We start from the raw sequence: 56416 nt of genomic DNA, 5'->3' as shown, positions 1-56416 counted from the left end.
GCACGCCGTCCTTGAGGTCGAGCACGCAGGCTTTGGCGCATTCGTTCCAGAGATCGAAGGCTTCCTCGGCGGCGGACGCGGACGAGCCGCCGGCGAGCAGGCCGAGGCTGGCGACCAGGGGGATCCAATGGGGTATCAGGTGCATCGCGATGGCTCCTGTGATGGGTGAAGGATGAGGCTGATCGAGCGGTTGGTTTTTCTTGTCGGGCGAGCCGGCGGAGAGCGGCGGGGCGTCTAGGGTGCGGGTTGCGGGGAGGCTGGCGGGGAGCGGAAGAGGGCTTTTATGGGATTTATGAACTGGATTGCAGAGTGGTGAATGTGCGAACGGGAGGCTTGCCGATCGGCGTGTGCATGCAGGGCGTCCATCTCGGCCTGGTGGTGACAGCCCGGCCTGTCAGTCAGGCGCCTGACAACCCAGGGTGACGACCAGTTCGCGGCCGCTCGCCAAGCCGGCGTCCGCCGCCAGGGTCAGCGTGCGCGGCGTGTCCTGGCGACTATCGAGCAGCCCCTCTTGAAGCACGAAGCTGTCGGCGCTGGCGCCCCTGGCCAGCAGCCGATATCGCACCAGCGCCGAGGTACAGCCGCATTCGCCTGTGGAGCGCCGGGCCTCAAGGGTGAATGGCAGGTGCAACTGGCCCTCCGCCGTGTGCGGTGCACCGAGCCGGGCGGCAAGGCAGGCGGAGAGGGCATTGTCGAGCGTCGCCGCGTCGGCGAATGGGGCGGCCAGGCAGAGGCTGCCGAGGAGCAGAGCTTTGGCGTCCATGTCGGGGTTCCGCTGAGGATGGAAAGGGCATCATGGCTGAGGCGGCTTTATTCGTCGAACGATGGCTGGCCCTGCCGGTATATCGGCCAGGACTTCATGCGCTGCGGAAACGGCCTGACCAGGTACAGCGGCTTGCAATCAAAAACGCTGGGCTCGCAATCAGGGTGGTTTTGTCCGGAAGCTCGCGAAGGGGCGGCATGGATGAATTTTGAAAGTGGGACTTCGTTAATGAACTGAAGGTATGCGGCTTCCGTGACTGGCAGGGGTAGATGAGGTTTGCGTGCAGAAAATGACCGCTGGATGGGCGCATGCGCAAACGAGGTCGTTTCGTAGAAGGGAATGGCCAAGGATGGGCCTTCTGGGTCATTGGATACGGGATATTGCAGTTTGATTGAAGTGTATTTCCAGTGTATTGGCGCTCATCTGGCAAGGGGTGTTTAAAAAGGCTAATTCGACGTAAATAATCAGCCATGCACTCATGGAAGTAGGAAATACATATGGCACGACCCATTGCTGACCTTATCCACTTCAACTCTACAACTGTTACGGCAAGCGGAGACGTTTATTACGGCCCTGGGGGAGGTACCGGCATTGGCCCCATTGCCAGACCTATAGAGCACGGCTTGGATTCGTCCACTGAAAATGGCTGGCAAGAGTTTGAAAGTTATGCTGATCTGGGCGTTGACCCCAGACGCTATGTTCCTCTTCAGGTTAAAGAAAAACGCAGGGAGATCGAGCTTCAGTTCCGAGATGCCGAGAAAAAACTTGAGGCGTCGGTACAAGCCGAGCTGGATAAGGCTGATGCCGCTCTTGGTCCGGCAAAGAATCTTGCACCATTGGACGTCATCAACCGCAGTCTGACCATCGTTGGAAACGCCCTCCAGCAAAAGAATCAAAAACTACTGCTGAATCAGAAGAAGATTACCAGCCTGGGTGCAAAGAATTTCCTTACCCGTACGGCGGAAGAGATCGGTGAACAAGCGGTGCGAGAAGGCAATATTAACGGACCTGAAGCCTATATGCGCTTCCTCGACAGGGAAATGGAAGGTCTCACGGCAGCGTATAACGTAAAACTCTTCACCGAAGCGATCAGTAGTCTCCAGATCCGCATGAATACGTTGACCGCCGCCAAAGCAAGTATTGAGGCGGCCGCAGCAAACAAGGCGCGTGAACAAGCAGCGGCTGAGGCCAAACGCAAAGCCGAAGAGCAGGCCCGCCAGCAAGCGGCTATAAGAGCTGCCAATACCTATGCCATGCCGGCCAATGGCAGCGTTGTCGCCACCGCCGCAGGCCGGGGTCTGATCCAGGTCGCACAAGGCGCCGCATCCCTTGCTCAAGCGATCTCCGATGCGATTGCCGTCCTGGGCCGGGTCCTGGTTTCAGCACCCTCGGTGATGGCCGTGGGCTTTGCCAGTCTGACCTACTCCTCCCGGACTGCCGAGCAATGGCAGGACCAAACGCCCGATAGCGTTCGTTACGCCCTGGGCATGGATGCCAACAAGCTGGGGCTTCCCTCAAGCGTAAATCTGAACGCGGTTGCAAAAGCAGGTGGTACCGTCGATCTGCCGATGCGACTGACCAACGAGGCACGGGGCAGCACGACGACCCTTTCGGTGGTCAGCACCGATGGTGTGAGCGTTCCGAAAGCCGTTCCAGTCCGGATGGCGGCCTATAACACCGCAACAGGACTGTACGAGGTTACGGTTCCCTCTACGGTCGCAGAAGCACCGCCGCTTATCCTGACCTGGACGCCGGCGAGTCCTCCCGGAAACCAGAACCCTTCGAGTACCACTCCGGTCGTATCGAAGCCGGTGCCGGTATATGAGGGAGCGGCCCTCACACCGTTGAAGACCGACCCGGAGTCCTATCCGGGAATGCTACTGGACCTAAACGATCTGATCGTGATTTTCCCGGCGGATTCTGGAGTCAAACCTGTTTATGTAATGCTCAGTAGTCCTCTTGATAGTGGTATATTCACGAGAAAGCAGCTGCTTAAGAAATATCAAAGTCATGCCGATGACTTTGGCTTCGCCGGCAGAAATGCAAATAACACCACCTTGGCGGAGTTCAGAGATAAAATTCTGGAACACCTTGGCTCACCTTCAACTATTGAAAAAGGTGTTTATCATAGATATCAAGGATCCAAGGTGTTTTACAATCCTGACACTAATATTGTGGTTGTTCTCAAAGAGGATGGAATGTTTTTGTCAGGGTGGTATCTTGAACCAGGAAGCAAGCAGGAAAAAACTATTTTGAGAATGAGGTGCTTTAAATGAGCATGGCACTTATTGATCTTGCAAGAAATTTTTTGGATGGATCGTTAAGCGGAAAGAGTTTCACAAAAAAATTCTTTGAAATGTGGCGTAGCGAAGGTGCGTCAGGATTGCTAAAAAAGGATGATGATAATCTTGGCGCTTGCCTCAGACTTATGTTTGGAATGGCAGATTGCTTCACGGATGGCCCGAAGGATGATGATGGTGAGATAAATGAAGAGGAGCTAAAACAGGAAGTTAGAGAGCTTCTGAAGAAATATGGCTATATATAGCTGATAGTCTTTTATATCCAAAAATATAGATCAGGCGAAGTCAGTTTATGGGCTTCGTCTGCTTCTTAGGGAAACTTCCGAATAAGCCATCAGATTCGGTCCCGGTCGCGTAAAAACGGGTAAACGCCCCGTTTTTGATACGAGTAGTGGCATTTTCAGCGTTTCGACCGGGCCTCCCGTGTGCCCCGCCCATTTCATTCGCAGATAATCCTGATTGGCCGCGATGGATTACAGGCCGGTGCTGATTGCAGGCCACTACAAGTAGTCATGTAAAAGCAGGTCACTCCGCTGTTTCAAGCCCTGACTCCTTTCAGGGCATGTGGCGGGGTCAGGCCCGGATCAGCGGGCGTGGGCTGTCGAGGAGTTGGGGGCAGTCGCAGAGGGGGATCCAGGTCTTGCCTTGCCAGTGCAGGGTGTCGATCTCGGCGGTTTTCCAGTGCAGCACGGCGCGCTGGGGCGTGGTTTTGGGGTGGGACTGGCTGCGCAGGCGTGGCAGCACCGAGCCGCTGACCCAACGGCGCAAGCCTCGCGCCGCGCCAGGCACTGCGAGCCAGAGCAGAGCGTAGAGCCCGGACTCGCTGACCAGGCAGTCTTGGCGTGGCCCGTGGCGTTCGTCATGGAGCCAGGCGAGCCGCCACTGATCGGTGTCCAGATGCCGCTCCAGCGCATGACAGAGGGCGAACAAGCGCTCGCGCTGTTCCGCCGTCGCCAGCGGCCACGGCGCCTCGTCACACAACGCCGCCGGCGCCCGACCGCCCAGGTAACGGCCCAGCAGCCGTACCAGGTCGGAGAGCACGAACCAGCCTTCCTCATCCAGCAGCACGGCGCGCAGGACCCGATGGTGGTGGGTGAAACGGCTGGGGTGGAGGAGGGCGTCAGACATGACGCACCTCCGGGGAGGTGGTGTTGGTGTCGGGCCGCGAGGGGATGAATAGGGTGGGTTGAAAAACGAATGGCATACGCATTTCCTCAATGGAATACACCGCTACTTTCGGGAGCGGTTTGCCGCTGGGTGGTATGCGTTCTTAGCGCCGAAGAATGATTATGGAGCGCACCGATAGCGGTCAACGGTAGGGCGAATAACTGCAAAGCAGTTATCCGCCGATTCTCTGAAGCCATTGCTTGTACATCGACTTGACGAAGTTCTTTCAATCCCCCGATGCTCGGGCGTTACAGGAAAATCCTGTGTAGCTGCGGATAACGCTTCGCGTTATTCGCCCTACCTCTTCCAGAGAAACATCCGATGCTCCGGTCCGCCCCATCAGGAGGCCGAGCGGAATCGTCGTGTAGGAGGCCGAATGCAGGGGCAAGCGCTTTGGTTACTTTCTCGGGGCCGGCCATCCTGCGAGGCCGAGAAAAAGACTTGGTAGCCGGGGTAGGGCGAATAACGGCACAGCCGTTATCCGCCAGCAGACTCAAACCCGCTCGGCCGCCCGGACCTCCAAGGAAGGATCACCGGCCCAATCCTCGGGATAAAGCCCATCAGCCACGGCCCGGTGGAAGGTGGAGAAGGGCCAATCCTTGACCGCCGTAACCAGCCCGTGTTTCACAGGGTTGAGATGGATGTAGTCGAAATGGCGCCGGTAGTCCGTGTCATTGCGAATCAGGTGTTCCCAGTAGCGCTGCTGCCAGATGGCGCGTTGTCCTCGCCGCCGTTGCGCGAAGGTACGTGATTCGTGGCAGGGGATGCGCCGTGCGAAGCCGGACTTGATGACCTTCCAGCGGGTGGCGAAATCGGCGTCGTCGGGCGGCAGGGTCCAGAGGCAATGCATGTGCTCCGGCAGCACGACCCAGGCATCGATGCGGAAGGGATGCCGGCGCCTGGTCTGGGCGACCACGCGGCGCAGCAGGTCGATTTCGCGGGTCAGCAGGTTGGAGCGGCGGTCATGCAGAGTGACGGTGAAGAAATAGGTGCCGCCGGGGACCCAGGTTCGTCGGTAGCTTGGCATTGGGGATCGTCCGTGTATCCAGAAGGATTTCGGAGCGTACCTTGGCCAGCTGGCGGATAACGCTGCGCGTTATTCGCCCTACGGAGATTTCAGATTGAGCGAATGGTTGGGCATGTTTTTATTTCTTGTTTTCTAGGGCTGTTTGACAGTCCTCAAATAGTCTGTCGATGGTGTCTTGGGGATAGTGAGCTTGGCACATATCTTCTATTTGATTTGGTGAATTAACTTGCTGAACACCTTGGGTTTTTATTTCTCTTTAATGAAGAACCCCGCACAAGGCGGGGCTCTTCATCTCTACCACTGTCCCGAAATCCCTTTCCGGCGACAGCGTCTAACGGTCTTGACCTAAATCGAGAATCTCAATCCCAGCTCAGTGCTCCGCCCGTCTGGTACTCGATAACCCGCGTCTCGAAGAAGTTCTTCTCCTTCTTCAGGTCCATGATCTCCGACATCCACGGGAACGGGTTGGTGGTCCCCGGATACTCTTCCTTCAGGCCGATCTGGGTCAGGCGCCGGTTGGCGATGAACTTCAGGTAGTCCTCCATCATCGCCGCGTTCATGCCCAGCACCCCGCGCGGCATGGTGTCGCGCGCGTATTCGATCTCCAGCTGGGTGCCCTGGAGGATCATCTGGGTCGCCTCGTCCTTCATCTGGGCGTCCCACAGGTGCGGGTTCTCGATCTTGATCTGGTTGATCACGTCGATGCCGAAGTTCAGGTGCATCGACTCGTCGCGGAGGATGTACTGGAACTGCTCGGCGGTGCCGGTCATCTTGTTGCGGCGGCCCATGGAGAGGATCTGGGTGAAGCCGCAGTAGAAGAAGATGCCTTCCAGCACGCAGTAGTAGGCGATCAGGTTGCGCAGGAACTGGCGGTCGGTTTCCGGGGTGCCGGTCTGGAACATCGGGTCGGAGATCGAGCGGGTGTACTTCAGGCCCCACGAGGCCTTCTTCGCCACGCTGGGGATCTCGTGGTACATGTTGAAGATCTCGCCCTCGTCCATGCCCAGCGACTCGATGCAGTACTGGTAGGCGTGGGTGTGGATCGCCTCTTCGAAGGCCTGGCGCAGGATGTACTGGCGGCACTCGGGGTTGGTGATCAGGCGGTACACGGCCAGCACCAGGTTGTTGGCGACCAGGGAGTCGGCGGTGGAGAAGAAGCCGAGGTTGCGCATGACGATGCGCCGCTCGTCTTCGCTGAGGCCGTCCTTGCTCTTCCACAGGGCGATGTCGGCGTTCATGTTGACTTCCTGCGGCATCCAGTGGTTGGCGCAACCATCCAGATACTTCTGCCAGGCCCAGTCGTACTTGAAGGGGACGAGCTGGTTGAGGTCGGCGCGGGCGTTGATCATCTGCTTGTCGCCGACCTGCACGCGCGCGGCGGAGCCTTCGAGGTCGTCCAGGCCTTCCTGGATGTCGAGGTCGTTCAGGGCCTTCTTGGCGCGGGCGACGGCGTCGGAGTCGTCGGCGGAAACGGCGCGCGCTTCTTCCACCGAGCCGGCGGCTTCGTCGTCCAGCTTGTCATGGCCCTGGGCAACGGCCTGGGCGGCGGCGGGCGCGGCCTTGGCTTCGGTCGGGTCTTCTTTGTCGAATTCGTCCCAGCTCAGCATCTTGCTCTCTCCTGGTCTGGCGGCCGTCTCGGCGGCCTGGATATGGGGCGTGAGGTGCACGCGAAAGCGGTGGTCCGGCACGGTCTGGCCGGGCCGTTCTTCTCCCCCGGAGGGAAGAAGGGGATTGTTCCTGGCCCTGGCGAGGGGCCTTGCGCTGCCAGCGTGGCGCTGGACGAGCGACCGTCAGGCGCCGGGCAGGCCGAACCCACGCGAGGAGTCCGGCTTGCCCGGCCGCGACACGGACGCCGTTCAGCGACGCGCGATCACTGGCAGGCTTCGCAGTCGGGGTTATCGATGCTGCACGCCTGCGGCACCGGCGCCGGCTTCGGCTCGGCGGCCGGGGCGGCTTGCAGGCCGTCGTTGCCACCGGCCGACACGGCGTTGAGCTTGCCGGTGTTGATGGTGGACTTCTCGGTGCTGGTGGCGGCCAGGGCACGGAGGTAGTAGGTGGTCTTCAGGCCGCGGAACCAGGCCATGCGGTAGGTCACGTCGAGCTTCTTGCCCGAGGCGCCGGCGATGTACAGGTTCAGCGACTGGGCCTGGTCGATCCACTTCTGGCGACGGCTGGCGGCTTCGACGATCCAGCGGGTCTCGACTTCGAACGCGGTGGCGTAGAGGTCCTTGAGGTCCTGCGGGATGCGCTCGATCTGCTGCACGGAACCGTCGTAGTACTTCAGGTCGTTGACCATGACCGGGTCCCACAGGCCGCGGGCCTTGAGGTCGCGCACCAGGTAGGGGTTGATCACGGTGAACTCGCCGGAGAGGTTCGACTTCACGTACAGGTTCTGGTAGGTCGGCTCGATCGACTGCGAGACGCCGGTGATGTTGGCGATGGTCGCGGTCGGCGCGATGGCCATGATGTTCGAGTTGCGGATGCCTTTCTGTACGCGCTCGCGCAGCGGCGCCCAGTCGAGGGTTTCCGACAGGTCGACTTCGATGTACTTGGCGCCGCGCTCTTCGATCAGCTTCTTCTCCGAGTCGATCGGCAGGATGCCTTGCGACCACAGCGAGCCCTGGAAGGTCTGGTAGGCGCCGCGCTCGTCGGCCAGGTCGCAGGAAGCCTGGATCGCGTAGTAGCTGATGGCTTCCATGGACTGGTCGGCGAAGGCGATGGCCGCGTCCGAACCGTAGGGGATGTGCTGCAGGTACAGGGCGTCCTGGAAGCCCATGATGCCCAGGCCGACCGGACGGTGCTTGAAGTTGGAGTTCTGCGCCTGCGGGACCGAGTAGTAGTTGATGTCGATGACGTTATCGAGCATGCGTACCGCGGTCTTGACGGTCTTCTCCAGCTTGGCGGTGTCCAGCTTGCCGTCGACGATGTGGTTGACCAGGTTGATCGAGCCCAGGTTGCAGACGGCGATCTCGTCCTTGTTGGTGTTCAGGGTGATCTCGGTGCAGAGGTTCGAGCTGTGCACCACGCCCACGTGCTGCTGCGGGCTGCGCAGGTTGCACGGGTCCTTGAAGGTCAGCCACGGGTGGCCGGTCTCGAACAGCATGGAGAGCATCTTGCGCCACAGGTCCTTGGCCTGGACGACCTTGTGCAGCTTCAGCTTGCCGTAGCTGGCCAGGGCCTCGTAGTACTCGTAGCGCTCCTCGAAGGCCTTGCCGTAGAGGTCGTGCAGGTCGGGGACGTCGGACGGCGAGAAGAGGGTCCAGGAGCCGTCGTCGAAGACGCGCTTCATGAACAGGTCGGGGATCCAGTTGGCGGTGTTCATGTCGTGGGTACGACGACGGTCGTCACCGGTGTTCTTGCGCAGCTCGAGGAATTCCTCGATGTCCAGGTGCCAGGTTTCCAGGTAGGCGCAGACCGCGCCCTTGCGCTTGCCGCCCTGGTTGACCGCGACCGCGGTGTCATTGACCACTTTCAGGAAGGGCACGACGCCCTGGGACTTGCCGTTGGTGCCCTTGATGTAGGAGCCCAGCGCGCGCACCGGGGTCCAGTCGTTGCCCAGGCCGCCGGCGAATTTCGACAGCATGGCGTTGTCGTGGATGGCGCCGTAGATGCCCGACAGGTCGTCCGGCACGGTGGTCAGGTAGCAGCTGGAGAGCTGCGGACGCAGGGTGCCGGCGTTGAACAGGGTGGGGGTGGAACTCATGTAGTCGAAGGACGACAGCAGGTTGTAGAACTCGATGGCGCGTGCCTCGCGGTCCTTCTCCTCGATGGCCAGGCCCATGGCCACGCGCATGAAGAAGATCTGCGGCAGTTCGAAGCGGATGCCGTCCTTGTGGATGAAGTAGCGGTCGTACAGGGTCTGCAGGCCGAGGTAGGTGAACTGCTGATCGCGCTCGTGATCGATGGCCTTGCCCAGTTTCTCCAGGTCGAATTCCTTCAGCTTGGCATCGACCAGCTCGAACTCGGCGCCTTTCTCGATGTAGGCCGGCAGGGCCTTGGCGTACAGCTCGGCCATTTCGTGATGGGTGGCGCTCTCGGCCACGCCGAGGAAGCCCAGGGCTTCGGCGCGCAGGGTGTCCATCAGCAGGCGGGCGGTGACGTAGGAGTAGTTCGGCTCGCGCTCGACCAGGGTGCGCGCGGTCATCACCAGGGCGGTGTTGACGTCCTTTTCGGCGACGCCATCGTAGAGGTTCTTCAGGGTCTCGCGCTCGATCAGCGCGCCGTCCACCTCGGCCAGGCCTTCGCAGGCTTCGCTGATGATGGTGTTCAGGCGGCCCATGTCCAGCGGCGACAGGCTGCCGTCGGCGCGGGTGATGCGGATGCTCGGGTGCGGCTGGGCGACATCGCTGGCGGCGCCGGCGTTCTTGCGCTCGGCGGCGCGGGCTTCGCGGTAGATCACGTAGTCGCGGGCGACCTTCTGCTCGCCGGCGCGCATCAGGGCCAGTTCGACCTGGTCCTGGATCTCTTCGATGTGGATGGTGCCGCCGGACGGCATGCGGCGCTTGAAGGTGGCGGTGACCTGCTCGGTCAGGCGGCGCACGGTGTCATGGATACGCGACGAGGCGGCGGCGGTGCCGCCTTCCACGGCGAGGAACGCCTTGGTGATGGCCACGGTGATCTTGTCATCGGTGTAGGGGACTACGGTGCCGTTGCGCTTGATCACGCGCAGCTGGCCCGGCGCGGTGGCGGCCAGATCCTGCGACGAATCGGCGGCCTGCGGCGCGCTGGCCTGCGGGTTCTCGCGTGTGGTGTCGGTATGCATGGGTGGGTATCTCCACGTTCTCGTAATGGTTTTGCTAGCGGGCGCCGGGGCGCCCATTCCCTTGAATCGATAAAGAGCCGGGCAGCCGGCCTCGCGGCGGCTGCTTCATTCGAATGCTGAGGGTGGGGACTGTGAGTGCCTCCCTGGCCCTGGCGGGTTCGTGGCGTTTTGCCGTCGAACACAATACCTAGTGGTGTTGACTGTCTGTTTACAGCGTCCGTTGCAACACCCGTACCGCTTTTCCAACGTCATGAAGGGCTCCTTGCGGTGAGCGCCGTCGATGCTTTCAGTACGTCTGGAAAATGCTTTTTTGCGGAGCCGCCGGAGCCATCAGAGTGGTCCGTGCGCGGTTGGTTCCGTTGTAGCCGTTCGTGCGCTCGAAACCCAAGATATAGGGGGTGGCGACGATGGGGATACAAGATAATGCGCTAATGGGGTGTTTGCAAGGTGACAGTCTGGGGGAAACCTGTGGATAAAGTGTGGGTCTTCTGTGCGTGAGTCCTAGGAAGCGTCCGTAGGCCGCGGCAGCGCTGGAGAATGCCATTCGTCGCCCTCGGAAAGCACCGGCGCAGACCTACTCCCCAACCTTTCGGGGCGCGCACCCTACCCACAATATGTAGTGTTTGCAAGATGTTCCTCGCGTGCTGCCGCGTGGCCCCCGTATTGGCTACAATGCGGGCCGCTCTGAGGGGGCCGCGCGGCGGCTCCGGGACCGCGATACGAGGAGGCTGTGTGGAGCAAGAAGCCTGGCGCATCCTGATCGTCGAGGACGATCGACGCCTGGCCGAGCTGACCCGGGAATACCTGGAAGGCAACGGCCTGAAGGTCGACATCGAAGCCAACGGCGCACTGGCGGCGGCGCGTATCCTCGCCGAACGCCCGGACCTGGTGGTGCTCGACCTGATGCTGCCGGGCGAGGACGGTCTGTCCATCTGCCGCCAGGTGCGTCCGCAGTTCGACGGTCCGATCCTGATGCTCACCGCGCGCACCGACGACATGGACGAGGTGCTCGGCCTGGAGATGGGCGCCGACGACTACGTGTGCAAGCCGGTGCGCCCGCGTGTGCTGCTGGCGCGCATCCGTGCCCTGTTGCGGCGCAGCGAGGCGCCGGAAGCGGGCGCCCAGGCGGCGGACAGCAAACGCCTGGCGTTCGGTCGCCTGGTGATCGACAACGCGATGCGCGAGGCCTGGCTGGACGGGACCACCATCGAGCTGACCAGCGCCGAGTTCGACCTGCTCTGGCTGCTGGCGGCGAACGCCGGGCGCATTCTCTCCCGCGAGGAGATCTTCAACGCCCTGCGCGGTATCGAGTACGACGGCCAGGACCGCTCCATCGACGTGCGCATCTCGCGGATTCGCCCGAAGATCGGCGACGACCCGATGCACCCGCGGCTGATCAAGACCGTGCGCAGCAAGGGCTACCTGTTCGTCGGCGAGGGCTGAGGCGCTTTTTTCCTGCGGGCCGGGGCGCGGGCGTCCCGGTCGGCCAGAATCAACAGCAGCGGACAGCGGCCGGGGGCTCGCCGATGAAATCCATCTTCCTGCGCATCTATGGCGGCATGCTCCTGGCCCTGCTGCTGGTCAGCGGCCTGGGCCTGCTCGGCCTGCACTGGATCAACGAGGTGCGCGGCGAGCACTACCGCGAGGAACTGGCGCGCGGCACCTTCCGCCTGATGGCCGACAACCTGCAACCGATGACCGCCACCGAGCGCAAGCGCGCCCTGGCGCAGTGGAGCCGCTTGCTGGGGATTCCCCTGCAACTGCACGGGCTGGATGAGCTGCGGATGGACGGACGCAGCCGCGCGCGCCTGATGAACGGCCAGGTGCTGGTGAAGCAGACCGCCGAGCACGCCGTCACCGTCTATACCCAGGCCAGCGCCGCCGAGAACCTGGTGCTCAGCGGCGAGGTGCAGCAGGTCAGCGAGCAACTGGCGCGGGCCACGGTGTACCTGCTGATGGACGAACTGGTGCGCTACCCGGCCAGCGAACAGCCTTACCACCTTGCGCGGATCGTCCGCGACAAGCGCTTCGGCTTCCCGGTGCACCTGCTCCAGGTCAAGGAGCTGGACCTCGACGACGACCAGCGCCGGCGAGTGGTGGAGGGCGACACGGTGATGGCGCTGGGCAAGGACGGCGACTCGATCCGCATCTTCGCCGGCATCCTCGACACGCCCTGGGTGCTGGAGCTGGGCCCGCTGTTCCAGATGAACCCCTATCCGCCGCAGCTGCTGTTGCTGCTCGGCGCGCTGTGCCTGAGCTTCATCGGCCTGATCACCTACCTGCTGGTGCGTCGCCTGGAGCAGCGCCTGCGCAGCCTGGAGGCGGCCGCCACGCGGATCGCCCGCGGCAGCCTGGATACTCGCGTCGAGGTGCGCGGTGGCGACTCGGTGGGACGCCTGGGCGCGGCCTTCAACCATATGGCCGAGCACATCCACCGGCTGCTGACGGTGCAGCGCGAGATGGTTCGCGCGGTGTCCCACGAGCTGCGCACGCCGGTGGCGCGGTTGCGCTTCGGCCTGGAGATGATCGAGACCGCCGAGACCGACGGCGCCCGCCTGAAGTACCTGGAGGGCATGGACAACGATATCCAGGACCTCGACAAGCTGGTCGACGAGATGCTCACCTACGCGCGCCTGGAACAGGGCTCGCCGCCGCTGACCTACCAGCGCCTGGAGCTGGGCGTGCTGGTGCGCCAGGTGGTGGAGGAGATCGCCCCGCTGCGCCGCGAGGTGCTGGTCAGTTGCGAGGAGGGCGCGCTGGTGCCTGAGGAGCTGGGCAGTTGGATCGAGGCCGAGCCGCGCTACCTGCATCGGGCCTTGCAGAACCTGCTGACCAATGCGCTGCGGCATGCCGATCGTCGGGTCAGGATCAGCTACCGGGTCAGCCTGGAGCGTTGCCGGGTGGATGTCGAGGACGACGGGCCGGGGGTGCCGGAGGCGCAATGGGAGCGGCTCTTTACGCCATTCCTACGCCTGGACGATAGCCGGACCCGTGCTTCCGGCGGGCATGGCCTGGGACTGTCCATCGTCCGGCGGATCGTCTACTGGCATGGCGGCCGGGCCTCCATCGGCCGCAGCGAGACTCTGGGCGGTGCCTGCTTCACCCTGGCCTGGCCGCGCAAGGCGGGTCTGCGCGACCGCTGAAAAGCCGACGGAAATATGGCGGCTAGCTATCTGCAAGTGCATGCGCAGACGTATTCCAGGCGTAGCGAAAACATATCGAAAGGCCAGTCCCGCCGGGCGTGGCGAGTATTCCGCCAGGGGCTAAAAAAGTCCTTTTCAGTTGGACTCGTTTGTTTATACTCCGGGACGCGGTGGCTAGTGGAACGCCATTCGAAATGCCCGCTCCAACGGCATTTTGCCGGGGTCGGATAACAAGAACAGCGTTGCGCAGCCGAACCGTCGAAGTCTTCCCGGATTGGGAAGGCCACTTATAAAAAATTGCAAGTTGGAGAGTGTGGTAATGGCTGATCGTGAGGTCGGAACCGTCAAGTGGTTCAATGACGCCAAAGGTTATGGATTCATTCAACGCGATAGCGGTCCGGACGTGTTCGTTCACTACCGCGCCATCCGCGGCGAGGGTCACCGCTCCCTGGTGGAAGGCCAGAAAGTGGAATTCTCGGTGATCCAGGGCCAGAAAGGCCTGCAAGCGGAAGACGTCTCCAAGGTCTGATTCCCGCAAGCAAAAGCCCGTCGCGAGACGGGCTTTTGTCATCCAGCGCCTCCACCCCGCCAGGCCCCCGTTGGGCGGCCCCTCGCAGCGCGGGGTTTTCGTCGTTCAGGCGGTGCGCCAGGTAATTTCCTCGACGCCCCCGGCGTCGACCCGCAGCCAGCGGTCGGCGTCCTCTTCGCCCTGGTTTTCCTCCCAGCCGCCCGGCGCGCAGCGGATCTCCACGCCGAGCGCGGCATGCGCGGCCCTGGCGCAGGCGAGGTCGTCGTCCCAGGGCGTGCTGTCGCTCTCCAAGAACAGGCTGTGCCACTTGCCCACCGCCTTCGGCAGCCAGGTGACGCGCACCGCGCCGTGCTCGCCGCGGGCGGTGCACTTGAGGGTCTGGCCGCGCTCCTGCCATGGGCCGCAGGGCCCCAGCGCCTGTTCCAGCCAGGCGGCGACGGCCGCGTGCTCGGCGTCTTTCAGGTAGATCTCGATATCCGGTTGGCGCATGGGGTCCTCGGGGACGGTCAGTCGCGTTGCAGCCAATCGTAGCGCACCGCCACGCTGACTTCGAAGGGTTCGGCCAGGATTCGCGCGCGGCGCTCGGGGTTGACCCGCCAGCCGTGCGGGGTCATGGCCAGGAGGTTTTCCCGCGCGTCGTAGCTGTCCAGCGCCAGGCGAAACTCGAGGGTCTCGGTGTGGCGCAGGCGCAGTTGCGCGGGCAGGCTGGCGAGGTGCTTGTCGTCGGCGTAGTCGCGCACGTCGTCATAGAGCCGCTGGCGCAGTTCCAGCAGGTGCGCGCTGGCCGGGCCCAGGCGCAGTACGCCGCCGCCGGGGGCGAGGACGCGCACGGCTTCGTTCCAGTCGATGGGGCTGAACACGCTGGCGATCAGCTCGCAACTGGCGTCGGCCAGCGGCAGCCGGGCCATGCTCGCCACCAGCCAGGACAACTGCGGCGCGCGGCGGCAGGCGCGTTTCACCGCCTCGCGGGAGATATCCAGGGCATAGCCTTCGGCGCCGGCCAGGGCTTCGCCGAGCCGGGCGCTGTAGTAGCCCTCGCCGCAACCGATATCCAGCCAGCGTCGCGGCGCGCGTTCGGCGGCCAGTTCGGCCAGGCGCCGGGCCAGCGGCGCGTAGTGGCCGGCGCCGAGGAACTGGCGACGGGCCTCGACCATGGCGGCGTTGTCGCCCGGATCGAGGCTTTTCTTGTGCTGCACCGGCAGCAGGTTCAGGTAACCCTGGCGGGCGCGGTCGAAGCGGTGCCCGGCGGGGCAGGCGACGCCGTTGTCGACCTCGCCCAGGGCGGCGGAGCAGAGCGGGCAGATCAGCATCAGGCGAGCAGCCTCACCAGGGTCTGGTAGTAGATTTCGGTGAGCAGTTCCAGGTCGCTGGCCAGGACCCGCTCGTTGACCTGGTGGATGGTGGCGTTGACCGGGCCGAGTTCGACCACCTGGGTGCCCATGGTGGCGATGAAGCGTCCGTCGGAGGTGCCGCCGCTGGTCGAGGGCTGGGTCTCGCGACCGGTGACCGCCCTGATGCTGGCGGCCACCGCATCGAGCAGTTCGCCCGGCTCGGTGAGGAACGGCAGGCCGGACAGCGCCCATTCGACGTGCCAGTCCAGGCCGTGCTTGTCGAGGATCGCCTCGACGCGTTTCTGCAGGCCTTCGACGGTGGATTCGGTGGAGAAGCGGAAGTTGAACAGCGCGGTCAGTTCGCCGGGGATGACGTTGGTGGCGCCGGTGCCGGAGTTCAGGTTGGAAACCTGGAAGCTGGTCGGCGGGAAGAAGGCATTGCCGTCGTCCCAGTGTTCCGCCGCCAGTTCGGCCAGCGCCGGGGCGGCCAGGTGGATCGGGTTCTTCGCCAGGTGCGGGTAGGCCACATGGCCCTGTACGCCGCGGATGGTCAGCTTGGCGCCGAGGGAGCCGCGGCGGCCGTTCTTCACCACGTCGCCGACCAGGCTGGTGCTCGACGGTTCGCCGACGATGCACCAGTCCAGGCGCTCGCCGCGTGCGGCGAGGCGTTCGACCACCGCCTTGGTGCCGTGGTGGGCCGGGCCTTCCTCGTCGCTGGTGATGAGGAAGGCGATGGCACCCTTGTGCTCCGGGTGGTCGGCGACGAAGCGCTCGACGGCGACGATCATCGACGCCAGGCTGCCTTTCATGTCCGCCGCGCCGCGCCCGCAGAGCATGCCCTGGTCGTCGATCAGGGCGTCGAAGGGTTGGTGCTGCCAGGCCTGCAGCGGGCCGGTGGGGACCACGTCGGTGTGCCCGGCGAAGCACAGCACCGGGCCGTCGCCGCCGCGCCGTGCCCAGAAGTTGTCCACCTCCTCGATGCGCATCGGCTCCAGGGCGAAGCCGGCGGCTTCCAGGCGGCGCATCATCAGGGCCTGGCAGTCGGCGTCGAGCGGCGTGACGGAGGGGCGGCGGATCAACTCGCAGGCGAGTTCGAGGGTCGGCGAGAGACTCGGCGAAGAGGCGGTCATGGGGAGGGCATCCTGAGCGGGTCGAGCGGAAAGGGGGAATCTTAAAGCATAAACGCGGGCGAAGGGACGCCGTTTAGGCGAGCGGAGCCGGCTGTCCCGACGCCTCGCTCGACCTCAACCGCCGATCCGCTCGGCGCCGCCGGCCAGTTCCTCGCGCGGTTTCGGCAGCGACGAGAGCAGGGCCATGACCAGCGCCGCCAGGTAGGGCAGCGATTGCACCAGGAGCATGGCGACCCAGATCAGCAGGTCGCGGCTCGGCACGCCCTGAACCGCCACGATGCCGGCCGCCGCGCCCCACAGCAGGAGCATCACGAAGACTTCCTCGCGGGCCTCCGCCAGGGCCACCAGCAGGCCGTGGCTGGAGCGCATCTTCGGCGTGCGGAAGAACGGGATGCCGCGGGTGACGAAGCCGTACAGCACCGCCTTGGCAATGGTGTGCGAGAGCGACAGGCCGGCGAGGGCGGCGAAGAACGAGTCGCGCAGGTCGACGCCGACGGTGCGCCGGTAGAGGAAGAGGATCTTGCCGACCTTGAAGACGAACAGGGCCAGCGGCAGGATCGCGAAGATCAGCAGCGGCGGGTCGACGCGCTTGGGCACGATGATCATCGCCGCCGACCAGAGCAGCGCGCCGAGGGTGAAGAAGATGTTCAGGCCGTCGGCGATCCACGGCAGCCAGCCGGCCACGAAGTGGTAGCGCTGGCCGCGGGTCAGGCGGCTGCCGTCGGGACCGCGGCCGCGCAGCAGGGCGTCGGTATGCCGCTTCATGATCTGGATCGCGCCGTAGGCCCAGCGGAAGCGCTGCTTCTTGAAGTCGATGAAGGTATCGGGCATCACCCCCTTGCCGTAGCTGCGCTCGAAGTAGGCGGCCGACAGGCCCTTCTCGAACACCCGCAGGCCCAGCTCGGCGTCCTCGGTGATGCACCATTCCGGCCATCTCAGCTCGTCCAGCACGCTGCGCCGGATCATGGTCATGGTGCCGTGCTCGATGATCGCGTCGCGGTCGTTGCGGGTGACCATGCCGATGTGGAAGAAGCCCTTGTACTCGGCGTAGCAGAGCCGCTTGAAGGCGCTCTCGTGCTGGTCGCGGTAGTCCTGCGGCGACTGCACCACGGCGATCCGCGGGTCGCCGAAGTGCGGCACCATGTGCCTGAGCCAGTCGGGGTCGACGCAGTAGTCGGCGTCGATCACCGCGACCACCTCGACGTCCGCCGCCACGTGGCCCAGGGCGAAGTTCAGCGCGCCGGCCTTGAAGCCTTCCAGCGGGGCGACGTGGAAGAAGCGGAAGCGCTCGCCCAGGCGCGCGCAGTGCGCCTCGACCGGCTGCCAGACGGCCGGGTCGCGGGTGTTGTTGTCGATCACCAGGACTTCGTAGTCCGGGTAGTCGAGGCGGGCAAGGGCGTCGAGGGTCTGCTTCAGCAGTTCCGGCGGCTCGTTGTAGCAGGGCACGTGGATCGACACCTTGGGCCGATAGGCCTGCGCGGCGGTGATCGGCAGGAATGGCCGGCGCCGCTTGCGCGTCCAGACCGCCTCGGCCAGCTCGTGGGCCTCGGTGAACAGCACGATGACCACCCCCAGCGCGCCGACGCCCAGCAACGCGCCGACGGTCAGGCTGAACCAGGTGCTGTACTGCTGGCTGTAGTCGTAGGCGATCCACACCAGCACCGAGGCGCAGGCGAACGAGACCACGGCGAGGAAGGTCCTCCCGCGCTGGCGCAGCGAGGAACTGTCGATCAGCAGCAGGGTGAAGGCGAGTACCGCGAGTACCGCCGAGGCGATGGCCAGGGCGCGCCACTTGGGAATCGGCACCACCGGCCCGGTGAAGTTGAACTTGGCCTTGCGGTCGGCGTTGTAGACGCCCCAGTAGGCGCCCACCGAGCCTTCGGCGCTGACCTTCCAGGGCTGGTCGAAGGCTTCGATGACGAAGTAGCTGTAGCCTTCGCCGTTGAGCGCGTTGGTCAGGCGCCGCAGGTAGATGGCCTGGTCCGCGGGTGTCGCCTCGGCGCTGCCGCGCATGCGCCCGTTGCTCGGCCAGCCGACCTCGGCGAGCAGCAGCGGCTTCCTCGGGAAGGCGGCCTTGAGTTCGCGCGCGCGTTCGAGCACGAAGTCCACCGCGTCGGCCACCGGCGTGGCCTCCCAGTAGGGCAGGACGTGGGCGGCGATCAGGTCGACGTGTTGCGCCAGTTCCGGGTGTTCGCGGTAGACGTGCCACTGTTCGGCGGTGGTCACCGGAACCTTGACCGCCGCGCGGACCCGGTCGAGGTAGGCGATCAACTGTTCCGCCGTCACCTCGCGGCGGAACAGCGCCTCGTTGCCGACTATCACTCGCACCACGCTCGGCGACTCGTTGGCGATGCGGATGGCGCGGGCGATCTCGGCCTCGTTGCTGGCCAGGTCCGGGCCGAGCCAGATGCCCAGGCTGACGCGCAGGCCGAACGCCTCGGCCAGCGCCGGGATGTCGCCGAGCGCGCCCTGGACCGAATAGGTGCGGATGCTGTGGGTGTGCCGGGCGACCAGTTCCAGGTCGGTGCGCATCTGTTCGGCGCTGGGGTAGCGGCCGCTCTGCGGGTTCTGGTTGAGGCGGAACGGCGAGAAGGAGAAGCCGGAGATGCGTTCCGGCCAGTCCGGTACGCTGACCGGACGGTTGTACAGGGCCCAGATGCCGGTGAAGAGGGCGGCCAGGGCGACGATGACCACCAGGTTGAGCCCGATCTTGCGTGAAGACATAGAGATGAAACCAGGTTCCGGATGTTTCGCTGAACACGGGGCGGCGCATGCTACCCCGCACCCCCCGGGGTGTACAGGCACCGGGCCGGCGGGTCTGTTGCAAGTCTAGTCCGGCCTGCGCGACGAGCCGTAAGAACGCAGGCGACGCGGCGGCCGCGGCTTTTTATAATGCGCGCGGCAATCCGCGATTCGGTTTCAGAGGTGGTTGGTGATGCAGGTGGATGAACAGCGCTTCGGCGGTATCGGCCGGTTGTACGGTCGCGAGGGGCTGCAACGCCTGGCCGATAGCCACGTCGCGGTGGTCGGCATCGGCGGGGTCGGTTCCTGGGCGGCGGAAGCGCTGGCCCGCAGCGGCGTCGGCGAGATTTCCCTGTTCGACCTCGACGATGTCTGCGTGACCAACACCAACCGCCAGGTGCATGCCATCGAAGGCTCGGTGGGCAAGGCCAAGGTCGAGGTGATGGCGGCGCGCATCCGGGCCATCAACCCGGCCTGCCGGGTCCACGCGGTGGCCGATTTCGTCACCCGCGAGACCATGGCCGAGTACATCGTCGACTTCGACTACCTGATCGACTGCATCGATAGCGTGGCCGCCAAGGCCGCGCTGATCGCCTGGTGCAAGCGGCGCAAGATCCCGGTGATCACCACCGGCGGCGCCGGTGGCCAGGTCGACCCGACGCAGATCCAGGTCGCCGACCTGAACAAGACCTTCAACGACCCGCTGGCGGCCAAGGTGCGTTCCACCCTGCGCCGCGACTACAACTTCTCGCGCACGCCGGGGCGCACCTACAGCGTGCCCTGCGTGTTCTCCAGCGAACAACTGCGCTACCCGAAGCCGGACGGCACGGTGTGCCAGTCGAAGAGTTTCGTCGGCGAAGGGGTGAAGCTGGACTGCGCCGGCGGCTTCGGCGCGGTGATGATGGTCACCGCCACCTTCGGCATGGTCGCCGCCGCCCGCGCCGTCGAGCGCCTGGCGGAAGGCCGCGCGCTGCGGCCGTCGCGGCGCACGCCGGGGAACGCCTGATCAGGCGCCGACCGCCACCAGGCTGAGCAGGCGTTCGTCGAGCACGGCGAACTGGGCGTCCAGCTCGCTGCCGTGGCGCCACTCCGGCGACAGGTCGGTGAGCAGGCGCAGCCGGGCCTGGCCGTCGGCGCGCCATTCCAGCAGTTCCGCATGTTCGAAATAGAAGCGCTTGCCCACCAGCGGATAGAGCGCCTTGAACAGGCTTTCCTTCAGCGAGAACGCCAGGGTCACCAGCAGGCCGGTGCGTCGCTCCAGGTCGTCGGCGAAGCGCAGGCGCTCGCCTTCGGTGAGTATCTCGCCATGCAGGTAGCGCGCCCGTTCGGCTTCGAGCAGGGTTTCCACGTCCAGGCCGAGCCCGCGCCAGTCGCCGCGCGCCGCCACCAGGGCGGCGGCCCAGCGGTCGCCATGGGTGATCGAGCCGCTGATCGCGGCCGGCCAGACCGGTGCGCGGTCCTCGCCGACGGCCGGCGTCTGGGCGCGGCCATCGAGGGCGAACAGGGCGGCGCGTGCGCAGAGGCGCCCGGCGAGAAACTCGGCCTGGCGCTTGGCCACCGCGCGGAGGATGTTCGCCGGCGGCTGGATGCCGGCCAGGGCGAAGTCGCCGGGTTGCAGCAGCGCCGGGTCGAAGCGGGTGCTGCGCAGTTGCACGCCGGGCAGCGCGACGGGCAGCGGCCAGCGGTCGTCCAGTGGGGTGCAGAAGGAGGGGAGACGGTCGTTCATGGCGCGCATTGTGCCGGTTCCCGACGTGGCCCACCAGTCACGCGGCGCTTACACAAGATTGCAAAAGCGCAACAAAGGAAAACGGACCGCGAGGCCCGGTTTTGACAGACTGCGCCGCGCATTCCTGTGGAATGCAGGTGAGGTTGTTTGTTGATGACGGGATACTGTCCTGTCTCGACCTTTCAAGACGGGAGTCCCTCCGGGGACTCCCGTTTTTTTATGCGTCGGCGCAGGGTTCAACCCTGCCCGAAGATGTCCTTGAGGAACGCCTGCAGGTCTGCCCAGGAGCGCTGGTCGGCCTGGCGGTCGTAGCCGATGTCCAGGCCGTGGCCCTTGTGCGCGTCGGCGTCGGGGTTGGTGAAGCCGTGTTTGGCGTCGTCCTGGATCACCACCCGGTAGTCGGCGCCGGCGGCGTTCAGTTCCTGTTTCAGGGCGTCGAGGTCCTTGGCCGGGACCAGGCTGTCGGCGCTGCCGTGCTCCACCAGGATCTTGGCCTTGACGCTGCCCTTGCTGGCCGGGGTGGCGGTGCCGAGGGCGCCGTGGAAGCTCGCCACGCCGGCCAGCGGCAGGCCCTGGCGGGCCATGTCGAGGACGATCTTGCCGCCGAAGCAGTAGCCGACCGCGGCGATCTGGCTGGGATCGGTCTGCGGTTGCCGCTTCAGCAGTTCCAGGCCGGCGAGGAAGCGCGCCTTGGCGGCGTCGGCATCCCGGGTCGCGGCCTGCATGAAGGCCATCGCGTCCTGCGGGTGCTCGGTGTGCTTGCCTTCGCCGTACATGTCGATGGCCAGGGCGCTGTAGCCGAGTTCGGCGAGGTCGCGGGCGCGGCGTTTGGCATAGTCGTTGAGCCCCCACCATTCGTGGACCACGATGACCCCAGGGCGGATCCCCGGCTTGCTGTCGTCGTAGGCGAAATAGCCGACCATGCGCGTGCCGTCTGTGCTCCGGTAAGGCATCTCGCGGGTCTGGATAGCGGCCTGGGCGCTGGCGGCGCAGGCGATGAGCAGCAGGGCGCAGAACAGGCGCATGGCATCTCTCCGTGAAAGGGTCCCCGATCAAGATAGACGCTTGTGCGCGGGACGCGGGGAAAACCCTCGGTGCCGGCCTTGCGCCGCTCAAACGCGGGCCATTCGGCCAGGCAAAGCGTGCGCCGCTCATCTACCCTATGGGCGAGTCCCTTCCCCTCGCTAGGACACCGTCTGGATGCCTGACCTGAGTACCTGGAACCTGACCATTCCCCAGGGCCGCCCGGCCATCACCATCTCCACCAGCCAATTGCAGCGCGACTACCGCAGCGACTATTTCCAGCGCACCGCCGACGGCATTCGCTTCTGGGTGCCGGTGAACGGCAGCCACACGCGCAACAGCGAGTTTCCGCGCAGCGAGTTGCGCGAGACCCTGTCCAGCGGCAGGCCCTACAACTGGCGTTACGCCAGGGCCGACAACTGGCTGGAGGCGACCCTGCGCATCGAGGCGGTGCCCTCGACCCGGCGCATGATCATCGGCCAGATCCACAGCGATGGCAGCAATAGCGGCCAGGCCGCGCCGCTGGTGAAGCTGCTCTACCAGTTGCGGCTCGACCAGGGGCGGGTCCAGGCGCTGGTCCGCGAGCGGCCGGACGACGGCGGGACCAGAGCCTACACACTGATGGACGGGATTCCTCTCGGCCAGTCATTCAGCTACCGCATCGGCGTGTCTCGCAGCGGATTGCTCAGCGTGTCGGTGAATGGTAGCGCCCTGGAGCAGCAACTGGACCCGCAGTGGGCCTACCAGGGCCTTTATTTCAAGGCCGGACTCTACCTGCAGGACAACCGCGGACCGTCCAGCGAGGGCGGGCGGGCGACATTCAGCGAGCTGCGCGTTAGCCATCAATGAGCGGTCGAGGCGTCTGCGCCGCGGACTTCGCGTTGTCGTGGCGCTTCGCAACTGCCAGATCTGGCAGGCGCGGAAGAAGGAAAACCTGGCCCGGAAAAAAATATCCGTATTTTTCCAAGGGGAAATAGGCCGCGCGATCTGGCGATTCTGGTACTTCAGTACAGGGAGCCGCCTTGGCGTATCGCCCCGAATAAATGTGACGTTTTGCGCAGCGCCCTTCCGGGTTTGCACGATTGGTATAGCCCTGGCTGGATGAAATTCACTCTTGCTGCTGGCCAGCGTAGTTCTTTGCAAGTCAAAAGTTCGCCGTCAATAATTATTGTGGATAACTATTGTTTCAGGCTTTTCCTGTCAACTGTGCGAAGCGTCAGCTTATTGCCGATTTTTCCTCTCGCTATTGCTTTCTCCACGTTCCGAAGAAGTTCGGACGTACAGGTTTCTTTGCTGTTTTCAGCGAGAACCATTCGTTTCGATCATTTGAATACGTGGAGATTCAGACATGAAAAATCAGGTGAATGCCCTGGCGGTTCTAAGTGTGGGTGAAATCGAACAAGTTTCTGGCGCCGGGACTTTCCTGGGCGATGCCATCATCAATGGCGTCTACGCGGCCAACTCCTTCCTGAACTCGCCGCTGTTCTCCAGCATCGGCAACGCGGCCAGCGCCATCGGCCTCAACCGTACCCACGAGCTGGTCGACCTGCTGGCCTTCCAGGTGCCTTCGGTGGCGGCGATCACCGTCGGCAAGATTCTCGGCGGGACCGACAACCACAATGTTCCGTTGCATTACAACAAGGAAAGCGGCGAAGGGCTTTACAGCTGATCGCAACCTGTTGAAAGAGCGATTCGATGCTCAGGCATCGAGTCGTTCCTGGTTAATGCATTGATGGAGTCGATGATATGAAACGCAGGAGTGTGCTCTTGTCGGGTGTCGCCCTGAGTGGAACCGCACTGGCCAATGACTCGATATTCTTTTCGCCCTTGAAATACCTCGGGGCGGAACAACAGCGATCTATCGATGCCTCGCGAAGTTTGCTGGACAACCTGATTCCGCCGAGTTTGCCGCAATATGACAACCTGGCCGGAAAGTTGGCGCGGCGTGCGGTATTGACCAGCAAGAAACTGGTATATGTCTGGACCGAGAACTTCGCCAATGTCAAAGGCGTGCCGATGGCCCGCTCGGTGCCGCTGGGCGAGTTGCCGAATGTCGACTGGCTGTTGAAGACCGCCGGGGTGATCGTCGAGTTGATCGTCAATTTCGTCGCCTCGTTGCCGGCGTCGGCCGCCGCGCAGTTCGAGCGGATCGCCGCCGGGCTCAGCGGTGACCTGGAAGCGGCGCGCCAGGTCCACGAGGCGTTGCTGGAGGAGGCGAAGAACGATCCGGCCGCGGCCGGCAGCCTGCTGCTGCGCTTCACGGAATTGCAGACGCGGGTGATCGCCTTGCTGACGCGGGTCGGCCTGCTGGTCGACGACATCCTCAAGAGCGCCAGCAACCTGGTTACCCAGGGTGGACAGGGCGACGGCCTGAATCGCTTCCGCGCGGTGTTCGGCACCCTACGCCTGCCGGAGGTCGCCGACAGCTTCCGTGACGACGAAGCGTTCGCCTACTGGCGGGTGGCCGGGCCTAATCCGCTGCTGATCCGCCGCGTCGATGCGCTGCCGGCCAACTTTCCGCTGGGCGAAGAGCAGTTCCGCCGGGTGATGGGCGCCGACGACAGCTTGCTGGAGGCCGCCGCCAGCCGCCGCCTGTACCTGCTGGACTACGCCGAGCTGGGCAAGCTGGCGCCGTCGGGAGCGGTGGACAAACTGCTCACCGGGACGGGCTTCGCCTATGCGCCGATCGCCCTGTTCGCCCTTGGCAAGGATCGGGCGAGGCTGTTGCCGGTGGCCATCCAGTGCGGCCAGGACCCCGCTACCCATCCGATGTTCGTGCGTCCCGCGGAGTCGGAGAGTGATCTGTACTGGGGTTGGCAGATGGCCAAGACGGTGGTCCAGGTCGCCGAGGAGAACTACCACGAGATGTTCGTCCACCTGGCCCAGACCCACCTGGTGAGCGAGGCGTTCTGCCTGGCCACCCAGCGCACCCTGGCGCCCAGCCATCCGCTGCACGTCCTGCTCGCCCCGCACTTCGAGGGCACCCTGTTCATCAACGAGGGGGCGGCGCGGATCCTGTTGCCCAGCGCGGGCTTCATCGACGTGATGTTCGCCGCGCCGATCCAGGACACCCAGGCCACCGCCGGCGGCAACCGGCTGGGGTTCGACTTCTACCGCGGCATGTTGCCGGAGAGCCTGAAGGCGCGGAACGTCGACGACCCGGCCGCGTTACCGGACTACCCCTACCGCGACGACGGCCTGCTGGTGTGGAATGCGATCCGCCAGTGGGCGGCCGACTACGTGGCGGTGTACTACGCCAGCGACGGCGACGTCACCGGTGACGTCGAACTGGCGGCCTGGGTCGGCGAAGTGATCGGCAGCGGCAAGGTGGCCGGGTTCCGCCCGATCACCGGTCGCAGCCAACTGGTCGAGGTGCTGACCATGGTGATCTTCACCGCCTCCGCGCAGCATGCGGCGGTCAATTTTCCCCAGCCTTCGATGATGACCTACGCGCCAGCGATCTGCGCCATGAGCGCGGCGCCGGCACCGGACTCGCCGAGCGGCAAGAGCGAGGCCGACTGGTTGAAGATGATGCCGCCGACCCTGGTGGCGCTGGAGAAGGTGAACATCTATCACCTGCTCGGTTCGGTCTACCACGGTCGCCTCGGCGACTACCGGCAGACCGGGTTCCCCTACGCGCCGGTGTTTTCGGACAGGCGGGTGACCGCCAGCGGCGGCCCGCTGGAGCGCTTCCAGGCACGCCTGAAGGAGGTCGAGGCGACCATTCGCACGCGCAACCAGGCGCGCCGCAGGCCCTACGAGTACCTGTTGCCGAGCCGGATCCCGGCGAGCACCAATATCTGAGCCGGAGAAAGAGGACGGGGCGCCCCCGGGCGCCCCGTTGCTCTTAGCGGCCTTCGCTTTCGGCGGCGTCCGCCGGCGCGGCATGCCGCTGCTTCAACTGGTGGCGCGCCAGGAGGCTGCCGAGGAGGATCACGAACAGCGCGCCGAAGGCCGCCGCACCGTAGTGCAGGTAGGAATCCCATTGCGCGTAGGGCGCCAGCCAGGGCTTCAGGGCGCTGTCGGTGAGCAGCATGCCGCCGGCGATCCAGCCGAGCAGGCCGCCGCCGAAGAGGATGATCAGCGGGAAGCGGTCGATCAGGCGCAGGATCAGTTGGCTGCCCCAGACGATGATCGGGATGCTGATCAGCACGCCCAGGGAGACCAGGAAGAAATCCCCGGCCGAGGCGGCGGACAGGGCGATGACGTTGTCCAGGCTCATCACCGCGTCGGCGATGATGATGGTCTTGATCGCGCCGAGCAGGTGGGTGCTGCCCTTGATGTCGTCGCCGTTCTCCTCCTCCGGCAGCAGCAGCTTGATGCCGATCCACAGCAGCAGGAGCGCGCCGATTACCTTGAGGTAGGGCAGGTCGAGCAGGTGCAGGGCGAAGAACAGCAGCAGGATGCGGATCAGGATGGCACCGGCGACGCCGCCGAAGATCGCCTGTTTGCGCCGGTGCGCCGGCAGGTGCCGGCAGGCGAGGGCGATGACTACGGCGTTGTCGCCGCCCAGGAGGATATCGATGGCGACGATCTGCAGCAGGGCTGTCCAGAACGTCGGGTCGCTCAACCAGTGGATCAAGGTTGTACTCCGAAACGTGTAGTGAGGGTGGAAAGCCCGGGGCGGTGGCGGGTGGCGGCCGCCCGGCTTTCCTGCGGTGGTCTGGGACCGTCGGGGCCGGCTCCGGCTTGTGGACGGAGGCGGGGAACACTGCTTGGACCGGCGAACGCCCGGCCAGTGCCCGGAAAACGGACGCGCGGGTGGCGCAGCGCGTTCGGGCACGGATGTGACGCGGCGGATCGGCCGCGAGACACCCGGCATGCGTATTCCGCCGCCAGTCTGCCCGAGCAAGGTTTCACCCGCCTTTCAGGGCGGAGATGGCGCCGCACCCGGCGGGACGGTAGGCTAGTGGCCCGTGTGGCTGACTCGACCAGTCGAACGCCGATCACCGAGTCAACCGTACAGGCCACCAGGCCTTCGGCGCCGGGGGAAGCCCGCCGGTGCCATGGATGACCGTTCACCGTACAAGGAAACCCCATGCGCAGTCTTCTTCTCTCCTCGCTGGCCCTGCTACCCGCCCTGGCCCTGGCGCAACCCGACGCCTCGAGCTTCCCTTCCTGCCTCGCCGGCCTGCAGAAGAAGGCCCAGGCGCAGGGCATTTCCGCCGACAGTTATGAGCGCTTCACCAGCGGCCTGCAGGCCGACCTCAGCGTGCTCGACCTGCTCGACGCGCAGCCGGAGTTCACCACCCCGCTGTGGGACTACCTGGCCGGTCTGGTGGACGAGCAGCGGGTCAGCGATGGCAAGGCGATGCTCGCCCAGCACGACAAGCTGCTCGACCAGGTGGCCGCGCGCTACGGCGTGGACAAGTACACGGTGGTGGCGGTGTGGGGCGTGGAAAGCGACTACGGGCGGATCTTCGGCAAGCGTCTGCTGCTGACCTCGCTGTCGACCCTGTCCTGCTACGGGCGCCGCCAGTCGTTCTTCCAGGGCGAGTTCCTCGCCACCCTGAAGCTGTTGCAGGCCGGCGACATCCGCGACGCCGGCATCACCGGCTCCTGGGCCGGGGCCTTCGGCCATACCCAGTTCATGCCATCGACCTACGCGCGGATCGCCGTGGACTTCGACGGCGACGGTCGCCGCGACCTGGTGGGCAGCGTGCCGGATGCCCTCGGTTCCACCGCCAACTACCTGAAGAAGGCTGGCTGGCGCACGGGACAGCCGTGGGGCTATGAAGTGAAGGTGCCGGCCGACTTCCCCGCCAGCCTGGCCGGGCGCGGCAAGCGCCAGCCGCTGTCGGCCTGGGTCGCCCGTGGGGTGAGGCGGGTCGACGGCCAGCCGCTGCCGGGCGGCGACGAGAAGGCCGCGATCCTCCTGCCGGCCGGGGCCCAGGGCCCGGCCTTCCTGGTCTATCGCAACTACGATGCGATCTATTCCTACAACGCCGCGGAAAGCTACGCGCTGGCCATCGCCCTGCTTTCCGACCGCCTGCGCGGCGGCAGCGGCCTGGTGGCGTCCTGGCCGACCGACGACCCGGGCATCAGCCGGGTCGAGCGCAAGCAATTGCAGAAGGCGTTGCTGGCGCGCGGCTACGACATCGGCGAGGCCGACGGGCTGATCGGCACCAGCACGCGCAAGGCGATCCAGGCCGAGCAGAAGCGCCTCGGCCTGACCCCGGCCGACGGTCGCGCCGGGCGCAAGATCCTCGAGGCGCTGAAGGGCGCCCAGCCCTGATTGCGCCGCGCCGCCCGGTCCGCGGGCGGCGCTACCAGCCCTTCACCCCGGTCATGTCCGGCAGGTGGTGGGCGATCCCCTTGTGGCAGTCGATGCAGGTGGCTTCGCCGCTGGCCAGGGCGGTGGAGTGCATCTGCCGCGCGCGCACGCTCTGCCGGGTGAAGTCCATGAACTCGAAGTTGTGGCAGTTGCGGCATTCCAGCGAATCGTTGGCCTTGAGTCGTGCCCATTCGTGCTCGGCCAGCTCGCGGCGGTGATCGAGGAATTTCTCGCGGGTGTTGATGGTGCCGAAGATCTTGCCCCAGACCTCCTTGGAGGCCTGCATCTTGCGCGCGATCTTGTCGGTCCACTTGTGTGGCACGTGGCAGTCGGGACAGGTGGCGCGGACTCCGGAACGGTTGCTGTAGTGGATGGTGTCCTTGAGTTCGACGAACACGTTGTCGCGCATCTCGTGGCAGGAAATGCAGAAGGTCTCGGTGTTGGTCGCCTCCAGGGCGGTGTTGAAGCCGCCCCAGAAGACGATCCCGGCGATGAAGCCGCCGAGGGTGAGGAAGCCCAGGCTGAAATGCACGCTGGGACGACGCAGGACCCGCCAGTAACCGGCCAGCCAGGCGATGAGTGCTTTCATGCGGCCTCCCTCAGGGTTTGCGCGCCGCATTGGCGGCTTCTTTCTCGAGGATCTGGTCGATGTTCTCGAAGCGGTTGTCGACCAGCGGCTTTACGTCCTGTTGCGGCACATGGCACTGCACGCAGAAGTAGCGGCGCGGCGAGACGGCGGCCAGCGGCTGGCCGTCGCGGTCCATGTAGTGGGTGATGCTGATCATCACCGCCTGGGTTCGCGCGCTGTTGGCGCGGCTGTGGCAGGACAGGCACTTGTTGCTGTCCTTGTCGATGCGATAGCCGACGATGCTGTGGGGAATGGTCGGCGGCTGCTCGGGGTAGTTGCGCTCGCGTTTCAGGTCCTTGTTTTCCTCGGCCGCCAGCGGCGGCGCGGGGCGGCTTTCGGCCAGCGTGCCGCCGGGGCGGCGGCCGTCGGGGGCGGGCGCGTCCAGCGGGTAGCCGAGGTCGGCGGCGAAGGCCGCGGGGGCACCGAGCAGGACGAGGAGCAGGGCAGTCAGCAGAGGTTTCATGGCGCGCTCCTCAGGCCAGGTTGAGCAGTTCGATGCGAACGGCGCACTTCTTGTAGTCGGTCTGCTTGGAAATCGGGTCGGTGGCGTCCAGGGTGACCTTGTTGATCAGCTTGTTGGCGTCGAAGAACGGCACGAACACCAGCCCCTGGGGCGGCTTGTTGCGCCCGCGGGTCTCGACCCGCGCGCGGATCTCGCCGCGCCGGCTCACCACCTTGACCTCGCTGCCGCGGCGCAGCTTGAGCTGGCGCGCATCCTCCGGGTGCATGTAGACCAGCGCGTCGGGCACCGCCTTGTACAGCTCCGGGACCCGCGCGGTCATGCTCCCGGTGTGCCAGTGTTCGAGCACCCGGCCGGTGGCGAGCCAGAACGGGTAGTCCTGGTCCGGCGCCTCGGCCGGCGGCTCGTAGGGCAGGGCGAAGACGATCGCCTTCTTGTCCGGATAGCCATAGAACTGCACGCCGCTGCCCTTGCTCACGTAGGGGTCGTAGCCTTCGCGGTAGCGCCAGCGGGTCTCCTTGCCGTCCACCACCGGCCAGCGCAGGCCGCGCGCCTCGTGGTAGGCGTCGAAGGGGGCGAGGTCGTGGCCGTGGCCGCGACCGAAGGCGGCGTATTCCTCGAACAGACCCTTCTGGATATAGAAGCCGAATGCGTCGACCTCGTCGTTGGCGTAGCCCTTGGCCAGGTCGCTGGCCGGGAAGCGGTCGACCTGGCCGTTGCGGAACAGCACGTCGTAGAGGGTCTTGCCCTTCAGCTCGGGGGCCTTCGCCAGCAGTTCCGCGGGCCAGACCTCGTCGGTGGTGAAGCGCTTGGAGAATTCCACCAACTGCCAGAGGTCGGACTTCGCCTCGCCCGGTGCCTTCACCAACTGGTGCCAGAACTGCGTGCGGCGCTCGGCATTGCCGAAGGCGCCTTCCTTCTCCACCCACATGGCGCTGGGCAGGATCAGGTCGGCGGCCTGGGCCGAGACGGTGGGGTAGACGTCGGAGACGATCACGAAGTTGTCCGGGTTGCGCCAGCCGGGCAGCACTTCCTGCATCACGTTGGGACCGGCCTGCATGTTGTTGCTGACCTGGGTCCAGTAGACGTTGAGCACGCCGTCCTTGAGCATCCGGCTCTGCTGCACGGCGTGGAAGCCGACCTTCTCCTGGATGGTGCCGGCCGGCACCTTCCAGATCTTCTCCGCGGTTTCCCGGTGCTTCGGGTTGGTCACCACCAGGTCGGCGGGGAGCCGGTGGGAGAAGGTGCCGACCTCGCGCGCGGTGCCGCAGGCCGAGGGCTGGCCGGTGAGCGAGAAGGGGCTGTTGCCCGGTTCGCTGATCTTCCCGGTGAGCAGGTGGATGTTGTAGATCAGGTTGTTCGCCCAGACCCCGCGGGTGTGCTGGTTGAAGCCCATGGTCCAGAACGACACCACCTTGCGCTTGGGGTCGGCGTAGAGTTCGGCGAGGGCCTTCAGCCGCTCGGCCGGCACGCCGCTTTCGCGCGCGGTGCGCTCCAGGGTATAGGGCTTGACGAACTCGGCGAAGGCCTTGAAGTCGATATCGCTCCAGGTGTTGGCCTTGTCGGCGTTCTTCGCCTTCTTCTCCAGCGGGTCGTCCGGGCGCAGGCCGTAGCCGATGTCCTCGGCGCCATGGGCGAAGCGCACGTGGCGCTCGACGAAGTCGCGGTTCACCGCGCCGCTCTCGATGATGTGGTTGGCGATATAGTTGAGGATGATCAGGTCGGTCTGCGGCTTGAACACCATGGGCAAGTCGGCCAGCTCGAAGCTGCGGTGCTCGAAGGTGGACAGCACCGCGACCTTGACCTGCGGCGCGCTGAGCCGGCGGTCGGTGACCCGCGACCAGAGCACCGGGTGCATCTCGGCCATGTTCGAGCCCCAGAGGACGAAGCTGTCGGTGGCCTCGATGTCGTCGTAGCAGCCCATCGGCTCGTCCATGCCGAAGCTGCGCATGAAGCCCATCACCGCCGAGGCCATGCAGTGGCGGGCGTTGGGGTCGATGTTGTTGCTGCGCAGGCCGGCCTTGAACAGCTTGTTCGCCGCATAGCCTTCCCAGACCGTCCACTGGCCGGAGCCGAACATGCCGACCGACTCCGGTCCCTTGGCCTTGAGCGCGGCCTTGAACTTCTCGGCCATGATGTCGAAGGCCTGTTCCCAACTGATCGGCTGGAACTCGCCCTGCTTGTCGAACTTGCCGTCCTTCATGCGCAGCAGCGGGCGGGTCAGGCGGTCGCTGCCGTACATGATCTTCGACAGGAAGTAGCCCTTCACGCAGTTGATCCCGCGGTTGACCTCGGCCTTGATGTCGCCATGGGTGGCCACCACCTGGCCGTCGCGGGTGGCGACCATCACGCTGCAACCGGTGCCGCAGAAGCGGCAGGGGGCCTTGTTCCAGACCAGGCTGGTGACGTCCGCCTCGGTCACCAGGTTGCTGGCGCGGACCAGGATCGGCAGGCCGGCCGCCGCCGCGGCGATGGCGGCGGCGTTGGCCTTGGCGAATTCACGACGGGTGAGGTTCATCGATTGTCTCCTCGGGCGAGCACGGTATCGCGCGGTCGGTCATGGCCGCCGCGTCGTTGCTATCGTCGTCGTGCAGGATCTCGTGGTAGACCAGCACGGCGTTGAGCACTCCTGGCAGGTTCTGCAACTGGCCCAGGGTGTCGAGAATCTGTTCTTCGCGTTCGGCTTCCAGCACCAGGATCAGCTTGCCCTGCGGGCTTTCCTGGTAGATCTCCAGGCCGTCGAGCAGCGCCAGGTTGGCCTTCACCGCCGGCAGTCGCTCGGGTCGGCAATGCAGGATGAGGCTGGCGATCTGCAGGGCTTCAGGCATGTCGTGGAGACTCCTTGGTGGATAGCGCGCGCAGTTGGATGGCCTGGCTCGGACAGGGCGCCAGGCAGGCGCCGCAGCCGTTGCAGCGCTGGCTGTCCAGCTCGGCCAGGGCGACGCCGCCGGGGGCCGGGCGGAAGCGGATCGCGGCGGGTTCGCAGGCGTCCTGGCAACTGCGGCAGTGGATCCCGGCCAGGGCCAGGCAGGCTTCGCCGATCGTGGCGATCCAGGGGAAGGCCGGGCGCGCGCCATCGAACAGGCCGGCCTCGCAGCGGCTGGCGCATTCCCCGCACAGCGTGCAGCCGGCGCTGGAGAGGTCGAGTTCGACGAGCCGACCGGCGCCGAGCTTCAGCACGCCTTCCGGGCAGGCCTCGACGCAGGCGGCGCAGCCTGTGCAGCCTGCGGCGAAGTCGGCGGCGGTCCACGGCGGGCGCCGCGTCGGCGGGTGCCCGCCGAGGCGGCGGAACAGCTCTCGGCGACTGCTCATACCCGACTTCAGGCCGGCGGCCCGGGCGGGCCGGCCAGTAGCTGGTACATCCAGACGCAGAAACCGAAGCCGCCGACCAGTGCGACGGACAGCAGCGGGAACAGGCAGATCACGAGAAACAGGAAGAGCCTGGCTTCCATGCCCTTGACGCGTCCCTGGTCGGGTTGTTCGTTCATTGGCCCAGCCTCTGTGCAGGCGACTGTAGAAAGCCTAGACCCTACTGGCAGTACGGGCAAAAACCTCGCCGAGCCGGCGCGCGGCAGCCTGGAAACAGAGCGTTCGCCGGCAAACGCGAGTCGTTCAGCCCGGGTTCAGCAAGCGTTCAGGGGCGGTTCAGTACCCTGTCCGTACTCTGCAAGCCGTGAACGACACGACTCTCGCAGAACGGAGAAACACCATGAAAGCACTCAAGACTCTCTTCATCGCCACCGCCCTGCTGGGTTCCGCCGCCGGCGTCCAGGCCGCCGACAACTTCGTCGGCCTGACCTGGGGCGAGACCAGCAACAACATCCAGAAATCCAAGTCGCTGAACCGCAACCTGAACAGCCCGAACCTCGACAAGGTGATCGACAACACCGGCACCTGGGGCATCCGCGCCGGCCAGCAGTTCGAGCAGGGCCGCTACTACGCGACCTACGAGAACATCTCCGACACCAGCAGCGGCAACAAGCTGCGCCAGCAGAACCTGCTCGGCAGCTACGACGCCTTCCTGCCGATCGGCGACAACAACACCAAGCTGTTCGGCGGTGCCACCCTCGGCCTGGTCAAGCTGGAACAGGACGGCAAGGGCTTCAAGCGCGACAGCGATGTCGGCTACGCTGCCGGGCTGCAGGCCGGTATCCTGCAGGAGCTGAGCAAGAATGCCTCGATCGAAGGCGGCTATCGTTACCTGCGCACCAACGCCAGCACCGAGATGACCCCGCATGGCGGCAACAAGCTGGGCTCCCTGGACCTGCACAGCAGCTCGCAATTCTACCTGGGCGCCAACTACAAGTTCTAAATGACCGCGCAGCGCCCGCGAGGGCATGCTTCGATGGCCGGGCCGGAAGGTCCGGCCGCATCTCATCCGGAGGAACCTCATGAAACTGCTGGTAGTGGAAGACGAGGCGCTGTTGCGCCACCACCTCTATACCCGCCTGGGTGAACAGGGGCACGTGGTGGACGCGGTACCGGATGCCGAGGAAGCCCTCTACCGGGTCAGCGAATACCACCACGACCTGGCGGTGATCGACCTCGGCCTGCCGGGCATGAGCGGCCTGGACCTGATCCGCGAGCTGCGTTCGCAGGGCAAGTCCTTCCCGATCCTGATCCTCACCGCCCGCGGCAACTGGCAGGACAAGGTCGAAGGCCTGGCCGCCGGGGCCGACGACTATGTGGTCAAGCCGTTCCAGTTCGAGGAACTGGAAGCGCGCCTGAACGCGTTGCTGCGACGCTCCTCGGGGTTCGTCCAGTCGACCATCGAGGCCGGCCCCCTGGTCCTCGACCTGAACCGCAAGCAGGCGCTGGTCGAGGAGCAACCGGTGGCGCTGACCGCCTACGAATACCGCATCCTCGAATACCTCATGCGGCATCACCAGCAGGTGGTGGCCAAGGAACGCCTGATGGAACAGCTCTATCCCGACGACGAGGAGCGCGACGCCAACGTCATCGAGGTGCTGGTCGGCCGCCTGCGGCGCAAGCTGGAGGCCTGCGGCGGCTTCAAGCCGATCGATACGGTGCGCGGCCAGGGCTACCTGTTCACCGAGCGCTGCCGGTGATCCGTTCCCTGCGCATCCGTCTGATGCTCGGCGCCGCCGCCCTGGCGGTGCTGTTCATGCTGGCGCTGCTGCCGGCCCTGCAGCGGGCCTTCGGCATCGCTCTGGAGAACACCATCGAGCAGCGCCTGGCCGCCGACGTGGCGACCCTGGTCTCGGCGGCGCGGGTGGAGAAGGGCCGCCTGGTGATGCCCGAGCACCTGCCGGTGGAGGAGTTCAACCTGCCGGAGGCCAAGGTCCTCGGCTATATCTACGACCAGAATGGCGATCTGCTCTGGCGCTCCACCTCGGCGGCCGACGAGTCGATCAACTACACGCCGCGCTACGACGGCCGCGGCAACGAATTCCACACCACCCGCGATGCGAAGGGCGAGGAGTTCTTCGTGTTCGACGTCGAGATCGACCTGCTGCGCGGCAAGCAGGCGGCCTACAGCATCGTCACCATGCAATCGGTCAGCGAGTTCGAGAGCCTGCTCAAGGGGTTCCGCGAGCAGCTCTACCTGTGGCTCGGCGGCGCCCTGCTGGTCTTGCTCGGGCTGCTCTGGCTGGGTCTGACCTGGGGCTTCCGGGCGATGCGCGGGTTGAGTTCCGAGCTGGACCAGATCGAATCCGGCGAGCGCGAGAGCCTGAGCGAGGAGCATCCGCGCGAGCTGCTGCGCCTGACCCACTCGCTGAACCGCCTGTTGCGCAGCGAGCACAAGCAGCGCGAGCGCTACCGCCACTCCCTCGGCGACCTGGCGCACAGTCTGAAGACGCCGCTGGCGGTCTTGCAGGGGGTCGGCGACCAGCTCGCCGAGGAGCCCGGCAACCGCGAGCAGGTGCGGGTGCTACAGGGCCAGATCGAGCGCATGAGCCAGCAGATAGGCTATCAGTTGCAGCGCGCCAGCCTGCGCAAGAGCGGCCTGGTACGCCATCGCGAGCAACTGGCGCCGCTGGTGGAGACCCTGTGCGACGCGCTGGACAAGGTCTATCGCGACAAGCGGGTAAGCCTGCAGCGGGACTTCTCGCCGTCCTTCAGCGTGCCGGTGGAGCGCGGCGCGCTGCTGGAACTGCTCGGCAACCTGCTGGAGAACGCCTATCGCCTGTGCCTGGGCCGGGTCCGCGTGGGCGCCCGGCTGGGGCCGGGTTACTCGGAGCTGTGGGTCGAGGACGACGGTCCCGGAGTGCCTGCCGAACAGCGCGCACGAATCATCCGCCGCGGCGAGCGCGCCGATACCCAGCACCCGGGGCAGGGCATCGGCCTGGCCGTGGCGCTGGACATCATCGAGAGCTACGACGGCGAACTGAGCCTGGACGATTCCGAGCTGGGCGGCGCCTGCTTCCGCATACGTTTCGCTACAGTCTGAGACTTGGCGGCCGTTACCTACGTCTGAGGTGTTTCCGCGCTACGCTGAAGTCTGTTCGGCTGGCGCAGTTCCTTTGACGCAGGTACCGGGGATTCGAGCGGATGTTCAGTGGCAAAACCGACGACAGGGGCTTGTGGGCGGGCATCCAGGCCGGTGTGCTGTTCTTTCTCGCCGCCCTGGCCTGCATCTACCTGTCGCGCCAGCCCGCCACCATCGCTGCGATCTGGCTGCCCAACGCGATCCTCACCGCCGCCCTGCTGCGCGCGCCGCTGCGCCAGTGGCCGGCGATCCTGCTCTGCTCCGCCGTGGCCAACCTGGCGGCCAACCGCCTGTATGGCGACAGCCTGTGGATGAGCGCGGCGTTCCTGCCGGCCAACCTGAGCGAAGCGATCTTCGCCGCGATGCTGTTACGCATCAACCGGGTGCGCGAGGACTTCGAATTCAACCTGCATTCGGCGGTTCGCGTGCTCTGGGCCGGCGCGCTGATTCCGCCCTTGCTCGGCGCCTCGGTGGGCGCGGTGCTGGTCAGCGTCTTCGGCATGGGGCGTTTCCCGGAAATGTGGGCGCGCTGGTACGTGGGCGATGCGATGGGCATGCTCGCGCTGCTGCCGTTATGCATGGCCAGCAACCTGGCGGCCTGGCGTCACGCTCTGTCGGGGCGGGCGGGAGTGGACAACGCGATGCTCCTGCTGGTGACCCTGGTGATCAGCTTCGTGGCCCTGACGCGCCTGCCCTACGCCTTCATCTACGTGCTCCTGCCGCTGCTGGTGGCCGCCGCCAGCACCAGCGTGTTCGGTACCGCGCTGATCGGTTGCCTGAACACCTGTTTCATCGCCGTGCTGATCGCCCTCGGCGTGTTCGTCCCCGAGTCGTCCCAGCAACGTTTCGGCGAGCCGCTGCTGTACCTGCCGATGGCCTTGACCCTCATTCCCGCCTTCCTGGTCTCGGTGATCATGGAGCGCAGCCGCCGCGAGCAGCATCAGGTGGCCATCGGCGAGGCGCAGTTCCGCGGCGCCATGGAATTCTCGGCGATCGGCATGGCCCTGGTGTCGCTGGAGGGGCGGCTGTTCAAGGTCAACGAGGCGCTGTGCCGGATGCTCGGCTATTCCGCCGAACGCCTGGGCGAGCTGTCGTTCCAGGAGATCACCTATGTGGACGACCTGGAACTGGACCTCGACCTGGTGCGCGACCTGCTCGCCGGGCGTATCAACTCCTACCAGATGGAGAAGCGCTACCTGCGCCAGGACGGCGAAACCTTCTGGGCGCGCATCAGCGTGTCGCTGGTGCGCGATGAGGAGGGAGTCGCCCAGTACTTCGTCACCCAGGTGGAGGATATCGACAGTCGCAAGCGTGCCGAGCTGGAGCGCGAGCGTCTCGCCGAACGGATCAAGCTGGCCACCGACGCCGGGCAGATCGGCATCTGGGAGTGGGACCTGGCGCGCAACCGCCTGCACTGGGATTTCCGCATGTTCGACCTGTACGGCATCCGCAGCGGTCCCGGGGAGACCACGGTGGAGCAGTGGAAGGCGAGCCTGCATGCCGAGGATCACGACCGCGTGCTGCGCGAGCTGGAGCGCGCCGTCAGCGGGTTGCAGAAATTCGACTGCGAGTTCCGTATCGTCCGCCCCAACCGCGAGGTTCGCCACCTGCGGGCGATCGCCACGCTGACGCGCGACGAGGACAATCGGCCGGTGCGGATGATCGGCATCAACAGCGACATCACCGAGATCCGCACCCTGGCGGAAACCCTGCACGAGGAAAAGGAACGCCTGCAGGTGACCCTGTATTCCATCGGCGATGCCGTGTTGACCACCGACGCCGGCGGCCGCGTGACCTTCATGAACCCGGTGGCCGAGGCGATGACCGGCTGGACCTTGCAGGACGCCATCGGCGCGCCCCACGAACTGGTCTTCAACGTGCTCGACAGCGACACCGGCGAGGCCTTGGAAAGCCCGGTGCGACGCTGCCTGCAGAACACCCGGGTGTTCTACCTGGAGGACGGCGCCACGCTGATCAGCCGCAAGGGCGAGCAGCACGATATCCAGAATTGCGCGGCGCCGGTGCGCACCCGCGATGGCGAGATCATCGGCACCGTGCTGGTGTTCCAGAACGTCACCAAGGCCCGGGCGATGCAGCGCGAGCTGAGCTATCACGCCTCCCACGATGCCCTCACCGGGCTGTTCAACCGCACCAAGTTCGAGGAGGAGCTGCAACGCGCCCTGGCCAACGCCCAGGAGCGGGCGACCCAGCATGCGCTGTGCTTCATCGACCTCGACCGCTTCAAGGTGGTCAACGATTCCGCCGGGCACGCGGCGGGCGACATGCTGCTGCGCGAGCTGAGCCGGATTCTCGCCGACCGCACCCGCGCCTCCGACACCCTGGCGCGGCTGGGCGGCGATGAGTTCGGCCTGCTGCTGTTCGATTGCGACCTGGCGGAGGCGGAGCAGGTGGCGAGCAAGCTCATCGAGCAGATCTGCTCGGTGCGCTTCCCCTGGGAAGGGCGGCTCTACGACGTGGGCGCGAGCATCGGTATCACCGCCCTTACCGCCACCTCGCGCAGCACCAGCGAACTGATGAGCCAGGCCGACGTGGCCTGCTACGCGGCCAAGCATGCCGGGCGCAACCGGGTTTCGGTGTACCAGTTCGGCCATGAGGAAGTGGAGCGCCAGCACCGTGACATACTCCTCGCCAGCGGGCTGCGCGAGGCCCTGGAGAACGACCGCTTCCAGTTGCAGGCGCAGGAGATCGTCCCGGTCGGCCCCCGCCGCGACGGGGACCGGCACTACGAGCTGCTGCTGCGACTGTACGATCCGGATGGCCAGATGACTCCGCCGGGCGCCTTCATCCCGGCCGCCGAGCGCTTCAACCTGATGGCCAGCATCGACCGCTGGGTGATCAACGAGGCGCTGATCAACTTCGGCGCGCGGATCGCCGCGGTGGAGGGCCTGAGCATCGGCATCAACCTGTCCGGCAACTCGCTCAACGACCCGCTGTTCCTGCCTTACCTGCTGGATCGCATCGAACACTCGCCGCTGAGGCCGGAGCGCCTGTACTTCGAGCTGACCGAGACGGCGTTGATGAACCAGTTGTCGGTGGCTTCGCGGATCGTCGCCAAGCTGCGCGACCTCGGCTGCAAGGTGGCGCTGGACGACTTCGGCTCCGGCCTGAGTTCCTTCAATTACCTGAAGAATTTTGTCGTCGACGTGATCAAGATCGACGGCAGCTTCGTCCGCAACCTTGACAAGAGCCCGGTGGACCAGGCCATCGTCGACTCCATCAACCAGATCGCCCACCGCCTGGGCGCGGTGACCGTGGCCGAGTTCGTCGAGAGCCGGGAAATCCTCGATCACCTGGCGCGCCTCGGGGTGGATTTCGCCCAAGGCTACGCGGTCGGGCGGCCGCAGCCGTTCGCCACGGTGCTCGACCAACTGCGCAGCGGGCTTCGTCGCCAGGAGCTGGGCTGAGCTTCAGGCTTCCGCCTGGTGCCGGTACGCGCCGGGGGTGAGGCCGGTCCACTTCTTGAACGCGCGATGGAAGGCCGAGGGCTCGGAAAAGCCGAGCTGCTCGGCGATGTCCTGGATCGATAGCTCGTCCCGACCCAGGTGGTAGATCGCCAGGTCGCGGCGCAGGTGGTCCTTGAGTTGCTGGAAGCTGCCGCCTTCCTCGCGCAGGTGGCGTCGCAGGGTCTGCGAACTCATGTGCAGTTGGCGGGCGACCTGGTCGAGGTCTGGCCAGTGCCGGCAGTCGCGGCCGAGCAGGCGGCGGATCTGGCTGGTCAGGCTGTCGCCGCCGTCCGGGCGCGCCAGCAGGTCGGCGGGAGAGTGCTGGAGGAACTGCTTGAGGGTGCGTTCGTCCTGCAGCAGCGGCATGCCCAGGTAGCGGGCGGCGAACAGCAGGCTGGTGCAGCCGGCGGAAAACCGCCGGGGGCAGGGAAACAGCAGGTCGTACTCGGCCTGGTGGTCCGGCGCCGGGTAGCTGAAGGTGGCTTCCTCCAGGCGGATGCGCTGGCCGATCAGCCAACTGGCGAGGCGGTGCCAGATCACCAGCAGGCTTTCGGCGAGGAAGTGATCCGGGTCCGACAGGTGGCGTTCCTCGAGGCTCAGGCGCACCAGGTCGCCTTCGCGCCGCAGGTGGATCAGCGGCGCCTGGGGGAACAGGCCGTAGAACAGTTCGCCGCGCTGCAGGGCCTTTTCCAGGGTCCGGCAATGAATCAGGGTGTGGCACATCATGGCGAAGGTGCCGCGCTTGCTGCGGACTTCGCCGAAGCCCATGTATTCGTCGTCCAGCACTTCCCAGAGCAACTGCATCAGGCGGGTGAACTGCTCCGGCGCGATGCGTGCCCGCGGTTCGTCCAGCAGGGCCGGCTGGATGCCGGCGCGACGCAGCAGGGCGGGGCCGTCCAGGCCTTGGCGCGTGGCCCCGCGCAACGCGGCGCGGACGAAATGGCTGGCGATGGTGCGCTCACGCATGGCGGCGTCCTTGTTGTTGGAACGGCGATGGTAGGGCGCCACCCGGAAGACGACAAGGGTGGTGGCGGACTCCCGCCATGCTCGCGCGGCACAGCCGGCCCGCCGGGCGGTAATCCGCCACGCTTAGCCCGCTATGCAATTTTCATTTTTTATTTAACTTGTTGATATATAAGGATTTACTTAGAGAAAGAGCATCCTGGCACAGCCTCTGCAATGCCTGGGCAAGGTTCCGCCGCGGCGGTTCACGACAAAAAATCTCCCCAGCAAGGGGGGTAACGCTACCGGTGAGCGCGTTCCAGGGAACTGGCGAAGCGCCCCCGTGAGGACTCTGCCCATGACCAAACAACCCTTCTACAAGAGCCTGTACGTGCAGGTTCTGGTCGCCATCGCCATCGGTATCGCGCTCGGCCACTGGTACCCGGAAACGGCGGTGGCGATGAAGCCGTTCGGCGACGGCTTCGTCAAACTGATCAAGATGGCCATCGCGCCGATCATCTTCTGCACCGTGGTCACCGGCATCGCCGGCATGCAGAGCATGAAGTCGGTCGGCAAGACCGGCGGCATGGCGCTGCTGTACTTCGAGGTCGTCTCCACCGTGGCCCTGATCATCGGCCTGGTAGTGGTCAACGTGGTCCAGCCGGGCGCCGGCATGCACGTCGACCCGAACACCCTCGACACCAGCAAGATCGCTGCCTACGCCGCTGCCGGCGAGAAGCAGAGCACCGTCGACTTCCTGATGAACGTGATCCCCGGCACCGTGGTCGGCGCGTTCGCCAACGGCGACATCCTCCAGGTCCTGTTCTTCTCCGTGCTCTTCGGCTATGCCCTGCATCGCCTGGGCAGCTACGGCAAGCCGGTGTTCGAGTTCATCGAGCGCGTCTCCCACGTGATGTTCAACATCATCAACGTGATCATGAAGGTCGCCCCGATCGGCGCGTTCGGCGCCATGGCCTTCACCATCGGCGCCTACGGCGTGGGTTCGCTGGTGCAGCTCGGCCAGCTGATGCTGTGCTTCTACATCACCTGCATCCTGTTCGTGCTCATCGTCCTCGGCGGCATCGCCCGCGCCCACGGCTTCAGCATCCTGCGCTTCATCAGGTACATCCGCGAGGAACTGCTGATCGTGCTGGGCACCTCGTCTTCCGAGTCGGCCCTGCCGCGGATGATCGACAAGATGGAGAAGCTCGGCTGCAACAAGTCGGTGGTCGGCCTGGTGATTCCCACCGGTTACTCCTTCAACCTCGACGGCACCTCGATCTACCTGACCATGGCCGCGGTGTTCATCGCCCAGGCCACCGATACGCCGATGGACATCACCCACCAGATCACCCTGCTGCTGGTGCTGCTGATCGCTTCCAAGGGCGCCGCCGGCGTCACCGGCAGCGGCTTCATCGTGCTCGCCGCGACCCTTTCCGCCGTCGGCCACCTGCCGGTCGCCGGCCTGGCGCTGATCCTCGGCATCGACCGCTTCATGTCCGAAGCCCGCGCGCTGACCAACCTGGTCGGCAACGGCGTGGCCACGGTAGTGGTTTCCAAGTGGTGCAAGCAGCTCGACGAGGGCACCTTGCAGCGCGAACTGGCCGGCGAGGGCAACGCTTCGTCGCCTGCCAGCGATATTCCGGTGGGCGGCCGCGAAGCGGTCTAAGCTCAAACCTGTTCGGCAGGGGGAAGTGAAGAGCTCCCTGCCGCCCTTCGAACCCGCCCTCGTGGCGGGTTTTTTTATGCCTCGGCGGCGGCCTGCTCGCGCAGCCAGGCGAGGAACAGCGAGAGGGGCGCTCGTTGCGCCGCTCCTGGCAGGCTCACCGCGTAATAGGCGAAGCGGCTCGGCCAGGGCCGCTCGAGGGCGACCGCCAGGCGGCCGCTGGCGATCTCGGCGCGGGCATGGATCTCCCGTACCAGCGCGATACCCTGGCCGGCCTCGGCGGCGCGAACCAGCAGCAGGTCGTCGGCGAAAGCCGGACCTCTCTCGCTGCGCGGGTCGTCCTCCACCCCCATCGCCCGCAGCCACAGGCGCCAGTCATTGCGCTCCGACTCCTGCAACAGTGGGTAGGCCAGGCAATCGATCGCTTCGCGGATCTCAGGACCTTCCGCCAGCAGGCGCGGGCTGGCCACCGGGATCAGCGGCGGGGCCATCAGTGCCTGCACGTCGAGTCCGGGGTAGTCGCCGAGCCCGTGGCGGATGGCGACGTCGATTCGTTCCCGGCGCAGGTCGGCGAGCAGTGCCGTAGCCTCCACGCGGACTTCCACCTGCGGGTGCGACGCGCTGAATTGACCGAGGCGCGGCACCAGCCAGGTGGCGGCGAAGGAGGGCTCGGTGCTGACCGTGAGGGTCTGGCGGGCATTGATCGCCTCCAGCTGGGCAAGGCTCGCGGTGATCTGCTCGAAGGCCTGGCGGAGGCCGGGATAGACCTGCTCGCCCTCCGGCGTCAGGCGCATGCCATGGCTGAAGCGCTGGAACAGGACGACGCCGGTGCGCGCCTGCAGAGCCCTGAGCTGCTGGCTTACCGCGCCGGGAGTGACGCCCATGGCCGCGGCCGCGCGGGTGAGATTGCCATGGCGGGCGGTTTCGACGAAAGCGCGTAGCGCGAGAAGCGGGAGGACGGCACCCATGAATTCAGTTTTTCTATAAACAGGTTGTAGAAAGGATCGTTTTTCATCCGCCGGCCTGGGCTTCAGCATGTGTGGCGAAACGAGAGACTTTAGCCTAGCTGCTTTCTTCGGTGTGCGGGAAGCGGCCGAGGCGGTTTCCCCGGTCGGCGCCGCCCCCATCGCCCAGGCGCCGGATAGTCCAGCGCTGCAAGGATACTTGCCATGCCTTCCCTCCAGCTCTACAGCGACAGTTCACCCAACGGATTCAAGATCACCATCGCCCTCGAGGAACTGGGGCTGCCCTACGCACTGCACCACGTTCGCATCGACCATGGCGAGCAACGCCGCCCGGAATTCCTGCGCCTGAATCCACATGGCCGGATACCGGTGCTGGTAGACCGGGCCGCCGGCATCACCCTGTTCGAGTCGGCGGCGATCCTGCAGTACCTGGCGGAGACCAGCGGGCGGTTGCTTCCCGACGCCCCCCGGGAACGCTGGGAGGCCCTGACCTGGCTGACTTTCCATGCTTCCAGCATGGGGCCCATCCTCGGCCAGCGCGTGCATTTCGAGATATTCGCCGAAGAGCGGTACCCGCCGGCCATCGAACGCTATCGGCGGCTCTCCGAGGAGGTTTTCGCCACCCTCGACCAGCGCCTGGCCGGACGGCCCTGGCTGGCCGGTGAGCAATACTCCATCGCCGATATCGCCACCTTCGGCTGGACCCATACGGCGCGGATCGTCGACTTCGACTTCAGCCATTATCGCCACCTGGACGACTGGCACCGGCGCATGGCCCTGCGGCCTGCGGTGCAGCGCGGGATCCTCCTGCCGGAACCGGCGGTGGGTCCATGAGCGCCCTGCTGCAAGGCGCCTCGGCGCCGGCCTTCGTCGGGCACCCTGGCTATCGGCGCATGTTCGCCGCAGACGCGCTGACCCTGGGCCTGTTCCTGCCGTTGCGTTTCTACCAGGGCGACATGCGGGTGCTGCTGGGCCAGGCGCGGTTGGTCGAAGAAATCGATCGACTGGGATTCGCCGCCGTCTGGGTACGCGACGTACCGCTGTTCGACCCACGCTTCGGCGATGCCGGACAAGTGTTCGACCCGTTCACCTACCTTGGCTATCTGGCCGCGCGGACCCGCCGTATCGCCCTGGCCACCGGCAGCGCGGTGCTTGCCCTGCGCCAACCGGTCGACCTGGCCAAGGCCGCGGCGAGCGTCGACCGGTTGTCCGGCGGACGCCTGGTGCTGGGCCTCGCCTCCGGCGACCGGCCGGTGGAGTTCCCCGCCTACGGGTTGGAGCATGCGCAGCGCGGCGAGCGGTTCGCCCAGGGCCTGGACTATCTGCGCCAACTGCTGCACGGCTGCCGGCACGTCGCCTCGCCGCTCGGTACGCTGGACGACGCCGAACTGTTGCCGCGTCCGCCGGCCGGCGCCATCCCGCTGGTCGTCACCGGCTCCGCGCGGCAGCCGGCGGACTGGCTGGCACGCCAGGCGGATGGCTGGCTGACCTATCCGGAGTCGACTGTCGATGCGTCCGGACCACGTCGCCTGGCCCGGAAGATCCGCGCCTGGAGGATGTCCATCGCGGACGGCGGGTTCCGCCCGCACATGACCAACGAATGGCTGGACCTGGTGGACGACCCGGCGTATCCGCGTACGCCGTTGCACGGCGGCTACGTCCTGCGCACCGGGCGCAACGGCCTGATCGAGCTGCTCGGCGAATGGCGCGCGGCGGGCGTCAACCATGCCGCCCTGGGCATCCAGTTCGCCGCCAGGCCGGCAGCGGAAGTCATCCAGGAACTGGCCGAGGAGGTGCTGCCGCTGTTCCCGTCCCACCCGGGCGTGCAGCCGGCGAGCATGGACTGGTAGCTGACCGATTCGGTCAACCGAGCCTGAGCGCTCGCGTCATTGAGGGCGCCGGCCGGCGCCGCCTACCCTGCGGAACCACTGACCGCAGGGAGTCCCCGTACATGCAACGGCAGATCTTCGAGACCGAACACAACCTGTTCCGCGATGCCTTCCGCGCCTTTCTCGACAAAGAGGTGGTGCCGCACCAGGACGCCTGGGAAGAGGCCGGGGTGGTCGACCGCGCTGTCTGGAGGAAGGCGGGGGAGATGGGCTTCCTGCTGCCCTGGGCGGACGAGGAGTACGGTGGCGCCGGGCTCAAGGACTTCCGCTACGAGCAGATCATGTGCGAGGAGCTGGCGCGGATCAACGAACCGGGCTTCATGATCCCGCTGCACTCGGCGTTGTGCGGGCCGTACATCGCCGAATACGGTAGCGCCGAGCAGAAGGCCCGCCTGTTGCCGGGGATCGTCCGTGGCGAGACCATCCTCGCCGTGGCCATGACCGAGCCGTCCGCCGGCTCCGACCTGGCCGGCATGCGCAGCACCGCGGTGGACAAGGGCGACCACTGGCTGCTCAACGGCTCCAAGGTGTTCATCTCCAACGGCCTGCTGGCCGACCTGGTGATCGTCGCGGCGAAGACCGATCCGGCGAACAAGCACGCCATGGGCCTGTTCCTGGTGGAGCGCGGCATGCAAGGCTTCGAGCGCGGGCGCAACCTGAAGAAGCTCGGCATGAAGAGCCAGGACACCGCCGAGCTGTTCTTCAACAATGTGCGGGTGCCGAAGGAAAACCTGCTGGGCGACGCCAAGGGCGGCTTCTTCTACCTGATGAACATGCTCGCCCAGGAACGCCTGACCAACGCCTGCGGCGCGGTGGCTGGGGCCGAGGCGGCGTTGCAGGCGACCATCGATTACGTGAAGGAGCGCCAGGCCTTCGGCCGGCCGGTGGCGCACTTCCAGAACACCCGCTTCAAGCTCGCCGAAATGCGTACCCAGATCGACGTGGCGCAGGTCTTCACCGACCGCTGCGTGATGGACCACAACCAGAAGAAGCTGACCCCCGAGGTCGCCGCCGAAGCCAAGCTGTTCACCACCGAGCTGCTGGGCAAGGTGGTCGACGAAGGCGTGCAACTGCATGGCGGCTGGGGCTACATGTGGGAGTATCCGATCTGCAGGATGTACGCCAACGCCCGCATCCAGCGGATCTTCGCCGGTACCTCGGAGATCATGAAAGAGATCATCAGCCGTGGCATGAAGCTCTGACGCCACGGCCATGTCGCGCCGCGCGGCGGGCGGATAGGCTGCTCGGCAGGCGATCCCGACCAATGCCCGGCGACCCAGAGGAGGGAGCATGAAAGGCCCGTTGTCATCGTTGAAAGTGCTGGATTTCTCGACCCTGCTGCCGGGGCCGTTCGCCTCGCTGCTGCTGGCCGACATGGGGGCCGACGTGCTGCGCGTGGAGTCGCCCGGGCGCATGGACCTGGTGCGGGTGCTGCCGCCGCACGTCGACGGCACCTCGGCCAGTCATGCCTACCTGAACCGCAACAAGCGTTCCATCGGCCTCGACCTGAAGCGGCAGGGCGCACGCGAGGTGGTGCTGGAGCTGGTACGCGAATACGACATCGTCCTCGAACAGTTCCGTCCGGGGGTGATGGACAAGCTCGGCGTCGGCTACGAGGCGCTGAAGGCGGCGAACCCGCGGCTGATCTACGTGGCCATCACCGGCTACGGCCAGACCGGGCCGTACCGCGAGCGCGCCGGGCATGACATCAACTACCTGGCGTTGGCCGGCGTCGCCAGCTACACCGGGCGCCGCGAACGTGGCCCGTTGCCGCTGGGGGTACAACTGGCGGACCTCGCCGGTGGTTCGCTGCATGGCGTGATGGGCCTGCTGGCGGCGGTCATCCACCGACAGCAGACCGGCGAGGGGCAGTTCGTCGACATCAGCATGACCGACTGCGCCTTCAGCCTGAACGGCATGGCCGGTGCAGGCTATCTCGCGGCCGGGGTCGAGCCGGAGATGGAGGCGCTGGCGCTGAACGGCGGCAGCTTCTACGACTACTACCGCACCCGCGATGGCCGCTGGTTCTCGGTGGGCAGCCTGGAACCGCAGTTCATGCAGCAGTTCTGCGCCGCCATCGGCCGCCCGGAACTGGCCGCCCGCGGCCTGTCGCCGAAGCCGGAAGAGCAGCGGGCGCTGAAGCGCGAGATCGAGATGGAGTTCGAGAAACGCGACTTCGCCGAATGGCAGGCGGTGTTCGCCGCCCTGGATGCCTGCGTGGAGCCGCTGCTGCCGCTCTCCGAGGCGCTGGAACACCCGCAGTTGCAGGCGCGCGGGCTGGTCGCCCGGGTGCCGCTGGCGGACGGCGGCAGCCAGGCGCAGATGGCCTGTCCGATCAAGTTTTCCGCCGGCCTGCCGGCGCCTCGCCACATCGGCGCGGCGCTCGGCGCCGACACCGTGGCGGTGCTCGAAGGCCTGGGCTACTCCGCCGAACGGATCGCCGAGCTGAAGGCGGCCGGGGCCATCGCCTGAATCACTCGCGGAGCACTTCGCCGGTGAACACCAGGGTCGCCTTACAGCGCCGGCAGTAGTAGCGGCGCCCCTTGGCCACCAGGGTGTGGCGTTGCGGGGAGAACGGGAAGTCGTTGTGCTCCGGGCAATGGCAGCGGTACAGGTAGCGGGTGGTGACGCGGCGCTTGACCGCGTAGGTGTGGCAGCGGTCCGGCGGCAGGCCGTAGATGCCGCGCATGATCAACTGCCACTCCTCGCCGTGGGGGCGGATGCGTGGGCCGAACAACTGGTGCGCGATCAGGTGCGCGACTTCGTGGGCCACGGTCTGTTCCAGGAAGTGCTCGCGGTTCTCGCGGTACAGCTGGGGATTGAAGCGCAGCAGGTTCTCGTCGAGATGGGCGACCCCGGCTTTCTGGCCGCGCAGGCGGAAGCTGACGGTCGGGCGGGGGAAGCTGCGTTGGAAGAAGTGTTCGGCCTGCCGATAGCAGGCCTCGACGCGGGCGTTGAGGTGTTCGGGCATTCGGGAAGACTCCAGCAGCGGGCGATTATGCCGGAGACAGGAGGGCGGGCGCAGGCGTCGGGACGACCGCTCGTCCGGGGTGCAGGATCAGGCAAGCGCGGCGGCGGGCAAGAAAAAACCGGGCGGCGGTTGCCCGCGGCCCGGTCGTACGATGCGTTCGCTGGACGTCAGCTGGTGTATTCCGGGCCGACCCCGCTGCCCCAGAGGATCACCGACAGGGCGATCATCGCCACCAGCACCACCAGGCCCACCGCCAGCACCGAGCTGGAGAACAGGAAGCCTTCGTCCTTGTGGATGTTCATGAAGGTGGGAATCCCCACGTAGAGCAGGTAGACCGTGTAGCTGATCGCCGCCACCCCGACGATCATTCCCAGCCAGAGGTGCGGATACAGCGCCGCCAGCCCGGCGATGAACAGCGGCGTGGCGTTGTAGGCGGCGAACACGATGCACTGGGTCAGGCTCGGGTTGGCGTCGTAGGTCCGCGCCATCCAGTGGATGAACGCGCCCATCACCGCCACCCCGGCGAGCATCGCCAGGTAGGTGAGGACCGTCATCTGCAACGCGCTGGCCTGGGTCAACTTGACCGGATCGCCGCCGCCGACCACCCAGCCGACCTGGGTCGTGCCGATATAGGCGGAAATCGCCGGAATGGCAGCCAGGATCAGGATGTGGGTCAGGTACATGTGGCTGATGCTTTCTTCTTCGCCACGGATTTCCTGCCATTCCTGATCGGGATGGGTGAAGAGCCCCCATACATGATGGATCATGCCGTTTCCTCCTCGTTCTTATGTGGTCGCCCCCCAGCGAAGCGCCGGGCGCGCATGGACAGCGCCACCCGGTGCTCGGCCGACCTATGCGACCTTATGTCGCAGTATAGGAACGGCCCGAGCCCGCGTCGCTCGCGGGTTTAGAGCAAATCGAAGCTTCACGGCCGGCTGTAATAGCGTTGCAGTATTTCCATCGCCTTGTTGATCGATTGCAGGCGCGCAGTGCTGCCGCCGCGGTCGGGATGGTGCTGGCTGACCAGTTGCCGGTAGCGCAGCTTGATGGCGGGATAGTCGACCGCGCCTTCCAGCTCGAACAGGGCGAGGGCGGCGGCCTTCTCCTCGCTGCCCTGCATGCGCGTCCAGAAACTCTGCAGCAGCCGCTCGACGTCGGCCTCGTTGGTCTCCCCCAGGTGACGCAGGTCGAGGTAGTAGTCGCGCAGCGGATCGCCCTGTTCCAGCGCCTGCGTGCCATCCACGTAAGGATGCAGGCGCAGGCTCAGCGGGCTGATCTCCAGGTGCGCCTCGCGCTCGGCCCAGAGGTGGTCGCGCAGGTGGTAGAGCGCGTTGAACAGGAGGAAATGGGTGCGGAACAGCACCAGCTTGTCGGCCAGTTCGCGATGGGGGATATGCGTCGAATGGCGGGCCTTCAGCAGCTGGATCAACTGGTATTCGGAAAGCCCCTCGGGATGCTCGCGCAGCAGGCAGAGGATCTGCCCGGCGAGGTCGAGGCGGTGGTCGAGGTCGGGAGTCATGGGACAAGACTAGCATCGGGCGTCGGGAGGGGCTGGGGTCGGCGTCGCTTTGTGCGTAAAATAGCCAGCTTTTCTCCTCGAACACCCGGATTCCAGAGCACCATGGGCACCCTTTCGGTCAATCAGAACAAACTGCAGAAGCGCCTGCGCCGCCTGGCCGGCGAGGCCATCACCGACTTCAACATGATCGAGGATGGCGACAAGGTCATGGTCTGCCTGTCCGGCGGCAAGGACAGCTACACCATGCTCGACATCCTGCTCTACCTGCAGAAGGTCGCGCCGATCCGCTTCGAGATCGTCGCGGTGAACATGGACCAGAAGCAGCCCGGTTTTCCCGAGCACGTCCTGCCGGAGTACCTGAAGTCGATCGGCGTCGAGTACCACATCGTCGAGAAGGACACCTACTCGGTGGTCAAGGAGAAGATCCCGGAAGGCAAGACCACCTGCTCGCTGTGCTCGCGCCTGCGCCGTGGCACGCTGTACACCTTCGCCGACGAGATCGGCGCGACCAAGATGGCCCTCGGTCACCATCGCGACGACATCCTCGAGACCTTCTTCCTCAACATGTTCTACGGCGGAACCCTGAAGGCCATGCCGCCGAAGCTGCTGGCCGACGACGGGCGCAACGTGGTGATCCGGCCGCTGGCCTATTGCAGCGAGAAGGACATCGAGGCCTATTCCCAGCTCAAGGAGTTTCCGATCATCCCCTGCAACCTCTGCGGTTCGCAGGAGAACCTGCAGCGCCAGGTGGTCAAGGAAATGCTGCTGGAATGGGAACGCAAGTCGCCGGGGCGTACCGAGATCATGTTCCGCGCCCTGCAGAACGTGGTGCCGTCGCAACTGGCCGACCGCAACCTGTTCGACTTCGCCAACCTGCGCATCGACGAGAACGCCACGCCGCGCTTCCTTGACGTGATGAACCTATGAGCCGCGCCGCGGGTCAGTTCTTCTCTCCGGTCTGCAAGGATTCCCGATGCGCGACTACGCCTGGATGTACGAATACTGCCTGAACCGCTTCGGCTCCAGGGAGGCGCTGGAAGCGCGCCTGCCGCAGCCGAAGAGCGCCGCCGAGCTGCGCGCGGTGGGTGACGACCGCTACCTGTCGCTGATCAGCCTGCGGATCTTCCGCGCCGGCCTCAAGCACAGCCTGGTGGACGCCAAGTGGCCGGCCTTCGAGGAAGTGTTCTTCGGCTTCGATCCGCAGAAGGTCGTGCTCATGAGCGCCGAGCATCTCGAGCGGCTGATGCAGGACGCCCGCCTGATCCGCCACCTGGGCAAGCTCAAGAGCGTGCCGCGCAATGCGCAGATGGTGCTCGACCTGGCCCGCGAGCATGGCAGCTTCGGCAACTTCCTCGCGGATTGGCCGGAAACCGACATCGTCGGCCTGTGGAAGCTGCTGAGCAAGCGCGGCAACCAGCTCGGCGGCTTGTCGGCGCCGCGTTTCCTGCGGATGGCCGGCAAGGACACCTTCATTCCCAGCGACGACATGGTCGCCGCGCTGAAGGCCCAGGAGATCATCGACAAACCGCCCACCAGCCTCAAGGACCTGGCGGCCGTGCAGGCCGCCTTCAACCAGTGGCGCGAGGAGAGCGGCCGGCCGCTGTGCCAGCTGTCGGTGATGCTGGCACATACGGTCAATCATTGAGCTAGAGGCTCAGCCGACCGCTGCCGATCATCCACAGCGCCGCCAGCGCGAGGACCAGCACCAGCGCCGCGACGCTGCCTTCGGCGCGATTGCCAAACGCCGGCAGGCCGCGCTGGCGACGGGCATGCAGGAAGAAGCCCAGGCCTGGCGCGTAGAGGATCATCGACAGCAGCAGGTATTTCAGCCCGGCGGCGTAGATCAGCCAGACCCCGTAGAGCGTCCCCAACAGCGCCAGCGCCAGCATCGCGCCCGAGTGCGGGCGGCGCGCCACCAGCTTCAGGCAGAAGCCGGCGCAGAGCAGGTAGGGGATCAGCGCCATCGAGGTGGCCAACTGGATCAGCGCGTTGTAGCCCGAGGCGTTGAGGAAGGCCACCAGCAGCAGCGCAGAGATCAGCGTGCTGGTCAGCCACAGTGCCGGCGCCGGGGTTTCCACCGCATTGGTGCGGCCGAACAGTGCCGGCGCGGTGTGCGTTGGGCCACGGCTGGCCAGGTAGAGCATTTCCACCGCGAGCATGGTCCAGGCCAGCAGCGCGCCGCCGACCGAGACGATCAACCCGACGTTGATCAGCGTGGCGCCCCAGGGGCCCACCGCCGCGGCCATCACCTGGGCCATCGAGGGGTTCTTCATCTGCGCCAGTTCGTGCTGCGGCACCACGCCCAGCGACAGCACCGAGACGCAGACCAGCAACAGCAGGGTGACCACGAAGCCGAGCAGGGTTGCGCGGCTGACATCGGCCGCGTGCCGCGCGTGGCTGGCATAGACCGTGGCGCTCTCGATGCCGAGGAATACCCAGACGGTGTAGAGCATGGTGGTTTCCACCTGGCGGGTGACGTTGCCCAGGGCCGGGCTGCCCCAGAAGTCCAGGTGAAAGGTCTCGATGCGGAAGGCCAGGGCTACGCAGAGGATGAACAGGGCGATCGGCACCACCTTGGCGAGGGTCACGATGGCGTTGGTGATCGCCGCGTTGTGCACGCCGTGGAGGACGAAGGCATGCATCAGCCAGAGCACCGTCAATTCGCCGAGCAGCGCCGGCCAGGTGGTTCCGTCGCCGAAGAAGGCCAGCGCGCCGAACGAGCCGAGGGCGCTGAACAGCACCACCAGGTAGCCGGCGTTGCCGACCCAGGCGGAAATCCAGTAGCCCCAGGCGGCATTGAACCCCAGGTATTCGCCGAAGCCTTCGCGGGCGTAGCCGTAGACGCCGTCGTCCAGTTCGGGGCGGGTGGTCGACAGCCACTGGAATATCCGCGTCAGGGTCAGCATGCCGACGAAGGTGATCGCCCAGGCGATCAGGATCGCGCCGGCGCCTGCGCCTTCGGCCATGTTCTGCGGCAGGCTGAAGATGCCGCTACCGATGATGCCGCCCACCACCAGCGCAGTCAGCGCCGGCAGCCCCAGTTTTCCCTTGTCCGAATCGGCCATGTGGCACCTCCGAAACTGCATCCGGTATGTCGCGCCAGGCGCAGGCGGAGCCTGCGCCGGGGTGCGACGGCGGGAGGCGGCGGGTCGGTCCGCCGCGGCATGGTTCAGAAGCGCAGCGACATGCAACTGACGCCGCCGTCGATCTTGCGATATTCGGAGGTGTCCACCTCGATCACCCGGTAGCCGAGGCGGGCGATCTTCTCGCGGGTCCGGGGATAGCCGGCGGGCATGATCACCCTTTCGTTGACCCAGATGCAGTTGGCGGCGTAGGACTCCTCTTCGGGGATCTCGATGATGTTGAAGTCCTGGAACTCCGGCTTGCTGACGAACTCGCCGGCGGCCAGCAGGTTGTTGTGTTCCAGGTAGGCGAGCCCGGTCTTCAGGTGCAGGACCTTTTCCAGGCGCACCACCGAGCCGCTGAGGCCATGTTTCTCCAGGATCGCGATCATCTGCCGGGCGCCCTCGGCGTTGGTGCGGGCCGATTCGCCGATGTAGAAGTGGTCGCCGACCATCATGATGTCGCCGGCTTCCACCGTGCCGGGTGCCTCGATGCGCTCGACCTTGCCCGGATAGAAGCGCTGCACGGCTTCCTCGATGATCTCGGTCTCGCCGCGCCGCGATTCGGCGCCGGGGCGGGTGATGATGGCGCAGCGCGAGGTGCAGAGCACCGGGTCCTCGACGAACACCGAGTCGGGGAAGCGTTCGTCCGGCGGCAGCAGGGTGATGTCCACGTCGCAGGTCTGCAAGGCGCGGATGTAGGCGTTGTGCTGCTCCAGGGCCTTGGCGTAGTCCGGCTTGCCGAGGTGGCTGGAGGTCAGGCCGTCGACCAGGCTGCGGGCGGGCGTGCGAGCGATGATGTGCTTGAACATGACGATTTTCCTCGTGTGGGGACGACGAGGTCGTTGCAAGCCACGCGCCAGCCAACGCCCGGGAATTGCCTTGGAAATCCTTGATAAATCGGAGGATTTTCCTGGTTTTCCGAGGGCTTGGTTGATCCACGCCAAGGATGCTCGGTCGCGCTGCGTCGAAGATGGGTCAACTGACGAGATTTCGACATCCGGGAAACCGAGGGGGAGAGCATGGCGCTTGTCGAGGAGCCGACGATTTCCACGCGAAGCGGTGAACTGGCCTGGTTGGTGGACTGCCTGGCGCCGATTTTCGACGGCCTGCGGCAACCGGTCACGGTGGTCGACCCCTCCGGTCGCTTCGTCTACTACAACCGTGCCAGCGGCCTGCTCGATGGTCTCGACCCGCAGCGGGCGTTGGGTATGCACCTGTTGCAGAGCGCTCCCTGGCTGGCGGCCGAGCAAAGCACGCTGTTGCGTTGCCTGGCCGAAGGGCGGCCGTCGATCGATACGCTGCAGGCCTACGTGGGGGCCGGCGGCGAGCTGTTGCAGTATCGCCACCGGGCGATCCCGCTGCGCGGGCGCGACGGTTGCCTGCTCGGCGCGATGGAGCTCGGCGAAGTCGTCGCCGAGACCGAAGAGGCCGCAGGCCTGGCGGATTGCCCGAACATCCTGAGCGTGGCGCCGAGCCTGCTGCGGCAGTTGCAGCGTCTGGACGTTTTCGCGGCCACCGACCTGCCGCTGCTGATCCATGGCGAGACCGGCACCGGCAAGGAACTGTTCGCCCGTCGCGCCCATGCCCTGAGCCCGCGACGCAGCGGTCCGATGATCAGCCTGAACTGCGCAGCGATTCCCGAGACGCTGCTGGAAAGTACCCTGTTCGGCACCACCCGCGGCGCTTTCACCGGCGCCGAGAACCGCAAGGGCATGTTCGCCCTGGCGCAGGGCGGCAGCTTGTTCCTCGACGAGATCAATTCCATGCCGATGGCCATGCAGAGCAAGCTGCTGCGGGTCCTGCAGGACGGCAGCTACCTGCCTCTGGGCAGCCTGAGCCCGCAGCGGGCCGATGTGCGCCTGATCGCGGCGAGCAACCAGCCGCCGCGCCAGGCGATCGCCGAGGGACGCCTGCGCGAGGACCTGTACTACCGTCTGGACGTGGGCAGCCTGTGCATCCCGCCGCTGCGCGAGCGCCCCGGCGATGTGGAACTGCTGGCACGGGCGTTCGTCCGTCGCGATGCGCGCAGCCTCAACCCGCGTGTCACCGCTCTTGGCGAGCGGGCGCTGGCGCAGTTGCTGGCCTGCGACTGGCCGGGCAACGTCCGGCAACTGGAAAACGTGATCCGGCGCAGCCTGTTGCTGCACGGGGAGGGCGGCGCACTGCTGGATGAGGTGGCGTTCGCCGACGACGGCGCCGAGGCCGTGGGCGGCGAGGCCGCGCTCTCGATGAACAGCGCGGCGGTCGGAGGCCTGCGCGAGGCGCTGGCGCAACAGGAGCGCAACCTGATAGAAGACGCCTTGCGCCAGGCGCGCGGCAATCTCTCCCGGGCCGCCGCCCGGTTGCGGATTCCGCGCACGACCCTGCTCGGGCGCATGCGCCGGCTCGGCTTGCCGGCTTCCCTCGATCCGCCAGCCTGACAGGAGCCAACCATGGACAGCCACAGCCCGATCGCCACCGTCGCCCAGGCCCTGCGGCGCGCCGAACGCATCCTGGTCATCACCGGCGCCGGCCTCTCCGCGGACTCCGGTATGCCCACCTATCGCGGCCTCGGCGGTCTCTACAACGGTCGCACGGAAGAGGGCCTGCCGATCGAGGCGGCACTTTCCGGACCGATGCTGCGGCGCGATCCGGCGCTGTGCTGGAAGTACCTCGCGGAACTTGGCAAGGCTTGCCTGGCGGCCCGACCCAACGCCGGCCACGAAGCCATCGCCGAGTTGCAGAAGCACAAGCCGGAATGCTGGGTGCTGACCCAGAACATCGACGGCTTCCATCGCCAGGCCGGCTCGCCGGCCGAGCGGCTGATCGAGATCCATGGCGAACTGGCGCCGCTCTACTGCCAGTCCTGCGGTGCCGAGAGCGGCGGCCTGGAGGAGCATCTGCACGGCCAGTTGCCGCCGCGCTGCGCCGCTTGCGGTGGGGTGCTGCGGCCGCCGGTGGTGCTGTTCGAGGAAATGTTGCCGGAAGAGGCGATCGATACCCTGTACCGCGAATTGCGCAAAGGCTTCGATGCGGTGCTGGTGGTGGGAACCACCGCGAGCTTCCCCTATATCGTCGAACCGGTGCTGCGCACGCGGCAGGCGGGAGGCTTCACCGCGGAGGTGAATCCTGGCGTGACCGACCTCAGCGAGCGGGTCCATGTGAAAATGACAGGACGAGCCTTAGACATCATGCCGCAGGTGGTAAGTCACATTTATCGATAAAAAACTTGCATAGGATTGATCGAGAAGGCAAATTAGCCCGCTAGTAAAACTAATGAGACACGGTCGTGCCCATGCTTAAACGCTTAGCACCCCTCGTGCCCATGAGTTTCGTTCTGCTGCTGGCCGCTTGCGCCAGCCATTCGCCGGAGCCGCAGGTCGCCAAAGAGCCGACCGCAGCCAAGAGCAGCATCGACGTCGAACGCGACGCGATCGCTTGGCAGGATGTTGAGGACGAAGGGGCGGACAATTCATCGGCTGGTACGCCTGCGCTGGCGTCCAGCATCCTCGAGCGCGCTTTCGAACTGATCGGTACGCCGTACCGTTTCGGCGGTACGACGGCGAAAGGCTTCGATTGCAGCGGCTTCGTCGGCTACCTGTTCCGCGAGGAGGCCGGCATCAAGCTGCCGCGCTCCACCCGCGAACTCATCGATATGGACGTACCGCTGGTCTCCAAGGACGAGCTGCAGCCCGGCGACCTGCTGTTCTTCAACAACCGTGGCCGTGGCCGCGTCAGCCACGCCGGCATCTACATCGGCGATGGCCAGTTCATCCATTCCGCCAGCCGTCGCGGCGGCGGGGTGCGGGTGGACAGCCTGGACTCCAGCTACTGGAGCCTGAGCTACATGGAAGCCAAGCGGGTGCTCGAACCCGGCTACAAGGATGCCCTGACGAGCAAGCGCTAAACTTAAAGTTTTACTTTAAGTATTGCGTTTAACTCCTTGTCGTAGCAAAGTGGAAGCATTCCTCACCAGGAAGGCTTCCACTATGCATGCACTGGCCCGATTCTCGATCCTCGCCTTTGCTGCGCTGCTTACCGCCTGCGCCAGCAAAGCGCCGCCCCCCGCGCCCGCCAAACAGGTCGTATTCCGTCCGGCGACGAATTTCTCGCCCGCCGCCGACGATGTGCTGTTCCGTGCCCTCGGCCTGGTCGGCACGCCCTACCGCTGGGGCGGCAACACGCCCGATTCGGGCTTCGATTGCAGCGGCCTGATCAACTTCGTCTACCGCGACATGACCGGCATCAAGCTGCCGCGCTCGACCCGCGAGATGATTTCCATGCGCGCGCCCAGCGTGCCGGTGCAGGCCCTGCAGACCGGCGACCTGGTGTTCTTCGCCACCTCCGGTGGTCGCACCGTGAGCCATGCCGGCATCTACGTCGGCGAGGGTCGCTTCGTGCATGCGCCGCGCACCGGCGGCACGGTGCGCCTGGACAGCC

The 56416-nt window shown here is 65.8% G+C and carries 50 protein-coding genes and 1 pseudogene (2 of these 51 cut by a window edge); 25 read left to right on the top strand and 26 right to left on the bottom strand.

All coding sequences use genetic code 11. The features are described from left to right. On the bottom strand, positions 1-145 hold the 5' end (the start) of the coding sequence (gene toxA / locus LJF27_RS08575; protein ID WP_023116695.1) for an exotoxin A. 1772 nt of this gene lie to the left of the window's left edge; the window shows 145 of its 1917 coding nt (coding positions 1-145); the start codon lies at positions 143-145; its stop codon lies off the left edge, out of view. A 249-nt stretch (positions 146-394) separates the two neighbouring features. After that, entirely contained in the window at positions 395-763 is a 369-nt protein-coding gene (locus LJF27_RS08570; RefSeq protein ID WP_004348661.1) for a DUF2195 family protein, read from the bottom strand. 497 nt (positions 764-1260) lie between these two features. On the opposite strand from LJF27_RS08570, the pseudogene LJF27_RS08565 reads away from it, so the two are divergent. Together LJF27_RS08565 and LJF27_RS08560 are read left to right on the top strand one after the other, a co-directional pair. After that, positions 1261-2928 (top strand): annotated as a pseudogene (locus LJF27_RS08565) (S-type pyocin domain-containing protein); the annotation flags it as partial. 107 nt (positions 2929-3035) lie between these two features. Further along, positions 3036-3308, top strand: coding sequence for a colicin immunity domain-containing protein (locus LJF27_RS08560; RefSeq protein WP_071535197.1), 273 nt, complete (start codon positions 3036-3038; stop codon positions 3306-3308). Between the two features lie 328 nt (positions 3309-3636). Here LJF27_RS08560 and LJF27_RS08555 read toward each other — a convergent pair whose 3' ends face one another. The 4 genes from LJF27_RS08555 to LJF27_RS08540 form a co-directional block, all read right to left on the bottom strand. Beyond that, the gene (locus LJF27_RS08555; protein ID WP_023116693.1) at positions 3637-4191 is read right to left on the bottom strand and encodes a Bro-N domain-containing protein; all 555 of its coding nucleotides are present in this window, start codon (positions 4189-4191) and stop codon (positions 3637-3639) included. A 532-nt stretch (positions 4192-4723) separates the two neighbouring features. Beyond that, the gene (locus LJF27_RS08550) at positions 4724-5257 is read right to left on the bottom strand and encodes an REP-associated tyrosine transposase (protein WP_003112472.1); all 534 of its coding nucleotides are present in this window, start codon (positions 5255-5257) and stop codon (positions 4724-4726) included. A 359-nt stretch (positions 5258-5616) separates the two neighbouring features. Continuing rightward, on the bottom strand, positions 5617-6864 hold the full coding sequence (locus LJF27_RS08545) for a ribonucleotide-diphosphate reductase subunit beta (protein ID WP_003086547.1): 1248 nt from the start codon (positions 6862-6864) through the stop codon (positions 5617-5619). 263 nt (positions 6865-7127) lie between these two features. Then, positions 7128-10019 (bottom strand): ribonucleoside-diphosphate reductase subunit alpha, encoded by a 2892-nt coding sequence (locus LJF27_RS08540; protein ID WP_003082358.1) that lies wholly within the window; start codon positions 10017-10019, stop codon positions 7128-7130. Between the two features lie 732 nt (positions 10020-10751). Between LJF27_RS08540 and LJF27_RS08535 the strand changes: the two genes are divergently transcribed. From LJF27_RS08535 to LJF27_RS08525, 3 genes are all read left to right on the top strand, one after another. Beyond that, on the top strand, positions 10752-11462 hold the full coding sequence (locus LJF27_RS08535; protein WP_003133838.1) for a winged helix-turn-helix domain-containing protein: 711 nt from the start codon (positions 10752-10754) through the stop codon (positions 11460-11462). Between the two features lie 83 nt (positions 11463-11545). Then, the gene (locus LJF27_RS08530) at positions 11546-13162 is read left to right on the top strand and encodes an ATP-binding protein (RefSeq protein ID WP_003449089.1); all 1617 of its coding nucleotides are present in this window, start codon (positions 11546-11548) and stop codon (positions 13160-13162) included. A gap of 319 nt (positions 13163-13481) precedes the next feature. Continuing rightward, entirely contained in the window at positions 13482-13691 is a 210-nt protein-coding gene (locus LJF27_RS08525; protein WP_003082372.1) for a cold-shock protein, read from the top strand. Positions 13692-13796: 105 nt separating this feature from the next. On the opposite strand, the gene LJF27_RS08520 is transcribed toward LJF27_RS08525, so the two are convergent. From LJF27_RS08520 to ndvB, 4 genes are all read right to left on the bottom strand, one after another. Beyond that, complete coding sequence (locus tag LJF27_RS08520; RefSeq protein ID WP_003163102.1) at positions 13797-14180, bottom strand: hypothetical protein; 384 nt, start codon at positions 14178-14180, stop codon at positions 13797-13799. Positions 14181-14197: 17 nt separating this feature from the next. Beyond that, positions 14198-15001 carry a putative RNA methyltransferase gene (locus LJF27_RS08515; protein WP_014603168.1) on the bottom strand — a complete coding sequence of 268 codons (804 nt, stop codon included), beginning with the start codon at positions 14999-15001 and terminating at the stop codon, positions 14198-14200. Further along, a complete protein-coding gene (gene dapE, locus LJF27_RS08510) occupies positions 15001-16152 on the bottom strand; it encodes a succinyl-diaminopimelate desuccinylase (protein ID WP_003082377.1) in 1152 nt (383 codons plus the stop codon). The genes LJF27_RS08515 and dapE overlap by 1 nt, the downstream gene beginning before the upstream one ends. 114 nt (positions 16153-16266) lie before the next feature. After that, positions 16267-18876, bottom strand: coding sequence for a glycosyltransferase NdvB (gene ndvB, locus LJF27_RS08505; protein WP_016253717.1), 2610 nt, complete (start codon positions 18874-18876; stop codon positions 16267-16269). Between the two features lie 211 nt (positions 18877-19087). On the opposite strand from ndvB, the gene tcdA reads away from it, so the two are divergent. Beyond that, positions 19088-19900 (top strand): tRNA cyclic N6-threonylcarbamoyladenosine(37) synthase TcdA, encoded by an 813-nt coding sequence (gene tcdA / locus LJF27_RS08500; RefSeq protein WP_003086553.1) that lies wholly within the window; start codon positions 19088-19090, stop codon positions 19898-19900. On the opposite strand, the gene LJF27_RS08495 is transcribed toward tcdA, so the two are convergent. Further along, on the bottom strand, positions 19901-20629 hold the full coding sequence (locus LJF27_RS08495; protein ID WP_003082383.1) for a 4'-phosphopantetheinyl transferase family protein: 729 nt from the start codon (positions 20627-20629) through the stop codon (positions 19901-19903). Between the two features lie 227 nt (positions 20630-20856). After that, complete coding sequence (locus LJF27_RS08490; protein WP_023116692.1) at positions 20857-21645, bottom strand: dienelactone hydrolase family protein; 789 nt, start codon at positions 21643-21645, stop codon at positions 20857-20859. A 175-nt stretch (positions 21646-21820) separates the two neighbouring features. Here LJF27_RS08490 and LJF27_RS08485 point away from each other — a divergent pair, with 175 nt between their 5' ends. From LJF27_RS08485 to LJF27_RS08475, 3 genes are all read left to right on the top strand, one after another. Beyond that, complete coding sequence (locus tag LJF27_RS08485) at positions 21821-22492, top strand: polysaccharide lyase family 7 protein (protein ID WP_003082396.1); 672 nt, start codon at positions 21821-21823, stop codon at positions 22490-22492. A 499-nt stretch (positions 22493-22991) separates the two neighbouring features. Beyond that, positions 22992-23312: a hypothetical protein gene (locus tag LJF27_RS08480; RefSeq protein WP_003082401.1), complete on the top strand. Its 321-nt coding sequence runs from the start codon at positions 22992-22994 to the stop codon at positions 23310-23312. 77 nt (positions 23313-23389) lie between these two features. Further along, a complete protein-coding gene (locus tag LJF27_RS08475) occupies positions 23390-25447 on the top strand; it encodes a lipoxygenase family protein (protein WP_003123135.1) in 2058 nt (685 codons plus the stop codon). A gap of 43 nt (positions 25448-25490) precedes the next feature. Here LJF27_RS08475 and LJF27_RS08470 read toward each other — a convergent pair whose 3' ends face one another. Beyond that, positions 25491-26225: a TerC family protein gene (locus LJF27_RS08470; RefSeq protein WP_023116691.1), complete on the bottom strand. Its 735-nt coding sequence runs from the start codon at positions 26223-26225 to the stop codon at positions 25491-25493. Positions 26226-26681: 456 nt separating this feature from the next. Between LJF27_RS08470 and LJF27_RS08465 the strand changes: the two genes are divergently transcribed. Next, positions 26682-27878, top strand: coding sequence for a lytic murein transglycosylase (locus LJF27_RS08465; protein ID WP_023116690.1), 1197 nt, complete (start codon positions 26682-26684; stop codon positions 27876-27878). Between the two features lie 31 nt (positions 27879-27909). Here LJF27_RS08465 and LJF27_RS08460 read toward each other — a convergent pair whose 3' ends face one another. Genes LJF27_RS08460 through napE form a run of 6 tightly spaced genes read right to left on the bottom strand, consistent with a single transcriptional unit; the run spans position 27910 to position 32493 of the window. Next, complete coding sequence (locus tag LJF27_RS08460) at positions 27910-28506, bottom strand: cytochrome c3 family protein (RefSeq protein WP_003082412.1); 597 nt, start codon at positions 28504-28506, stop codon at positions 27910-27912. A gap of 10 nt (positions 28507-28516) precedes the next feature. Next, the gene (locus LJF27_RS08455) at positions 28517-29008 is read right to left on the bottom strand and encodes a nitrate reductase cytochrome c-type subunit (protein ID WP_003082414.1); all 492 of its coding nucleotides are present in this window, start codon (positions 29006-29008) and stop codon (positions 28517-28519) included. Between the two features lie 10 nt (positions 29009-29018). Further along, entirely contained in the window at positions 29019-31523 is a 2505-nt protein-coding gene (gene napA / locus LJF27_RS08450) for a nitrate reductase catalytic subunit NapA (protein ID WP_003107632.1), read from the bottom strand. Then, positions 31504-31833, bottom strand: a complete 330-nt coding sequence (locus LJF27_RS08445) for a chaperone NapD (RefSeq protein WP_003082422.1) — start codon at positions 31831-31833, stop codon at positions 31504-31506. The genes napA and LJF27_RS08445 overlap by 20 nt, the downstream gene beginning before the upstream one ends. Then, positions 31826-32317 (bottom strand): ferredoxin-type protein NapF, encoded by a 492-nt coding sequence (napF, locus tag LJF27_RS08440; RefSeq protein WP_003116340.1) that lies wholly within the window; start codon positions 32315-32317, stop codon positions 31826-31828. Before napF ends, LJF27_RS08445 begins: the two co-directional genes overlap by 8 nt. Positions 32318-32325: 8 nt before the next feature. Further along, on the bottom strand, positions 32326-32493 hold the full coding sequence (gene napE / locus LJF27_RS08435) for a periplasmic nitrate reductase, NapE protein (protein ID WP_003082429.1): 168 nt from the start codon (positions 32491-32493) through the stop codon (positions 32326-32328). A gap of 221 nt (positions 32494-32714) precedes the next feature. On the opposite strand from napE, the gene LJF27_RS08430 reads away from it, so the two are divergent. The 4 genes from LJF27_RS08430 to LJF27_RS08415 all read left to right on the top strand — a co-directional run bounded on the left by LJF27_RS08430 (position 32715) and on the right by LJF27_RS08415 (position 38881). After that, on the top strand, positions 32715-33317 hold the full coding sequence (locus tag LJF27_RS08430; protein ID WP_003082431.1) for an outer membrane protein: 603 nt from the start codon (positions 32715-32717) through the stop codon (positions 33315-33317). Between the two features lie 79 nt (positions 33318-33396). Then, positions 33397-34074 (top strand): two-component system response regulator PhoP, encoded by a 678-nt coding sequence (phoP, locus tag LJF27_RS08425; RefSeq protein ID WP_003082436.1) that lies wholly within the window; start codon positions 33397-33399, stop codon positions 34072-34074. Beyond that, complete coding sequence (phoQ, locus tag LJF27_RS08420; protein WP_003082438.1) at positions 34071-35417, top strand: two-component system sensor histidine kinase PhoQ; 1347 nt, start codon at positions 34071-34073, stop codon at positions 35415-35417. The genes phoP and phoQ overlap by 4 nt, the downstream gene beginning before the upstream one ends. Before the next feature lie 101 nt (positions 35418-35518). Then, a complete protein-coding gene (locus LJF27_RS08415) occupies positions 35519-38881 on the top strand; it encodes a diguanylate cyclase (protein ID WP_003086577.1) in 3363 nt (1120 codons plus the stop codon). A 3-nt stretch (positions 38882-38884) separates the two neighbouring features. Here the strand turns inward: LJF27_RS08415 and LJF27_RS08410 are convergent, their stop codons facing one another. Then, positions 38885-39886, bottom strand: a complete 1002-nt coding sequence (locus LJF27_RS08410) for an AraC family transcriptional regulator (protein ID WP_003116342.1) — start codon at positions 39884-39886, stop codon at positions 38885-38887. A gap of 334 nt (positions 39887-40220) precedes the next feature. Here LJF27_RS08410 and dctA point away from each other — a divergent pair, with 334 nt between their 5' ends. Next, complete coding sequence (gene dctA / locus LJF27_RS08405) at positions 40221-41531, top strand: C4-dicarboxylate transporter DctC (protein ID WP_003082442.1); 1311 nt, start codon at positions 40221-40223, stop codon at positions 41529-41531. A 74-nt stretch (positions 41532-41605) separates the two neighbouring features. Here the strand turns inward: dctA and LJF27_RS08400 are convergent, their stop codons facing one another. Further along, entirely contained in the window at positions 41606-42496 is an 891-nt protein-coding gene (locus LJF27_RS08400; RefSeq protein ID WP_003109209.1) for a LysR substrate-binding domain-containing protein, read from the bottom strand. Positions 42497-42697: 201 nt separating this feature from the next. Here LJF27_RS08400 and LJF27_RS08395 point away from each other — a divergent pair, with 201 nt between their 5' ends. From LJF27_RS08395 to LJF27_RS08380, 4 genes are all read left to right on the top strand, one after another. Next, positions 42698-43327, top strand: coding sequence for a glutathione S-transferase family protein (locus tag LJF27_RS08395; RefSeq protein WP_003112463.1), 630 nt, complete (start codon positions 42698-42700; stop codon positions 43325-43327). After that, on the top strand, positions 43324-44343 hold the full coding sequence (locus tag LJF27_RS08390) for an LLM class oxidoreductase (RefSeq protein ID WP_003112461.1): 1020 nt from the start codon (positions 43324-43326) through the stop codon (positions 44341-44343). The genes LJF27_RS08395 and LJF27_RS08390 overlap by 4 nt, the downstream gene beginning before the upstream one ends. Before the next feature lie 101 nt (positions 44344-44444). Further along, positions 44445-45584, top strand: coding sequence for an acyl-CoA dehydrogenase family protein (locus LJF27_RS08385; protein WP_003123130.1), 1140 nt, complete (start codon positions 44445-44447; stop codon positions 45582-45584). Positions 45585-45672: 88 nt separating this feature from the next. Continuing rightward, a complete protein-coding gene (locus tag LJF27_RS08380) occupies positions 45673-46854 on the top strand; it encodes a CaiB/BaiF CoA transferase family protein (protein ID WP_003082450.1) in 1182 nt (393 codons plus the stop codon). Position 46855: 1 nt separating this feature from the next. Here the strand turns inward: LJF27_RS08380 and LJF27_RS08375 are convergent, their stop codons facing one another. From LJF27_RS08375 to LJF27_RS08365, 3 genes are all read right to left on the bottom strand, one after another. Further along, positions 46856-47353, bottom strand: coding sequence for a SprT family zinc-dependent metalloprotease (locus LJF27_RS08375; protein ID WP_003116346.1), 498 nt, complete (start codon positions 47351-47353; stop codon positions 46856-46858). Between the two features lie 167 nt (positions 47354-47520). Beyond that, a complete protein-coding gene (locus tag LJF27_RS08370; RefSeq protein WP_003082455.1) occupies positions 47521-48120 on the bottom strand; it encodes a Yip1 family protein in 600 nt (199 codons plus the stop codon). A gap of 158 nt (positions 48121-48278) precedes the next feature. Next, a complete protein-coding gene (locus tag LJF27_RS08365; RefSeq protein WP_023096896.1) occupies positions 48279-48872 on the bottom strand; it encodes a DNA-J related domain-containing protein in 594 nt (197 codons plus the stop codon). 102 nt (positions 48873-48974) lie between these two features. Here LJF27_RS08365 and ttcA point away from each other — a divergent pair, with 102 nt between their 5' ends. Both ttcA and LJF27_RS08355 read left to right on the top strand, forming a co-directional pair. Then, entirely contained in the window at positions 48975-49799 is an 825-nt protein-coding gene (gene ttcA / locus LJF27_RS08360) for a tRNA 2-thiocytidine(32) synthetase TtcA (RefSeq protein ID WP_003082462.1), read from the top strand. A gap of 46 nt (positions 49800-49845) precedes the next feature. Beyond that, on the top strand, positions 49846-50517 hold the full coding sequence (locus LJF27_RS08355) for a DNA-3-methyladenine glycosylase I (protein WP_003082464.1): 672 nt from the start codon (positions 49846-49848) through the stop codon (positions 50515-50517). A 1-nt stretch (position 50518) separates the two neighbouring features. Here LJF27_RS08355 and LJF27_RS08350 read toward each other — a convergent pair whose 3' ends face one another. Further along, on the bottom strand, positions 50519-51937 hold the full coding sequence (locus LJF27_RS08350; protein ID WP_023116689.1) for a basic amino acid/polyamine antiporter: 1419 nt from the start codon (positions 51935-51937) through the stop codon (positions 50519-50521). Positions 51938-52041: 104 nt separating this feature from the next. Continuing rightward, positions 52042-52806 carry a dimethylargininase gene (gene ddaH / locus LJF27_RS08345; RefSeq protein ID WP_014603162.1) on the bottom strand — a complete coding sequence of 255 codons (765 nt, stop codon included), beginning with the start codon at positions 52804-52806 and terminating at the stop codon, positions 52042-52044. A gap of 210 nt (positions 52807-53016) precedes the next feature. Between ddaH and ddaR the strand changes: the two genes are divergently transcribed. The 4 genes from ddaR to LJF27_RS08325 form a co-directional block, all read left to right on the top strand. Beyond that, entirely contained in the window at positions 53017-54417 is a 1401-nt protein-coding gene (gene ddaR, locus LJF27_RS08340; protein ID WP_003112458.1) for a transcriptional regulator DdaR, read from the top strand. A 12-nt stretch (positions 54418-54429) separates the two neighbouring features. After that, on the top strand, positions 54430-55200 hold the full coding sequence (locus LJF27_RS08335; protein ID WP_023116688.1) for an NAD-dependent deacylase: 771 nt from the start codon (positions 54430-54432) through the stop codon (positions 55198-55200). 65 nt (positions 55201-55265) lie between these two features. After that, entirely contained in the window at positions 55266-55883 is a 618-nt protein-coding gene (locus LJF27_RS08330) for a C40 family peptidase (RefSeq protein ID WP_003082470.1), read from the top strand. An 82-nt stretch (positions 55884-55965) separates the two neighbouring features. After that, positions 55966-56416 carry the 5' portion of a C40 family peptidase gene (locus tag LJF27_RS08325; RefSeq protein WP_003082473.1) on the top strand. It continues 83 nt past the right edge of the window, so only the first 451 of its 534 coding nucleotides appear in the window; the start codon lies at positions 55966-55968; its stop codon lies off the right edge, out of view.

It is taken from the genome of Pseudomonas sp. 203-8 (assembly GCF_020708595.1).
Taxonomy (GTDB): Bacteria; Pseudomonadota; Gammaproteobacteria; order Pseudomonadales; family Pseudomonadaceae; genus Pseudomonas; species Pseudomonas aeruginosa.
The sequence above is the reverse complement of the archived record's forward strand: the minus strand, read 5'-3'. Positions and strand labels throughout refer to the sequence as shown.

Bases quoted from the DNA above. Each gene is read 5' to 3' on its own strand.
- LJF27_RS08490 (WP_023116692.1), bottom strand. From the start codon at position 21,645: ATGCGCCTGTTCTGCGCCCTGCTGCTCATCGCCTGCGCCGCCAGCGCC.
- LJF27_RS08530 (WP_003449089.1), top strand. From the start codon at position 11,546: ATGAAATCCATCTTCCTGCGCATCTATGGCGGCATGCTCCTGGCCCTG.
- LJF27_RS08520 (WP_003163102.1), bottom strand. From the start codon at position 14,180: ATGCGCCAACCGGATATCGAGATCTACCTGAAAGACGCCGAGCACGCG.
- LJF27_RS08395 (WP_003112463.1), top strand. From the start codon at position 42,698: ATGCCTTCCCTCCAGCTCTACAGCGACAGTTCACCCAACGGATTCAAG.
- LJF27_RS08460 (WP_003082412.1), bottom strand. From the start codon at position 28,506: ATGAAAGCACTCATCGCCTGGCTGGCCGGTTACTGGCGGGTCCTGCGT.
- LJF27_RS08380 (WP_003082450.1), top strand. From the start codon at position 45,673: ATGAAAGGCCCGTTGTCATCGTTGAAAGTGCTGGATTTCTCGACCCTG.
- LJF27_RS08455 (WP_003082414.1), bottom strand. From the start codon at position 29,008: ATGAAACCTCTGCTGACTGCCCTGCTCCTCGTCCTGCTCGGTGCCCCC.
- LJF27_RS08515 (WP_014603168.1), bottom strand. From the start codon at position 15,001: ATGCTGATCTGCCCGCTCTGCTCCGCCGCCCTGGGCGAGGTCGACAAC.
- napE (WP_003082429.1), bottom strand. From the start codon at position 32,493: ATGAACGAACAACCCGACCAGGGACGCGTCAAGGGCATGGAAGCCAGG.
- LJF27_RS08375 (WP_003116346.1), bottom strand. From the start codon at position 47,353: ATGCCCGAACACCTCAACGCCCGCGTCGAGGCCTGCTATCGGCAGGCC.
- LJF27_RS08445 (WP_003082422.1), bottom strand. From the start codon at position 31,833: ATGCCTGAAGCCCTGCAGATCGCCAGCCTCATCCTGCATTGCCGACCC.
- LJF27_RS08540 (WP_003082358.1), bottom strand. From the start codon at position 10,019: ATGCATACCGACACCACACGCGAGAACCCGCAGGCCAGCGCGCCGCAG.
- LJF27_RS08370 (WP_003082455.1), bottom strand. From the start codon at position 48,120: ATGATCCATCATGTATGGGGGCTCTTCACCCATCCCGATCAGGAATGG.
- LJF27_RS08495 (WP_003082383.1), bottom strand. From the start codon at position 20,629: ATGCGCGCCATGAACGACCGTCTCCCCTCCTTCTGCACCCCACTGGAC.
- napA (WP_003107632.1), bottom strand. From the start codon at position 31,523: ATGAACCTCACCCGTCGTGAATTCGCCAAGGCCAACGCCGCCGCCATC.
- dapE (WP_003082377.1), bottom strand. From the start codon at position 16,152: ATGACCGCCTCTTCGCCGAGTCTCTCGCCGACCCTCGAACTCGCCTGC.
- LJF27_RS08475 (WP_003123135.1), top strand. From the start codon at position 23,390: ATGAAACGCAGGAGTGTGCTCTTGTCGGGTGTCGCCCTGAGTGGAACC.
- ddaR (WP_003112458.1), top strand. From the start codon at position 53,017: ATGGCGCTTGTCGAGGAGCCGACGATTTCCACGCGAAGCGGTGAACTG.
- LJF27_RS08410 (WP_003116342.1), bottom strand. From the start codon at position 39,886: ATGCGTGAGCGCACCATCGCCAGCCATTTCGTCCGCGCCGCGTTGCGC.
- LJF27_RS08480 (WP_003082401.1), top strand. From the start codon at position 22,992: ATGAAAAATCAGGTGAATGCCCTGGCGGTTCTAAGTGTGGGTGAAATC.
- LJF27_RS08365 (WP_023096896.1), bottom strand. From the start codon at position 48,872: ATGACTCCCGACCTCGACCACCGCCTCGACCTCGCCGGGCAGATCCTC.
- LJF27_RS08390 (WP_003112461.1), top strand. From the start codon at position 43,324: ATGAGCGCCCTGCTGCAAGGCGCCTCGGCGCCGGCCTTCGTCGGGCAC.
- dctA (WP_003082442.1), top strand. From the start codon at position 40,221: ATGACCAAACAACCCTTCTACAAGAGCCTGTACGTGCAGGTTCTGGTC.
- LJF27_RS08555 (WP_023116693.1), bottom strand. From the start codon at position 4,191: ATGTCTGACGCCCTCCTCCACCCCAGCCGTTTCACCCACCACCATCGG.
- LJF27_RS08385 (WP_003123130.1), top strand. From the start codon at position 44,445: ATGCAACGGCAGATCTTCGAGACCGAACACAACCTGTTCCGCGATGCC.
- ndvB (WP_016253717.1), bottom strand. From the start codon at position 18,876: ATGTCTTCACGCAAGATCGGGCTCAACCTGGTGGTCATCGTCGCCCTG.
- tcdA (WP_003086553.1), top strand. From the start codon at position 19,088: ATGCAGGTGGATGAACAGCGCTTCGGCGGTATCGGCCGGTTGTACGGT.
- LJF27_RS08550 (WP_003112472.1), bottom strand. From the start codon at position 5,257: ATGCCAAGCTACCGACGAACCTGGGTCCCCGGCGGCACCTATTTCTTC.
- LJF27_RS08560 (WP_071535197.1), top strand. From the start codon at position 3,036: ATGAGCATGGCACTTATTGATCTTGCAAGAAATTTTTTGGATGGATCG.
- napF (WP_003116340.1), bottom strand. From the start codon at position 32,317: ATGAGCAGTCGCCGAGAGCTGTTCCGCCGCCTCGGCGGGCACCCGCCG.
- LJF27_RS08415 (WP_003086577.1), top strand. From the start codon at position 35,519: ATGTTCAGTGGCAAAACCGACGACAGGGGCTTGTGGGCGGGCATCCAG.
- LJF27_RS08545 (WP_003086547.1), bottom strand. From the start codon at position 6,864: ATGCTGAGCTGGGACGAATTCGACAAAGAAGACCCGACCGAAGCCAAG.
- LJF27_RS08400 (WP_003109209.1), bottom strand. From the start codon at position 42,496: ATGGGTGCCGTCCTCCCGCTTCTCGCGCTACGCGCTTTCGTCGAAACC.
- LJF27_RS08350 (WP_023116689.1), bottom strand. From the start codon at position 51,937: ATGGCCGATTCGGACAAGGGAAAACTGGGGCTGCCGGCGCTGACTGCG.
- LJF27_RS08465 (WP_023116690.1), top strand. From the start codon at position 26,682: ATGCGCAGTCTTCTTCTCTCCTCGCTGGCCCTGCTACCCGCCCTGGCC.
- LJF27_RS08430 (WP_003082431.1), top strand. From the start codon at position 32,715: ATGAAAGCACTCAAGACTCTCTTCATCGCCACCGCCCTGCTGGGTTCC.
- phoP (WP_003082436.1), top strand. From the start codon at position 33,397: ATGAAACTGCTGGTAGTGGAAGACGAGGCGCTGTTGCGCCACCACCTC.
- ddaH (WP_014603162.1), bottom strand. From the start codon at position 52,806: ATGTTCAAGCACATCATCGCTCGCACGCCCGCCCGCAGCCTGGTCGAC.
- ttcA (WP_003082462.1), top strand. From the start codon at position 48,975: ATGGGCACCCTTTCGGTCAATCAGAACAAACTGCAGAAGCGCCTGCGC.
- LJF27_RS08525 (WP_003082372.1), top strand. From the start codon at position 13,482: ATGGCTGATCGTGAGGTCGGAACCGTCAAGTGGTTCAATGACGCCAAA.
- LJF27_RS08355 (WP_003082464.1), top strand. From the start codon at position 49,846: ATGCGCGACTACGCCTGGATGTACGAATACTGCCTGAACCGCTTCGGC.
- LJF27_RS08570 (WP_004348661.1), bottom strand. From the start codon at position 763: ATGGACGCCAAAGCTCTGCTCCTCGGCAGCCTCTGCCTGGCCGCCCCA.
- LJF27_RS08485 (WP_003082396.1), top strand. From the start codon at position 21,821: ATGCCTGACCTGAGTACCTGGAACCTGACCATTCCCCAGGGCCGCCCG.
- LJF27_RS08335 (WP_023116688.1), top strand. From the start codon at position 54,430: ATGGACAGCCACAGCCCGATCGCCACCGTCGCCCAGGCCCTGCGGCGC.